This is a genomic window from Ruegeria sp. BHSB058, from assembly GCF_059613285.1.
This window is the reverse complement of sequence record NZ_JBXWSF010000009.1, coordinates 1-55658: the sequence shown is the minus strand read 5'-3', so window position 1 is coordinate 55658 and position 55658 is coordinate 1. Positions and strand designations below refer to the sequence as shown.

The following is a 55658-nucleotide window of genomic DNA, read 5'->3' as shown; positions in this document are numbered from 1 at the left end:
CGATCCTTGTTCCGAATTGGGAGCGCGGGACATGAGATTTTTGAAAATACGTGCAGGATCATGGCAACTCAGGTGGGCCATGGTCGTCGCAGGACTGGTTGCGGCCACAGGGTTGGCTGTATGGGGGACGATGCAGCTTCCCAATGTGATCGTCGACAAGATGCTTGAAGCGGATGTCATGCACCAGGCCAACCTGTGGAACCGGCGGGTTGTACTGCATCTGGAGGATGCCGAAAAGACGTTTCGAAACGGCACTCTTGATTCGCACGACCGTGAATTTCTGAGTCTGATGCCCCAGGCCTCGGATGTGTACCGGTTCAAATTGTTCGACGCGGACGGGCGCGTGTTCTGGTCGACGCGTTCCTCGGACATCGGCACTGTGACATCCAAACCTTACTTCCAGGACGTCGTCGCAACCGGAGCCAGTTATTACGATCGAGCAGAAAAACCGGTGGCGGAAATCGACAATTTTATGCCTCAGGGAGGACAGGCAACCGACCCGTTTCGCCATGTGGCAGAGATTTACACGCCTGTCATGAAAGAAGGGCAGTTTCTGGGGGCGGTCGAGTTCTACACGGACATTACCAATATCCGGAATATCCTGATGTCTCGCGTCCGCCTGTCGTTGGTGATTGTCTGCGGAATCGCATTGCTTGCGTTGGCGGGGGTGTCCGCCATGATTTTTCACACCAACCGGATAAAAATGCAGACCTTGAAAGCACGAACCAACAAGGAGCGTGAGCTGATGGCCGACCAGCTGCGTCTGGTGCGCGAAGTCCGGCTGTTGGGCGAACTGAACGAATGGCTGCAGTCGAGCCGCTCGCTGGAGGAGCTGTTCGACATGGTGGCACGGTTCATGACCCACATCCTGCCCGATGCCGAAGGCAATGTGTATGTCTATTCCAACTCGCGCGATGTGCTGGACGGCTGCGCCAGCTGGAATGGTGGCACGCACAAATCTCATATCCATCCCGAAGGTTGTTGGGGCCTTCGCCGGGGGCGAACATATGAGTTCGGTGCCTCGGAAATCGATTTCGTCTGCGAACATGCCGAACCGCATGACGGGCGGCCCTATTTCTGCTTTCCCATACTTGCCCACGGCGAAACCGTCGGTCTTTTGCATCTGCGCGCACGGGGGGGACACAGTCAGAATTTTCATTCAAACAAACAGCTGGCGCAAATGTGCGCCGAACAGATCAGCATGGCGATTGCCAATGTCCGGATGCGCGACCAGTTGCACGACCAGTCCGTGCGCGACCCGCTGACGGGGCTGTTCAATCGCCGCCACATGACCGAATGCCTGCGCAAGAGCATCGGGCGCAGCCAGAAAACCGGTGCGCCGCTATCGCTTGTGGCGGTGGATGTGGATCATTTCAAGAAATTCAACGATACGCACGGGCATGATGCTGGTGACATGGTGCTCCGCGCTGTGGGCTCGACCCTTGCTCATAGCTGCGATGGCGACGAGGTGGCCTGCCGAATTGGCGGCGAGGAGTTCATGCTGATCCTGCCAAACATCGCGCCTGATGAAGTGCTTACCCGGGCCGAACACTTGCGACAAGCGGTCGAATCCATCAACGTCCGTTATGGGGAAAAGACCTTGCCCCGGATCACCATTTCTGCAGGCATCGCCCATTACCCGTCACATGGCACCATGCCCCAGGAACTGATGCAGACTGCGGATGAGGCCTTGTATCGCGCCAAGGATAAGGGCCGCAATCAGGTCTGCGTGGCCGCGCGAGCATCGCTGAACGCATCAGAATATGCAGAAGCGCAGCCAAAGAAGAACTCTACCTCTTCGGAAGCGTTGAAGAAATCCGGGAAAGCAGCCTGAACGCTTGCCGAATCGCTGTGCAAATTGGATCAATCGGCATGGATTTGCAAAGCACCCATCCCGGCATTGACGACCTGAAATGGCGCGCCCGACGCCGGTTGCCACATTTTGTCTGGGAATACCTGGACAGCGGCACCGGGGCCGAGGCCACAAAATCTCGAAACCGCGCGGCGCTGGACTGCATTGGATTTGAGCCGTCGATTCTGAATGGTCCGATGGATTTCGATCTGCGCACTTTGCTACTGGGGCACGAGTTGCCCCTGCCCTTCGGGATTGCTCCGATAGGCATGTGCGGGCTGATCTGGCCGGATGCCGAAGGAATCCTTGCACGCGCAGCCGCAAGAGCCGGAATTCCCTATGCCCTTTCCACGGTCGCCAGCCAAAGCCCCGAAGACTTGGCCCCACATCTGGGAGAACATGCCTGGTTCCAGATGTACCCGCCAAAGGATTCCAATATCCGAAAGGACATGCTGGACCGCGCACGCGCTGCCGGCTTTTCGACACTGATCCTGACTGCCGACGTCCCCGTGGCGTCACGCCGCGAGCGTCAGACCCGATCCGGGCTGACCCAGCCACCCAAGCTGACACCCCGCCTCCTGTCGCAAATTGCAATCCGGCCTGCCTGGGCTCTGGGGATGGCGCGGGTGGGAATGCCTCGGATGAGAACACTCGACAAGTACATATCGGGTGCTCAAAAGAACCTGCCGCCGACTGCGCATGTCGGCTATCTGCTGCGGACTTCGCCCGACATGGAATACGTGAAATGGCTGCGGGACAATTGGGAAGGTCCATTCGTGGTGAAGGGTGTGATGAGGGCTGCAGACGCTGCCCTATTGGCAGAAATCGGTGTCGATGCGCTATGGGTTTCGAATCACGGCGGACGTCAGTTTGACGGCGCGCCCGCAAGTATCGAAGCCCTGCCATCGATCCGCGCCGTGACTTCTCTGCCTCTGATCTTCGACAGTGGCATCAGCGGGGGGCTCGATATTCTGCGCGCGCTTGCACTTGGGGCCGATTTTGTCATGGCAGGCCGGGCATTTCTTTATGGGATTGCCGCGCTGGGGCAGGCCGGCCCGGCCCATGTCATCGAAATCCTGCGCAAGGACATGGAAGCGAATATGGGTCAGCTTGGCGCAGCTCGCCTGGCGGATTTGCCAGCGCCCGTTTACTTCGCCGATGCCGCGCCGCGGCAATGATAGGGTAAATATATCGCATTTGCGGCGCTTGCGAGCGATAACATGCCGGTTCTACCCCGAATTACAGATATACGTGCGCGTATTGTCCGCTTAAAACACGGCCACCCGCCAACTACCGGAACCTGCCAATGACCGATTTCAAAAAGATTCTGATCGCCAACCGCGGTGAGATTGCAATTCGCGTGATGCGCGCGGCCAACGAGATGGGCAAACGCACCGTCGCCGTTTTTGCCGAAGAGGACAAGCTGGGCCTGCATCGCTTCAAGGCGGACGAAGCCTATCGTATCGGTGAGGGGTTGGGACCGGTTGCGGCCTATCTCAGCATTGACGAAATCATTCGCGTCGCCAAGGAAAGCAGCGCAGATGCCATCCATCCCGGCTATGGCTTGTTGTCGGAGAACCCAGATTTCGTGGATGCCTGCGCCAGCAACGGTATCACCTTCATCGGTCCAAAAGCCGAGACCATGCGCGCTCTGGGAGACAAGGCCAGCGCCCGAAAGGTCGCCATTGCGGCGGGCGTTCCGGTGATCCCGGCCACCGAGGTTCTGGGCGATGACATGGACGCCATCCGCAAGGAGGCCGCCGAGATCGGCTACCCGCTGATGCTAAAAGCCTCCTGGGGCGGTGGCGGACGCGGCATGCGCCCGATCTACTCCGAAAAAGAACTGGCCGAAAAAGTGATGGAAGGCCGCCGTGAGGCGGAAGCCGCGTTTGGCAATGGCGAAGGCTATCTGGAAAAGATGATCACTCGCGCCCGCCATGTCGAGGTTCAGATTCTGGGCGACAAGCACGGCGAGATCTATCACCTTTATGAGCGTGACTGCTCGGTCCAACGACGCAACCAGAAAGTCGTAGAACGCGCGCCCGCCCCTTACTTGAGCGAAGAACAGCGCGCCGAGATTTGTGAGCTGGGCCGCCGGATTTGCGCCCACGTGAACTATGAATGCGCCGGAACCGTCGAGTTCCTGATGGATATGGAAACCGGCAAGTTCTATTTCATTGAAGTGAACCCCCGGGTGCAGGTCGAGCATACCGTCACCGAAGAAGTGACCGGCATCGACATCGTGCAAGCGCAGATCCTGATTGCCGAAGGCAAGACGCTGGCCGAGGCGACGGGCAAAGCCAATCAGGACGAGGTTCAGCTGAACGGCCATGCGCTGCAAACACGGGTGACGACCGAGGACCCGCTAAACAACTTCATCCCGGATTATGGCCGCATTACCGCCTATCGTTCGGCTACGGGCATGGGCATCCGTCTGGATGGCGGCACGGCCTATGCGGGCGGGGTGATCACGCGGTATTACGACTCGCTCTTGACCAAGGTTACCGCTTGGGCGCAGACCCCGGAAAAAGCGATCGCCCGGATGGACCGCGCCTTGCGCGAGTTTCGGGTGCGTGGCGTCAGCACCAATATCGCATTTGTCGAAAACCTGCTGAAGCACCCGACGTTCTTGTCGAACGAGTACACCACCAAGTTCATTGACGAAACGCCAGAGCTGTTTCACTTCAAGAAGCGTCGCGACAGGGGCACCAAGGTTCTGACCTATATCGCGGATATCACTGTGAACGGGCATCCAGAAACCAAGGACCGCCCCCTGCCGCATCCCGACCTGAAAGTGCCCAGACCACCCGCAAAAAAGGCGGAACCCCAGATGGGCACTCGCAACCTGCTGGAACAGAAAGGCCCGCAGGCGGTGGCCGACTGGATGAAGGCGCAGCGCCAGCTGTTGATCACCGACACGACCATGCGCGACGGGCACCAATCGCTGCTGGCGACCCGGATGCGTTCGATCGACATGATCCGCGTGGCGCCGACCTATGCCGCCAACCTGCCGCAATTGTTCAGCGTCGAGTGTTGGGGGGGCGCCACGTTTGACGTGGCTTACCGCTTCCTCCAGGAATGCCCGTGGCAGCGCCTGCGCGACCTGCGCGAGGCGATGCCCAACCTGATGACCCAGATGCTGCTGCGCGGCGCGAACGGGGTGGGTTACACGAACTATCCCGACAACGTGGTACGCGAATTCGTGCGCCAGGCGGCCACCGGCATCGACGTGTTCCGCGTCTTTGACAGCCTGAACTGGGTCGAGAACATGCGCGTCGCGATGGATGCAGTGGTCGAGCAGAACAAGATCTGCGAGGGCACGATCTGCTATACCGGCGACATCCTGAATCCCGAGCGCGCCAAGTACGACCTCAAATACTATGTCTCTATGGGCAAGCAGCTGCGTGACGCGGGCGCCCATGTTCTGGGGCTCAAGGATATGGCGGGCCTGTTGAAACCGGCTGCTGCGCGGGTATTGATCAAAGCGCTGAAGGAAGAGGTTGGCTTACCGATCCACTTCCACACGCATGACACCGCCGGGATCGCCAGCGCCACCATCCTTGCGGCCTCGGAGGCTGGGGTCGATGCGGTCGATTGCGCGATGGACAGCTTTTCGGGCAACACGTCACAGGCGACACTGGGTACCGTGGTCGAGGCGCTGCGGCATACGGATCGCGACACCGGGCTGGATATCAAGGCGATCCGCGAGATCAGCGACTATTTCGAAGCGGTGCGCGGCCAGTACGCGGCATTTGAATCGGGCCTGCAGGCCCCTGCCTCCGAAGTCTATCTGCACGAGATGCCGGGCGGTCAGTTCACCAACCTAAAAGCGCAGGCGCGCAGCCTGGGTCTGGAAGAACGCTGGCACGAAGTGGCCCAGATGTATGCCGACGTTAACCAAATGTTCGGCGATATCGTCAAGGTGACGCCGTCCTCGAAGGTCGTTGGGGACATGGCGTTGATGATGGTCAGTCAAGGCCTGACCCGCGCGCAGGTCGAAGACCCGAATTCCGATGTGGCCTTCCCCGACTCGGTCATCGACATGATGCGCGGCAATCTGGGCCAACCGCCGGGAGGGTTCCCCGATGCGATCATCAGCAAGGTGCTGAAAGGCGAAAAACCCAATACCGAACGTCCGGGCAAACACGTCGAACCTATCGATCTGGACGCAACCCGCGCCGACCTGTCCAAACAACTGGAAGGTAAAGAAGTCGATGACGAGGACCTGAACGGATATCTTATGTATCCCAAGGTGTTCCTTGACTACATGGGGCGCCATCGCCAGTACGGGCCAGTGCGCACCCTGCCGACACGGACGTTCTTTTACGGCATGGAGCCGGGCGAAGAAATCACCGCCGAGATCGATCCAGGCAAGACGCTGGAAATCCGATGCCAGGCCATTGGCGAGACGGATGAAAATGGCGAGGTCAAGGTGTTCTTTGAACTCAACGGCCAGCCCCGCGTGATCCGCGTGCCCAACCGTCTGGTGAAATCCTCCACCATCCAGCGGCCCAAGGCCGAAGTCGGAAACCCCAATCATGTCGGGGCACCGATGCCGGGTGTCGTGGCAACCGTCGCGGTCTCGGCTGGTCAGGAAGTCAAGGAGGGCGACATGCTATTGACCATCGAGGCAATGAAGATGGAGACCGGCATCCACGCCGAGCGTGACGCCACGATCAAGGCCATACACGTCCAACCCGGCGGCCAGATCGACGCCAAAGACCTGTTGGTGGAACTGCAATAACAGTTCGGGCGGCCACAAGAGCCGCCCGCCGCAATCCAAACGCCGCCACGACACCACGGCGGCGTTTTTTTCAGTCCAGAAGCAGACCGTTCAGTTCTCTTTTGGCCGCTCTGGACAGGTCCTCACCTCCGGGCAGGCCGGACAGTGTTTCCTGAGAATACTCCTTAGCCTCTTTCACGTCGTGACGGGCCTCGATGACGTCCTCTTTGGCGTCATGGACGGCATCCTTGGCATAGTCGACTTCGTCTTCGGCCTTGGAAACCGCATCCTGAGCATCCTGAACAGCCGCGTCATAGGCCTCTTGCGAGTCGAATTGTTCGTCGATTTCCTCCTGCGACAAGGATTCCAGATCGTTCAGGTGATCTTCGGCGTCGTTCAAACCACTCCGCGCGGTGTCAAGATCCATCAGCGCATCGCGGAAGTCCTCTTTGCTTTCGACGAAATCGTGTTTGGCGTCACGCAGATCAAACAGCGAATCCCGATAAACCGAAATCCGCCCAACCATGCTGTTGGGGCTGGCGTTTGCAAATGCCTGAGGGCTGGCATGAGCCGCGTTCAGGCCCTTGAGTTCCGACGCGATTTTACCGTGCTTGTTCGGATGGTCGTATTCGTCATCGTAGCTGTACTTGTCGTGGTAACCGTATTTGTCGTGGTAACCGTATTTTTCGTGGTAACCATAGCTATCCGGATAATCGTACTTGTCCATGTGGTCGTAGTCGAACCGGTCATAGTAGCTATGATAGTCGTGCCGAATATCCTTGTCGTACTTGTCGTGATGATCATAGTCGTCATCATCATCGTACCAGTCGTGATAGCTGTATGAGTGATAGTGCTCGTATTCGTGGTGCTTGCGAGAATAATAGTCGCGCTTGTCCGTATAGTCGTATGTATCGGGATACTCGTACTTGTTCAGGTGATCGTAGGTTTCATAGCGCGCCGGATACTCCGTCGCATAAGCAGTTGTCGCCAACGAGGCGGTTGCGACGCTGCGCGCGGCGTAACTCTTGGAACTCTTGCGTGACCCGTCATAAGATTTTGTTTTTGACCTTCCGCGGGACTTTGTACCGCCAAACAGATCGGACATCGCTTGCGCGAACGCGCCTTTCTGGCCGCCATTCTTTCCCCTGTCCTTTGACCTGGAGCCATTGAAGCCGGCAAAGAGACCCTTTTTTCCCTTCGATCCACCTTTGCCAAACCCGTGCTTTGAACCGCCCTTGCTTGTGGATTTGGTGCGGCCACCTTTGCCAAATGAACTTTTGTCTGTGCCGCTATTACCATGGGCGCTCTTTCCTTTGCCGCCCTTGTCAGGCCCACCCTTGCCGTGACCACCTCCACCTTTGTCTCCGCCGTGGCCACCACCTTTACCGCCGCCTTTGCCACCGCCATTTCCGTTCTTGGCGATTGCCATGTCCGGAATTGCGATGTTGGCGGCAAATCCCAAAGCACCGGCCAGCATCAGGGATGTGGCTGTGACGCGCAACGCGAACCCGAGTTTCATAAATCTTCCCCCACATTTGCACCGATCGCGAACTTGTCGGCCAAAATCGAAGGATCATAGGCGTCAAGAACTCAATACCCACCGCCACGACTATACGTCAGTTTCACGTTGAGACAAAACTAACCGGCAACCTCTTGGCAATTGCCCGCCAAAAGACCGGGTCTGACGACCGTGGGGGAATTCACACAAAAGAAAAAAAACAGGGCGGCCAAAGCCGCCCGTTTCTATTTTATCTCACCACCCAAAACCGCGATGATTAATTAAGTCAGTCGGTTAGCATTCCGTTGAGTTCGGCAACAGCCTCGTCCGACAGGTCTTCGCCACCTGGAAGGCCAGCAAGCGACTCCTCCGAGATTTCCTGCGCCTCATCCACAGCGTCTTCGGCATCGGCAACATTGGTTTCCGCGTCTCCTATGGCGGTTTCCGCATCGGAAACATCAGTCTCCGCATCACTTACCGCGCTTTTTGCGCCGGCCACCGCATCATTATAGGCGTCTTCCGATTCAAATTGCGCCTCTCTTTCTTCCTGCGACAGGCTTTCAAGATCGGCCAGATCCTGTTGTGCATCCATCAGGGATTTTTCGGCATCGGCCAGATCGCTTACAGCATCGCTCAGCGCCGTGTTGGCTTCGGCCAAGGCGTCCTCAGCATCAGCAACATCGGCCAAAGCCTCACGATATTCTGCCAAACGCCCAACCATGCTGTTCGGCGATGCATTTGCAAAAGCCTGAGCACTGGCATGTGCAGCGTTCAGTCCTTTGAGTTCCGAAGCAATCTTACCTTGCGAGTTTGGGGCCACTTCCGATTTGGTCGCCTTCGCCACGCTCTTCGACGCAGGGCTTTTGGCCTGGGTTGAGGATTTGGTCTTGGATTTGCCGCCAAACAGGCCCGAGATCGAATCCGCCAACCCCTTGCCTATCCCGTTCCCCTTGCTTTTGCCGTCGCCCAGCCCGGCAAAACCACTTTTGCCATGACCCTTGGTTCCGCCAAAGCCACCTTTGCTGGTTCCGGAACCGCCTTTTCCAGCGTTTCCACCGCCATGGTCGCCACCTTTGCCACCGCCATTTCCGCCGCCGTTGCCACCACCGTTACCGCCACCATTGCCGCCCTTAGCAAAGGCAGCGTCGGGGGCTATCACACCGGCGGTGAAACCAACCGCACCCGCCAACATGAATGTCGTGGCCGCAATGCGAACGGCTGACTTGAGCTTCATCTCTCTCTCCTCCGGCTACCGGTCTCAACATGTGTTTCTAAGCCACAAGGAACTGTTGTGGATTGCAATCAGAAACATTTCGGAAAATCATTACTGCGAAACTATGGCAAAAGCGCGCCCAATATCTGCCTCATTTTTGCCCCGGCGGATTCCCGCTTGAAAGGAGAGCACCCGTATTCTTCACATCTGTACGAAGTCAGGTCATTCCTGCTCATTGATCAGTCCTGAAACGCTGCAGAATCGTCAGGCTGTTTTTGACCAGCACACCGCTGTCCGCCAGTGGCAAGAGCAATCGTCACCCGAGAAACACCAGAAGATGTAATTAATTGAATACGTATAGGAAATGGTGCCCCCACACGGACTCGAACCGCGGACCTACTGATTACAAATCAGTTGCTCTACCAGCTGAGCTATAGGGGCACGCGGTTGAATTACTGAGTTCGATCGTCGACTTCAAGACACTTTTTTCTGTTGCCGAAAAGGATGGGCTTTTAGCCACCTGATGCCCACAACTTTCCGAAGCAAAAATTTTGCCGGTTCTCCAATAACCGAGAGATTCGTTGTTTTCATGACGCGGACAAATGCTTGATTTGACTGTCCTGGCCAAACATGCCACCCGAGGCGAGGAAACTGACGATCGGTCGAAGACGCATGACGCAGCTGGTTTTTCATACGGGGGCTCACGCAACCGATGGCGGACGCCTGATCAAATGCCTGCTACAGAATACCGAGGAATTCGGTCGGCACGGTATCGCCATTCCACGACCTCGAAAGTACCGCAAGCTGTTTCAGACAACCTTTCAGGCACTCAAGAATGCGCCCGTTCAACCAGAGGCAGGCGAAGCAATTCTCGATACCGTCCTTCAGGGTGAAATGCCCCGGCGCGTACTTTTCTCCGACCCAAACTTCTTTGGCACGGAATGGTCTGCCATTCGCGACGGCCAGTTTTACCCACTGGCCGGGCCGCGGATGACGCAAATTTGCGCTCTGTTCCCCGGATCGCAAATTGATCTGTGCATCGGGCTGAGAAACCCTGCCGGCTTCATTCCCGAAGTCCTGTCTTCCCTTCCCGAGCGCAGGCAGAACGAAATTCGTTCGACTTTCGACCTAAGTCGGTTGTCCTGGTCACAGGTCATCGCGCAGGTCCGCGAACAGGCGCCAGAGGTCAATGTCACTGTCTGGTGCAACGAAGATACGCCGCTGATCTGGGGAAAGGTTTTACGTGCCGTGGCGCGTCTGGCGGATAGTGAACCGGTGATTGGTGAGTTTGCAGTTTTGCCAGAAGTACTGTCCGACGAAGGCCTCGCAAGGTTCCACGTTCAACGGTCGCTATCGCCCGACATAAACGACCGTCAAGTCAGCAACTTGATCCGAAGGCATCTGGACGAGTTTGCTGCTCTCGAACAGATCGAGGAAGAGCTCGATCTGCCGGGCTGGACCACCGAGGTGGTCGACGCTTTTACACAACTCTATGACGACGATGTAGGAACCATACAATCGATGCCTGGGGTATCGTTCATCACCCCATAAGCGTTGCGAATCACATCCCCAACGCTTCTTTGTACATTTCCAGAACTGCCTCTTCCTCGGCGATGTCGTCCTTGTCCCGTTTGCGCAGCGCAATCACCTTACGCATGACCTTGGTGTCATAACCGCGTGCTTTGGCTTCGGCCATCACTTCCTTTTGCTGGTCCGCAATGTCCTTCTTCTCTGCCTCCAGGCGCTCGAAGCGCTCGATGAACTGACGCAACTCCCCTGCTGTCACGCGATAGTTAGAATCGGCCTGTGTTTCGATCATTTCGTCCATCTGCATCACTCCGTCGGGCTGAAATCGGGCAAAATGCGGGATACATCGGCGATGGGCAGGCCGCAAGCGGCCAATGTCTGGAACCGACAAAACCTTGCACCTGCCGCAACGATCCGCTAACCGCGAACCGGTTCGGAACACGAAAACGGGCAAGACATGTTCGACATTATCATTTGGTCTGGCGCCGCCATATCCCTTGCCGGTCTGGTTGGGTTGGTCTGGTGCATTCTGCGTGTCATGAAAGCGCGCAAGGCGGGACTTTCGGATGAAGAACTGCGCGCAGCCGTCCAAGGCGTATTGCCCTGGAACCTAGCCTCGCTTTTTCTGTCGGTTCTTGGACTGATGATGGTGATTCTGGGAATATCGCTGGGGTAAACCCAGACTCAGACCGGCATATTGTCGAATCGCGCTTCGATCGCATCCTCACACAACGCAACGTCCAGCCTGCGCAATCGCGAGGGAACACGAATACCTTGCGTCCGCATCTGCCGAACCATCTGGCTGACCGTTGGCTGCATTTCCAAGCGTTTTTCGATACACGCGCCCTTGAGCGTCCTCTCCAATCGTTCAACTTCACGATAAAGTTCTTGTGCAGTCATCTGACTCCTCCCCTATACGTTGAACCTGACAGAGTTCAGTAACAACCGTAAGAAATTCATGCACCGAACATGGAGTACCTGCGAATTTCCGCCCGTCGTGCCTGTTTTTTCGGCGAGGAAACGCTACTCTGGCAGAGTCTATCATGGTTTGAGGAAATTGCCTTGACCGACATCAAAGCAGCCGGGGAATCGGCGTGAGGAGACGGGGTGGTTGAATCACATTCAAACTTATTTATATGATTAACATATGAAATGCGGAGGATCCAATGACGCCATTCGTAAAAGCCTTCTTTGACGAAGCCACTTTCACGGTGTCTTATCTGGTGCGCGAACCCAAAGGGCGTGCGTGCGCGATCATCGATAGCGTGCTGGATTTTGATCACGCATCAGGTCGTACCAATACCGCATCGGCGGACGCAATCGTCGACTATGTCAAATCCGAGGATCTCAAGGTCGAGTGGATATTGGAAAGCCATGTTCATGCCGACCACCTTTCGGCAGCTCCCTATCTGCAAGAAAAACTTGGCGGCAAAATCGGGATCGGGTCAAACATCACCGTTGTTCAGGATACATTCGGCAAAGTTTTCAATGAGGGCACTGAGTTTCAGCGGGACGGTAGTCAGTTCGACTCCCTGTTCACAGAGGGCGACAGTTTTCACATCGGGCAGATGCGCGGCGATGTTCTGCACACTCCGGGCCATACGCCCGCCTGCCTGACCTACGTTATCGGTGATGCCGCGTTTGTGGGTGACACGCTTTTCATGCCGGATTTCGGAACCGCGCGCTGCGATTTCCCCGGCGGCTCGTCGGCGACTTTGTACAATTCAATCCAAAAAATACTGACACTTCCGGATGATACGCGGATATTTGTCGGACATGATTACAAGGCACCTGGCAGGGATGAATATGCTTGGGAAACAACGGTAGGCGAGCAAAAAGCGCTGAACATTCACATCGGTCAGGGCAAATGTATCGAGGATTTCGTCAAGATGAGAGATGCGCGCGACGCAACCCTTGCAATGCCGCGACTGATCCTGCCGTCGCTGCAAGTCAATATGCGAGCCGGGCAAATGCCGCCCGCTGATGAGCAGGGCGACGTCTTTCTGAAGCTTCCGATCAACAAGATCTGACGAGCTTGCGCAAACAGGGGAACATCAACCTATGGAAACGGACTGGATCTGGGGACTGGTCGGCGGCGTGTTGATCGGCACGGGCGGTGCGGTCTATTTGCTGGCAAACGGCCGGATCATGGGGGCGAGCGGCATCCTTGGCGGGCTGGTGGATGGCAGCGAACGCCGAACAACCCTCGAACGCCTGGCATTCATTCTGGGAGTGATAGTTGCTCCCTTGGCGTTGTGGCCAATGTACACTGTCAAGATCGACACCCATCTAACCAATAGCGTTACAATCGTAATTGCCGCAGGATTGCTAGTGGGCGTCGGCACGCGCATTGCCAACGGTTGCACTTCGGGTCATGGCGTTTGCGGTATATCGCGACTTTCCCTGCGGGGCATCGTGGCCACCGTTTTCTACATCATTGCAGGTGGGCTAACCCTCGTTTTCTTTCGTCACCTGATAGGAGTGATCTGATGCGTTTTGTATTCGCATTGATTGCGGGCGCACTGTTCGGCGCGGGACTGTTCGTGTCCGGCATGACGGACACCACCAAGGTTCAGGGGTGGCTTGACGTTTTCGGCGACTGGGACCCGACCCTGGCTTTTGTGATGGGTGGCGCGCTTATCCCCATGGCCATCGCGTGGCGGATTGCAGCCCACCGCAAGCCAATCCTTGGCGGTGACTTTCCTGCCCCGCCGCAGGTGGAAGTCGATCACCGGCTGGTGACTGGATCGATTATGTTCGGAATGGGGTGGGGTTTGGCTGGCCTGTGCCCCGGGCCAGCGCTGGCCTCAATTACCTATGGCGGGATTGGCGGTGCGATTTTCCTTGCATCAATGATTGCAGGAATGATGGTGGCTCCTAAAGTTGGCGCACAACTGGACAGATTCGCGACCGCCGCATAAGGAAGCTGCATGCAGATTCGACAGATCACCCCCCGCTATTCCGTTTCGCCTCAAATCTCGGTCGAAGATGTTCCGGCGATAGCAGCGGCCGGTTTTTCCAAGGTCATCTGCAACCGCCCAAATATCGAGGTTCCGCCCCAACAGCAGGCCGATGCAATTGGCGCAGCGGTGCGTCAGGCTGGAATGGAGTTCGAGGTTCTCGAACTGACGCATCAGACGATGACGCCGGAAAACGTGGCGCGCCAGATGGAACTGGCGGAAAGTGAGACGGGGCCGGTTCTGGCCTATTGTGCCTCTGGCACAAGATGTTCGGTGGTCTGGGCATTGGGGCAATGCGGTGTGATGGACCCCGATGAGATTCTGGCAAAAACGCAGGAAGCAGGATATCAGCTGGATGGCCTGCGGCCGACACTGCAACAATTGTGTGAAGAAGCCGGACGACGTCGCTGACGTAATAGCTTTCTCAGATTGCCCCTGAAATCCCGTTTCCTGAATTCGGTTCTGTTTTCGCAGGCGTGTTGACCTCCTTTGCAATCCCATCATGCTCGATTGCTGGCGCGTCCAAGTCGGTGCGCGATGCGTTTTCCGCAGCAGGAGAAACGTTGTGCTTCTCGAAAGTGCGGGCCGCAGGAAGAACAGCCCGGTTTTCGGTGCCGGTTTCATTCAGGCGCACCGCGCGCATTCCGTCGCGCTGACCCAACCGGCCTACTGCGACTTTCTTTTGGTCGATCGTCTGCAGCTCAGTCCGGTCAAGGCGCAATCCGTGCAGCGGCAGAAAATCCCCTGCTGTCAGAGACGAAAACACCACAAGCGGCAATCGCAACTGACCAATCACCGCATTCAGATCGGCAACAATGACCTCGGCTGCACGTTCCAGTCGGCCCTCAGTTTCCGCCCCAACGCCATCGACCACAACCTCTTCTTTATCCACTTCCGGCAGAACAAGCTGCACCTTGCCCTGCCGCTTTCCACCGGCGATGTCGACGGTTAGGTCGATGACGCAATAGTTTTCCATTTCCAGCGCCAGAAGTAAGCTGCGCCGGTCAGGCAAAGATGACAGGAATTCAAACCCCGCGACGCGCGCACGTTCAACCGGGGCATCAACCAACCCGACCACCCGCGACAGCGTCCCTTCGATCAGCGGCGCGGACATGGCGGCGTCGGTGCCAGTGTAGGGCCGCGCTTCGGCGTCACCCTTGGAAAGCTGCCCCAACGTTTGCTGCTGAATGATCGATGCGACGCAGTGCCGGTCAAGACAAGCCGCGGCAAGAACTTCAGTCTGCGATGCAAACAGAAGGAACAGGCGTCCTTCTTCAATCGCCTGCGGCAGCGCATCGTGTGAGCACAGGCGCTGTGTGGCACCAATGACCGCCAGCGGCAGCTTTAATAGATCGTCCGCAGATCTGGCCAACGCAAGCCGAATTGCCCGCAAAAGCGAACGAGGTTTGTCATCGACCTGAAAACGACTGTCGAGTTTGCGCGCCAGCGCTGTCTTGGGGTTCTTACCGGTCACCATTTTCCGGATTCTGTTGCAAGGGACACTTCAGTTTTCTGGTGTATCCCAGCGACGGTTACGAATGTCTTTACCGACGCAGTTACTGCGCAGCCTGTTTGTGGGTCAGCGGCAAACTTACCCGAAACGCGCCGCCCCCCTGCCCGGCAAGATAACTCACTTCGCCGTTCAGGCGCTGCATGATCTCTCGGCAGATCGCCAACCCCAGCCCGGCTCCACCGGCCTTGTCCGACCCGACCCGAGCAAACTTCTCGAACACCATGGCTTGCGCCCGAGCCGGAATACCACTTCCGTTATCCACGAAATCAACAACCACCTGCCCGCCAACATCATGAACCGAAATCGTCAGAACCGGTTCCGCTGCATCGCAATACTTCTGGGCATTGGCGATCAGGTTGATAAAAACCTGTTTCAGCCGGTCCAAGTCCGTATGAAGGTAGATATGTTCAGCACTTCGGTTGCGGCGTACGCGAACAGCCCGCTCCGTTCCAGTAAGCGCCGTAGAAACGGCACGGTCCATGACGTCATGAAGGCTTCCATCACCCATGTTCAGGTTGACCTGGCCGTTCTCAAGAACGCTCAGGTCCAGCAGGTCATCCAACAACCGGGTCAGCCGCAGCGCTTCGTCATGGATGATCGTCGCATACTTCGCGCGCTCATGGGCGGTCAGGCCCTCTGTATCGCGCATAATTTCAGAAAACGCGCGAATCGAGGTCATAGGGGTGCGCAACTCATGGCTGACCTGGCTCAGGAAGGCATCTTTCTGCAAGGAAATCTGGGTCAGCTTTTCGTTTGCTTCTCGCAGCTTGCGCGCGGTTCTGGTCAACTCGGCCGATTTCGCCTCGAGCTGACTGGAATACTCAAGAAGTTGAGCGGATTCATCGGCCACCGCCAGAAGGTCTTCGACCGAGACGGACGACCCGCCCACAATCTGCCCGATCATGGCATGAGCCGTGGCCGCGCCCACGGAACCGCTCAACTCCCGCTCAAGCCGTTCCAAAAAGGCTGGTGTCGGCTCTGGTAGATAGCCGCGACCGCCCTGACGTTCTGCCTCTGCGTGAAAGAAATCATGCGCTTCGGAACTGCCAAGTATCCGCTGGGACATGATCATCAGATCCTCGCTTTGCGCCACCGACCCGGTCCACCCACGCGGACCGGCGGAATGTTCGAAGACATTGACGAATTGCGCCCCTTGCAACCTCTCCAAAGGGCTGGGAAAGCTCGCAAGCGATGCCGCGCAAAAGGCTGCAGTGTTCAGCGTCAAAGACCACATCACCGAGTGAACCATCGGATCGATTCCTTCGATCCCGAAGAGGGCGCGGGGTCGCAACCAGCCAAATCCGAACGGCCCTTCGGTCAACAAGCGCTCAGACACGATCCAACCGCTCATATCCGGCAGCAACAGGGTGTAGGTCCACAGAACGAAACCGACGGTCAACCCAATCAGGGCTCCGGTACGGGTCGCTCCGCGCCAGAACAGGCCGCCAACCAGTGCTGGCAGAATCTGGGCGATGCCTGCAAAGGCGATCAGACCGATCGAGGCCAACGCTGCGCCTCCACCGGACATCTGGTGATAGAAGAACCCCAGCGCCATGATGACCGCAATCGAAACCCGGCGCGAAAACAGGACGATGCTGCGAACATCCCCGGACACCGAGGCGCGTACGCCCTGCGCGCTCAGCCAGATCGGCATGACGATATGGTTCGAAACCATTGTCGAAAGCGCCATTGCGGCGACGATGACCATGGATGTTGCGGATGAAAACCCACCGAGGAAGGACAACATCGCCAAAGCGTCGTTTCCCTGCGCCAGCGGAATGGTGAGAACGAAAAGATCCGGGTTGGCGCCTTCCGGCATCAGGTCCAGCCCAACAACCGCGATCGGCACCACGAACAGGCTCATCAGCAGCAGGTAAAGTGGAAAAGCCCAAGCTGCTACACGCAAGTGTCGTTCGTCATCGTTTTCGACAACCATCACCTGGAACATTCGCGGCAGACACACAAAAGCGGCGGCGGACAGAAAGGTGATCGCGGCCCAACGCCCGTGGTTGACCTGCCACTGCCCGATTTCCGACGCGTCAATCCGCGCCATGATCGGCCCAATTCCGCCGCCGATCCTCCAGACAACAAAGATGCCGACAGCAAGTAGCGCGATTAGTTTGACGATCGCCTCGATGGCAACTGCGGTCACCACACCATGGTGACGTTCATTTGCATCCAGATTGCGGGTGCCAAACAGAATGGCGAATACGGCCAGACCTGCGGCCACCCAGAACACACTCGATCCTTCGCGATAGATACTGGACGGATCGTTCTCGGCAAAAATGCTGAATGACAGAGTGATCGACTGGAGTTGCAGGGAGATGTAGGGCGTCACGCCCAGAACCGCCAGAATGGTCACGCAGATCGCGAGGGTATTGGATTTGCCGTAACGGGACGAAATCAGGTCGGCAATAGAGGTCACCCGCTGGCTGCGCCCAACGCGAACAAGCTTTCGCAGTCCCCACCACCACCCGACCATGACCAGCGTAGGCCCAAGATAGATGGTGACGAACTCCAGCCCGGAACGCGCCGCATATCCGACCGCGCCATAGAAGGTCCAGGCAGTGCAGTAGATGGACAGGGACAAGGTGTAGACCAAGGGCGAGCGCAGCCAGGTGCTGCGACCCGTAGCGGCCAACCGGTCGGCGGCAAAGGCCACGCCGAACAACAGTACAACATAGCCTAGGCACACCAAGATCAACAGGTTGAGCGTCGCCATCAACCTTCGTCTCCGTCCTGGCCCTCTCGCACTGACAATCGCCGCGCCGCAATACCGAAGCCGAAGCTAAGGGCTATCAGTCCCGCCCAACAAAGAAACACATACGAGATCGCGGAAGAGGTCGGCACGGTTTCCGTATCGGAGGTGCCCGATGGCCAGAGCAGCGGAATGGCAAACAGACCAGCACCTAAAATGGGCAGCAGCCGGGCCGCGTCAGACAGCCTGCGTCGGCGATAGCTTTGCCGTTCAAGAAATACCGGTGGCGGCGCCACCGTATTGCCGGATTCGGGCTCGGACCCGCCCGTCATGTCCGAGACGCCTGTGCGTGCAGGTCGCGAACAGCAGTCACCACCTCGGTATTGGAAAATGGTTTGGTCATGAAACGGCTCACCCCAGCTTTTTCCGCCATTTCCCTATCTCGACTTTGACCTCTAGCGGTCAGCATCAGTACCGGCAGATTTTCCAAATCGGCCTCCTCCCGCAGATCACGCAGGATGTCCATGCCGCTTTTGCCGGGCAGCATCACGTCGAGTATCACCAGATCCGGGTTCGCGTTTTTGATGACTTCGACCGCGTCGGAGCCTTCGGCATGGGTTTGTACCTGCCAACCTTCTCGGGTCAGCAAAAAACGGATCGCCTCGGTAATGTTGGGTTCATCCTCTATAAGCAGAACCTTGCGGCTCATTCTTGCGCGTCCTCCCCCGTCTTGCCTTTCGGCGGCAATGCCGCTCATTGTGTATAAACAGACTATCCCTGCGTTCACCGAACTGTCAAAAACCTTCGCTCAAAATCGAAGGTTCGCGACGGGCGTTACAGGTCGGGTGTGGGCAAACTCTGCAACTGCTCCCGACCGGCAATGTCTCGCTGGTTTGGTGCTCCGAGCGATCCCGGGACAGGATCAGCATAACCGAATGATACACCGGGTCTTGACCGAAAGCCGTTATTTCCCGCGGCCAGGCGACAGCAAAACACTCGAATTCAGCTGCCGTCCGGCCGAGTTGTGACACCCTGCGGTGCACTGGGACCAACGGTCGATTCAAAGCAACAAACAAAGGCCAGAGCGGACAGGATTCCCCGTGGCGTGGCAAGGCGAAGCCGGACACCGGTTTGCGAAACAGGATGCTACCCGAGGCGTCGCAGATCACCAGCCCTGTGGGCCTGGGCAATACATCCTCTGGTAAGCACCCCAACCTCCTGAGAACCGTTGGCAGATCGGTATCGAAGCGGCGCATCAGAGCAAGTGGATCGGGATCACCTGCCTCCAAAGCCTGACGTAGTTCGTCGAGCGGCATGGCCAGGGCGTCGGCGGCATAAGTTCTCAGCATGTCACGCCCGATCGCTCGAGCTGCTCCGGACGGCAATGCATCAAGCGCGACATCACTCACCTCCCCGCCTGTCTCGATTACCGGAAAATGATGACCGTTCTCGACGAAAAAGGCTTCAACCTGTTCCAGCGGAACGCCCCGGTGATCCTCGGACGATTCGCTTTCGTCTAGGTAGTTGACCAACGCCTTGGAGCTGCCAGCGAGGCGTTCGGCGTCCTGATTGAGGTTTTTGTGGAAGCGATCGCGCCATTCCGCCTCCAACTCGCCGGGCTCAGCTAGAATGGCCGCTGTCGATCTAATTGCGGCCGCGGTCGAGAGAACCTCGTGCAATGACGCAGCAAGCCGAGGATCGTGTGTCAACCGATCAGACAATGTCTCGACGGTGCGCTCAAGAGATTTGATCCGCCTGTGCATCTGAGACATGACGCTGGCCCAGCCGGGAAAACGCCCGGCAAACTCATCTGCGCGATCTGTCTCGGCCTTTTGGTTCACTGCATCCGCTGCCGCTTCGCGCAGAGCCGCTATCAACGCAGCCTCGGCGCCTTCAGTCAACATCGATGGCTCCACGCCCAGAACCGAAGCAATATTAACCAAGAGCTTTCCGCCGATTCTGCGCCGGTTGTGCTCGATCAAGTTGAGATAAGAAGCTGAAATCCCCACATCGCGGGCCAGCTCGGCTTGGCGCAGGCCAACAATCTGCCGTCGCTCGCGAATTCGGCTGCCAGTCAAAGTGTCCCGGGCCATTGGTTATTGCTTTCCTTTATTGCGCATTTTCAACGACTTTCTGCAACGCGACATAAGATACTTTACAATTATCACGCATATTGTGTTGATATATTTTCAGAATTATGCTGCAATTAAAAGGGTTTATTGCGTGATTTTCCATATTTCCTCCATACTCGCTTTGCACATACCGTGCCCGCGCCCTGCGGAAGAGGAGCCAAGGGGCGCATACAGGGAAATGGGAGGAATGAATGTCCAATAAATCCGTTACGCGTCGTGGCGTGCTGAAATCGGGTGCCGTTGCCGGTGCCGGTGTCGCCCTGCCGACGATCTTTACCGCGTCGTCCGCATCAGCATTCACGAATGAACCGACCGGCGGAACCGTGACGCTTGGTTTTAACGTGCCGCAAACCGGTCCTTACGCCGACGAAGGTAATGACGAGCTTTTGGCACAACAGCTTGCCGTCGAACATCTGAATGGCGAAGGAGACGGCGGATGTCTTAATACCTTCACGTCGAAGGCGCTGCAGGGCAACGGCATCCTTGGCAAGAAAGTCGCATTCGTTACCGGTGATACCCAGACCAAATCGGATGCCGCGCGTGCTTCGGCCAAGTCGATGATTGAAAAGGACGGAGCCATCATGATCAACGGCGGATCGTCCTCGGGCGTGGCCGTCGCTGTGCAGGGCCTGTGTCAGGACGCCGGCGTCATGTTCATGGCTGGTCTGACCCACTCAAACGATACTACCGGCAAGGACCGCAAGAAGAACGGCTTCCGTCACTTCTTCAACGCCTATATGTCCGGTGCGGCGCTCGCACCTGTGCTGGCAAAAGAATACGGCGCCGACCGCCGCGCCTATCACCTGACGGCCGACTACACCTGGGGCTGGACCCAGCAGGAATCGATTGCAGCCGCAACCGAAGCGATGGGCTGGGAAACCGTCAACAACGTGCTAACCCCGCTGGCGGCAACGGACTTTTCGTCCTATATCGCGCCGGTTCTGAATTCGGGCGCGGACGTACTTGTTCTGAATCATTATGGCGGCAACATGGTCAACTCGCTGACCAACGCCATCCAGTTCGGCCTGCTTGACAAAATTGCCAACGGCAAGGATTTCAAGATCGTTGTTCCGCTGTATTCGGAACTGATGGCCGCAGGTGCTGGCGACAACATCAAAGGCGTTCTGGGTTCGATGAACTACAACTGGCAGCTGGACAACGAAGGTTCGAAGGCGTTTGTCAAGTCGTTCGGTGAAAAGTACGGCAAACCGCCGTCCAACTCGGCGCAGACCTGTTATGCGCAGGTTCTTCTCTATGCTGATGCCTGCGAACGCGCCGGAACATTCAACCCCTGTGGCGTGGGCGAAGCGCTCGAAGGCTTCGAGTTCGACGGGCTGGGCAACGGGAAGACGCTGTATCGTGCCGAAGACCACCAGTGCTTCAAGGACGTTCTGGTCGTGCGCGGAGCGGCAAACCCCTCCAACGCCTACGACACGCTGGAAATCGTTGAAATCACACCGGTCGATCAAGTCACCTATGCACCGGACCATCCGATGTTTGGTGGTGCCGAGGCAACTCTGGGCGAGTGCAACGACGGCGCATAAGCGACTTTCTACCCGGACCCTGAAACAGGGTCCGGGTTTCGCGCCCTTTTCAAATTCGGACGCGCCCTGACGCCCCCTGAAACGGATGGGTGAAAGCGGCAAGACCCAAACGACGGTGGGTAACGATGGACGCATTCCTTCTGCAAATTCTCAATGGGCTGGACAAGGGATCGGCATATGCTCTGATCGCTCTGGGCCTTACGCTGATCTTCGGCACGCTGGGGGTCGTAAATTTCGCACATGGCGCGTTGTTCATGATCGGCGCCTTCTGTGCTGTTACCTTGCAAAGGCTGCTGGGCCTGTCCTATGAAATGGTCGACGAGACCCAAAAGGACTTCTTGGGCAATCCTCTCAAGGTCAAGGTCCCTTATGTCGAGGGCTGGTTCGGCCCGGAAGTTGGCGCGTCGATCATCGACTGGTCCGTTCCCCTGGCCGTGCTGTTCACGATCCCGATCATGTTGTTTGTCGGCTACGCCATGGAGCGGGGCTTGATCAAACACTTCTACAAGCGCCCCCATGCCGATCAGATACTTGTGACATTCGGTCTGGCCATCGTCCTGCAGGAGATCATCAAGTATTTCTTCGGCGCTAATCCGATCCAGACACCGCCGCCCGATGCGTTGCGCGGCTCGCTGGATCTTGGTGTGATGATCGGGTTCGATCCTAACGCCATCATCTACCCGATCTGGCGGCTGATCTATTTCTGCTTCGCTGCACTGATCATCGCCGGGGTCTTCTGTTTTCTTCAGTTCACTACATTCGGCATGGTCGTCCGGGCCGGTATGGCAGACCGTGAAACCGTCGGATTGCTGGGCATCAACATCGACCGGCGGTTCACGATTATGTTTGGCGTCGCCGCCGCCGTCGCAGGACTGGCCGGGGTAATGTACGGGCCACTCAATCCACCGAACTACCACATGGGCATGGATTTTCTGGTGCTCAGCTTCGTTGTGGTCGTGGTCGGTGGCATGGGATCGCTGCCAGGCGCCGTATTGGCCGGGTTCCTGCTGGGCATTCTGGAAAGCTTTGCGTCGACCACCTGGGCCACCACCACGATACCCGGCATCAACCAGATCATCATCTATCTGGTCGCAATCATAATTCTGCTCACCCGTCCGCGGGGTCTGATGGGCCGCAAAGGCGTGATGGAGGACTAAACCATGCTGGGTCTGGACAAGAAAGATACCACCCTTCTGATCATCGTGGCCATCCTCGCTTTGTTTGCGCCACTGATCCTGAACCCCTTCCCGTCTGGCAGCGCCATGGCGCAGTTCAACGCGGGTTACCCGGACTTGATGCAGCGGTTCGTCATCTTCGGCATTTTCGCAATTGGTTTCAACATCCTGTTTGGACTGACCGGATATTTGTCGTTTGGGCACGCCGCGTTCCTGGGTATCGGATCCTATTCGGCAGTCTGGGTGTTCAAGCTGTTCACTTATAACGTGGTTCCGGCAATCGCGTTGAGTGTGATTATCGCAGGTCTGTTCTCGCTGCTGATCGGCTTTGTCAGCCTGCGCCGGTCTGGGATCTATTTCTCGATCCTGACGCTGGCCTTTGCACAGATGAGTTTTGCGCTGGCCTATTCGGTTCTGTCGAACCCGAAGTTCAACCTGACCAATGGCGAAACCGGACTGCAGGTCTATGCCAACGACCCTCAGATGTTCCACCGCGACAGCCTGCCCGATGTCCCGCATTTTTTTGGTATCGCAATGCGCGACAGCTTCTGGGAGCCAAGCATTGGAGGTTGGACCTTTACGTTCAACAACGGCTACTACCTTTGCGCCGTCATCATGATCATTGTCTTCTATCTGGCAATCCGCATCTTCCGTTCGCCCTTCGGCATCATGTTGCGTGCCGTGAAATCCAACCAGCAGCGGATGAACTATACCGGGCTGAACTCGCGCCCCTATACACTGGCGGCATTCGTGATCTCGGGAATGTATGCCGGTCTGGCCGGCGGCCTGATGGCGGCGATGGACCCACTAGCCGGCGCCGAGCGGATGCAATGGACCGCCTCGGGCGAGGTGGTGCTGATGACCATTCTCGGCGGCACCGGCACCCTGATCGGTCCGGTTCTGGGCGCAGGTTTCATCAAGTATTTCGAGAACATCTTTTCGAAGATCAACGACAACATTCTGCACGGCTGGTTCAGCTTTCTGCCGGACGGAATGGAGGATTTCATGGTCTTCATCGTACATCCTTTCATTGGCAAGGGTTGGCACCTGACACTGGGCATCCTGTTCATGCTTGTGGTTATCTTCCTGCCGGGTGGCCTCGTCGAAGGCGGTCAACGTTTGTTGAACTGGGTGCGCGGCAAGCGCTCGGGGTCTGACGACAAGACCGCACGCAAGACCGAACCCGCGGAATAAGGAGACGGAAAGATGGGTATTCTCGAAGTCAAGAACGTGGGCAAACGGTTCGGCGGCCTTCAGGCGCTGAGCGACGTGAACCTCAGTGTCAAGGAAAACACCGTCCACGCGATCATCGGGCCGAACGGAGCCGGAAAATCGACCCTGCTAAACTGCCTGGTCGGCAAGCTGATCCCGGACACAGGATCGGTCATGTTCGATGGCCAATCGGTCTTGGGTCGGGCGCCGTTCGAAATCAACCAGATGGGCATCAGCCGCGTGTTTCAGACACCCGAGATCTTTGGCGATCTTTCGGTGATGGAGAACATGCTGATCCCGATCTTCGCCATGCGCGACGGAGCCTTCCGCCTGCACGCTTATGAAACTGTCGCTAACGAGCGTGAGGTCATCAAGCAGGCCGAAGAGATGCTGGAAGAAATGGGCATGGCCGACAAGCGCCACATGCATTCGGCCTCGCTGTCGCGCGGTGACAAGCGCCGACTGGAAATCGCCATGTGCCTCAGTCAGAAACCGCGGCTGCTGTTGCTGGACGAACCCACCGCCGGGATGGCGCGTGCCGACACCAACAACACCATCGACCTGCTCAAGCAAATCAAGGACGAGCGCGACATCACCATCGCCATTATAGAACACGACATGCATGTGGTTTTTAGCCTGGCCGACCGGATTACCGTTCTGGCACAGGGCACACCATTGGTCGAGGACGACCCGCAGAACATCCGTGGCAACCCCAAGGTACGCGAAGCCTATCTGGGCGAGTCGGCGTAAGGAGGATCAGATATGAACGTCAAACCCGATTTCTCCAAAAACGCCAACGTGGCGCAGACAGCCCCGGCATTTCTGTCGGTCTGGGACATGCACTCGTACTACGGCGAAAGCTATATCGTTCAGGGCGTCAGCTTTAACGTTCACGAAGGTGAAATTCTAGCGCTGCTGGGCCGGAACGGCGCTGGCAAGACGTCAACTTTGCGCTCGATCGCGCGTGTCGGCGATCCCGAAGTTCGCCATGGCGAGATCTGGTTGGATCACAAGCCGCTGCATCGGATGACCAGCTATGAGGCCGCAGCCGCCGGTTTGGGACTTGTGCCCGAAGACCGTCGTATCATTCCTGGCCTCACGGTCGAGGAAAACCTGCAACTGGCCCAGATCGCCCCTCCGATCGGCTGGTCTCTGGATCGCCTGTATGAACTGTTCCCCCGTCTCGGCGAACGCCGCAAACAGGAAGGCGTAACCCTGTCCGGTGGTGAACAGCAAATGCTGGCGATCGCCCGCGCTCTTGCCCGAGACATCAAAGTGCTGCTTCTAGATGAACCCTATGAAGGGTTAGCCCCAGTGATCGTAGACGAGATCGAAAAGACACTCATCCACATCAAGGAACAGGGCATGACCACCATCATCGTCGAACAGAACGCTGTCCGCGCGCTGGAACTGGCCGACCGGGCCGTCATTCTCGACACCGGTGGGATCGTATTCGACGGCACCGCGTCAGAAGTTCTGGAGAACGAGGAACTGCGTGCCGAATATCTGGCTATCTGATCAATTCTCCCCGTCGCATGGCCGGTTGGCCGTGTGGACCAACTTGGGTGCCGGTTCACATTGAACCGGCATTTTTTTACTTTAAAGCGCGCCTTGTTTTTGAGGAGTTTTTATTAATTTGACTTCGCCATCTGCTCCAAAAGCTTGCGCAGCTCGGTTTTCAGGACTTTGCCATAATTGTTCTTGGGCAGTTCGCTGAGAGAGTAATAGGCCTTCGGCCGCTTGAACCGCGCGATGTTGTCACGGCATAGAAGGTCCAACTCGTCCGGATGAGCATCGCCCACGATGAAGGCGACGACTTCTTCGCCCCAATCCGGATGCGACCGTCCGACCACCGACGCTTCGGAGACCTTGGGGTGAGACAGCATCACTTCTTCGACCTCTCTTGGATAGACGTTCGAGCCGCCCGAAATGATCAGGTCCTTGGATCGATCCTGAAGCGTGACATACCCGTCTTCGTCCATGTAACCCATGTCGCCGGTAAGCAGCCAACCATTCACGAGCGTCTTTGCAGTGGCCTCGGGGTTTTGCCAATAACCCGGCATAACAACATCGCCGCGAACCATGATCTCGCCATGACTTCCAGGCGGCAGCGCATTGCCATCCGCATCGCCGATGCATACTTCGACAGTCGATTGCGCACGCCCGACGCTGGCCAGCCGTTCTTTCCAACGGAAATGGGTACGGTCCGTCACGTTGTCCCGCGACAGCGCGGTGATCCCCATCGGGCATTCCCCCTGACCGTAGATCTGTACGAAGACCGGCCCGAAATGCGCGACAGCTTCAGTGATGTCGGCCAGATACATAGGCCCGCCCGCATAGACGATGGTTCGTAGTCCGGTTCCTGTTTCCCCCATGCTTTTCGCGACGTCGGTCATGCGTTTGACCATCGTCGGCGCGGCAAACAACTGGATTCGATCAAAATGACGGGCGAGGTCAAAGATTTCCGCCTCGTCAAACCCGCCTGATCCGGGGCAAACGTGGCGCGCGCCGGCAAGCACATGCACCATGCTGTAAAGACCCGCGCCATGACTCATCGGGGCGGCATAGAGGATGGCATCTTTCCCTGAAACCTTGTCGACATCGGCCCTGTAGGTCAGCGAAACGGCCATCAGCATGCGGTGCGTGATCATCACCCCCTTGGGCTTACCTGTGGTTCCCGAGGTGTAAAACAACCAGGCCAAATCATGCGGCGAGCGATGTGCCACCTCGGCAATCGGCTCGTGTTCCATCGCCGATGAATAATCCGCACTGGAAATATCGATGACACGGCCTTGCACATCTGCCTCCAGCAAAGCCTCGGTCAGACCGGGAGAGGTGAACGTAATGCCGGTACCGGAATTTCCCAGGATATAAGCCACCTCACGCCCATGCAGTTTGGCATTGACCGGCACGGCCGCCGCACCGGCATACCAGATCGCGTATTTGGCAATCAGGTAGTCCGGACAATTCTTCATAAAGATCGCAACCCGGTCACCAGGCCTGATCCCCTGACTCAGCAACCAGCCCGCCAATCGTGCTGCGCGGTCATGAAACTCCTGATAGCTGGCCACCCTGTCCCGCCCCAGATAAAGTGCTGGCCGCGATCCGCTAATTTGTGCCTGGCGCGCAAGCCAAAGACCAATATTCATTCCCACCCTCCCACAACATCACCGAACCCGAAGGCGATCGGCTGCGGTGTTTTCGCCGTGATCTCGCCGCTTGCCCATTCCGATAGTTGCAAAATCCTAGTCATCCAAACCTTTTCGCTTCAATTCCGTAGAAATACCCGTCACCATGAATACATGAGCGACGCCGCCTTTGAATATGCCCCGATCGGCCTGGTCGAATTGGAAAACCGGGTCATCCGGCGCTGCAATCTGCAGTTTGCCCGCATGTTTGGCGGCGGGGAAGAACAATATCGTAACATGCCACTGCTGCACCTGTATCCGTCGGTTGCCGATTGGGAAAGGATCGGCGCACGTGGCCTGCAGGTGATGAAGGAAACCGGTTATTATACTGACGAACGTGTCATGCGTAGGCGCAATGGCGATCTGTTCTGGTGCCGCGCACGTGGTCGCTCGTTGACCCCGGATGATCCGTTCCGTCACAGTATCTGGAGTTTTTCTGACATATCCGAAGAGCGCCCGATCGTGGAATTAACCACCCGAGAGCGCGAAGTTGCGATCTTGTCCTGCCGTGGCCTGTCCGCCAAGGAAATTGGCGCTGAACTTGGACTCAGCTATCGCACTATCGAGGCGCACCGAGCGCGACTTTTGGAGAAATTTGGTGCGCGCAAATTGCCGGAACTGGTCGCGAAGATGTCTGGCATGCCTCTTTGAGGCCCTCGGCCACTGGTATTCTTTGAGGTTTTCCCCCATCTATCGGCCCATACGGCGCTTTTCATGGCTGATTTCATGGCCTATAACGCCGGGTAATTTACCAGAGCCCGCAAGAACAGACGGGCCAAAGGGGAACCGTCGAGGACACTCATGACAGACAACAAACACGAAGCGGACGTGGCGTTCATCAAGGCTCTGGCCGAGTTGCTGCGTGAAAACGATCTGACCGAGCTACAGGTCAAGCGTGAATACGGCGAAGAGGACAGCCTGAATGTTCGCGTCAGCCGCGTTACACAGACCGTGGCCGCGCCGGTTCAGATCGCGGCACCCTCGCACGCTCCGGCAGCAGCACCTGTTGCGGTACCGGCCGCCACATCTGCCGCGGCACCGGCGCCCGCCGAAGACCCGGCCAGCCACCCCGGCGCGGTGACCTCGCCCATGGTCGGAACTGTTTATCTGCAAGCCGAGCCCGGGGCGGCACCTTTCGTGTCTGTTGGGGCCAGTGTATCCGAGGGCGACACTCTTCTGATCGTCGAAGCCATGAAGACCATGAACCACATCCACGCTCCCAAGTCTGGAACCGTCAAGCGCATACTCGTGGGCGATGGCGATGCGGTCGAGTTCGGCACGCCCCTGGTCATTGTCGAGTAAGGGTGCGGGATGTTTGACAAAATCCTGATTGCCAACCGAGGCGAGATCGCCCTGCGCGTGATCCGCGCCGCGCGCGAGATGGGGATTGCGACGGTCGCCGTGCATTCCACCGCCGACAGCGATGCAATGCATGTGCGTATGGCCGACGAATCCGTCTGTATTGGCCCGCCCCCCAGTCCGAAAAGCTATCTGTCAATGCCCGCCATCATCTCGGCCTGCGAGATTACCGGCGCTCAGGCAATCCACCCCGGATACGGCTTTCTATCTGAAAACGCGGATTTCGTTCAGATCGTCGAAGATCACGGTATCACATTTATCGGCCCCACCGCCGAACATATCCGGATCATGGGCGACAAAATCACCGCCAAGGACACGATGAAGGCCTTGGGTGTGCCCTGCGTGCCCGGTTCGGATGGTGGCGTTCCCGACCTGGAGACTGCGAAAAGGATCGGTGAAGAGATCGGGTATCCGGTCATTATCAAGGCTACCGCTGGCGGCGGCGGGCGCGGCATGAAAGTGGCGAAGACCGCCGCTGAAATGGAAAGCGCATTCCTGACCGCGCGGGCCGAAGGCAAGGCCGCTTTTGGCAATGACGAAGTCTATATCGAAAAATACCTGACCACGCCGCGCCATATCGAAATTCAGGTCTTTGGCGACGGCAAGGGCAACGCGGTTCATCTGGCCGAACGAGACTGCTCACTGCAACGTCGCCACCAGAAAGTTTTTGAAGAGGCCCCCGGCCCTTGTATCTCGCCGCAAGAACGCACGAGGATCGGCAAAGTCTGCGCGGACGCCGTGGCCAAGATTAATTATATCGGCGCAGGTACCATCGAGTTTCTCTATGAAAAGGGCGAGTTCTACTTCATCGAGATGAACACCCGCCTTCAGGTCGAACATCCCGTTACTGAAGGCATCTTTGGGGTCGATCTGGTGCGCGAACAGATCCTTGTTGCGGCAGGAGAACCGATGTCGTTTGGCCAGAACGATCTGAAGATCAATGGCCACGCCATCGAAGTGCGGATCAATGCCGAAAAATTACCGAATTTCTCGCCCTGTCCGGGCAAGATCACAGCCTATCACGCCCCCGGCGGTCTGGGTGTGCGGATGGATTCGGCGCTTTATAACGGGTATTCGATCCCACCCTACTACGACTCGCTGATTGGCAAACTGATCGTACAGGGGCGTGACCGGGACGAAGCTCTGGCCCGTCTTCAACGCGCTCTGGGCGAACTGATCGTGGACGGTGTGGACACGACCGTTCCCCTGTTCCACGCCCTGCTGCAGGAGCCGGACATCCACAGCGGCGACTATAACATCCACTGGCTGGAACACTGGCTTGCGGAGAATTTGGCCCAATAGCAAAACAGGTCGGGCGACTCGTCCGACCTTGGGGCATCCGTCATGAGCCTGTCGCCAGAACTTTTGTTGCATGGCTATTCCATCGGAATTTTTCCGATGGCCGAACATCGCGACGACCCGGAACTGTTCTGGGTCGATCCGCAGCACCGCGGTGTATTCCCGCTGGACGGGTTTCACATCTCACGCTCACTCGCACGTCGCATCCGTCGGGCGGACTATCGGGTCACCATCAATCAGGACTTTCAAGGTGTGATCGAGGGTTGCGCAGATCGGGCAGAAACCTGGATCAACGCCGAACTGAGGCACCTCTACCAATCGTTGTTTCAACGCGGCCATGCCCACTCGGTCGAAGTGTGGCAGGATGAGCGGCTGATGGGCGGTGTCTATGGCGTGGTTCTCGGAGCAGCTTTTTTTGGTGAAAGCATGTTTTCTCGCCGCGAAGACGCATCAAAAATTGCACTGGCCTATCTGGTCGATCGTCTGCGACAGACGGGTTACAAACTGTTTGACACTCAGTTCCTGACCGCCCATCTTGCCTCGCTCGGGGCAATCGAAGTTCCGCGCGCGCAATACCGACGCGAACTGAAGGAAGCGATTGAGGGCAAAGCTAACTTTGCCGCCGAGATCGAGCAGACCCCTCAGGGGGTCATACAACGGATAACCCAGACATCGTAACGCGCATGATCCAGCGCGTTCAATGCGGGTGACGTTGCAATCATCCAACCATCGAACAACTCGTCGGATTTCTCCTGTTCCCATATGGTGAGATAGGCGAAAGCGTCGCCCGTGGGATTGTCCGGAGGATACCGGCAATCGCCAAGCGCGACTTCCAATCCAAAAACCGGCGTCGTTTCACCTGACGCCACTTTCACGTCGATAGTCTGACCGTTTACCTTGTCCAAGCCGCGTAAAATGGCACCGGTACCAGAGGTTACCGCTTCCTGCGTCAGTGCTCCGCCGCAGCATGAAAAGGCAAGGATTAGGGCAGTCGCACGGATCACTCGGAACTGCTCCCATCTCCGGCGACGAATTTGACGAGCAGGGAAATCAGGCTGACCGCGCCTTGCGTGTCCTCGACTTCGTCGCCCGGTTCAAAGAAAAATGGCGAGCCGCCAGGCATCACCTCGACAAAGTTGCCCCCCAACAGCCCTTCGGAGGAAATCACAACCGCGCTGTCGTCGGGGATTTGAATGCCGTCGGCGACAGAAAAAAGCGTATCCGCGCGATAGCTTTCCGGGTTCAGCACCACATCCGTTACGGTACCGATCTTGACCCCGGCCAAGCGGACATCGGTGCCAACGGTCACTCCTTCGAGCGAACGGAAGGATGCGCCCAACTCGTAACCGGAGCGGTTTTGCGACAGCCCCGCCGACTGGCTGGCATAGACACCGAATGCGACCGCAAAGGCCAGTACGACCCCGCCGACCACGACTTCGGTCATGTTGTGGCTAGACATTGCTCTGCCTCTTCCTATTCCGGGCTCCACGCCTCATAGTCGCTGCGTTTGATCGGATCGGGACGGCGAAGCGAACCGGCCGGCGCATAGGCCAGTGCCGAACCGGTCATGTTTTCCTGGTGCGGTTTTTCCCAGGATTTGTGTGCAAGTGGCTTGTCGGTCGGCGGCTCGTCCCAGGTCCGGTGCAGCCAGCCGTGCCAATTCGGGTCGATCCGGCTGGCCTCGGCCTCGCCGTTGAAGATCACCCAGCGCTTGCTGTCATCGGCATTGCGATAAAACACGTTGCCCTGGTCATCCTCGCCAACCTTGACGCCCTTGCGCGCAGTATAGATTTGCGTGTTCAGGGTCGCACCGTTCCACCATGTTACGGCTTTCAGAAGAGTATTCAGGATTCCCATCGGCTGCCTCCGGAATTTTGTCCTTGGCAGGTATGGACCAAAGGCGCGCCAAGGTCCAGTGCGACAAAGGCCGCAAACCTCATTCCGGCAGAACTGCGGTGACTTCAATTTCGATACGGTATTTCGGGTCGATCAACCCACATTCGATCATGGTCGCAGCTGGCGGATTTTCGCCAAACGTTTCCGCCAGAATGGGCCAACACGGCGCGAACTCGTGACGGTCGGACAGCATGTAGGTCACGCGTACAACGTTATCGAAGGTGGCTCCCCCCTCGGCGAGCGCCTTTTCAATGATGCCCAACGCCGATCGGCATTGTTCGACGATCGTCTCACCCTGCCCAACCGTGCCAGCCACATGAATAAAGCCGCCCGCCACCACCGCGCGGCAATAACCGACTTTCGCTTCAAACTCGCCCCCGGATGAAATGCGTTTGATCACTTCGATTACCTCACAAGAAAACGGCGCGGATCAATCCGCGCCGTTGAAGCTGTTGTATCCGGCAGATCAACCGGCAGAGGCCGATTCCTTACCCGCGTCTGCATAGATGATCAGCGGCTGCGCGTCGGAGGTCACGGCCTCTTCGTTCACCACGACCTTTGTCACATTTTTCATGCCCGGCAGTTCAAACATGGTGTCCAGCAGGATGTCTTCGAGGATCGAGCGCAGCCCGCGCGCGCCGGTCTTGCGCTGGATTGCCCGTTTGGCGATGGCCTTGAGCGCGTCATCGGTGAAATCAAGCTCGGCAGCTTCCAGTTCGAACAGGCGTTGGTATTGCTTGACCAATGCGTTCTTGGGTTGAGTGAGGATTGTCACCAGAGCATCTTCGTCCAGATCTTCCAGTGTCGCAAGAACCGGGAGGCGACCGACAAATTCCGGAATCAGTCCGAATTTCAGCAGGTCTTCGGGCTCCAGATCCTTAAATATCTCGCCTACACCGCGCTCATCATTGTCACGCACATCGGCACCGAACCCCATCGCGGACCCCTTGCCACGCTGCGCAATGATCCGGTCAAGACCAGCAAATGCGCCGCCGCAGATGAACAGGATGTTGGTCGTATCCACCTGCAGGAATTCCTGTTGCGGATGCTTGCGCCCGCCCTGCGGCGGAACGGAGGCCACAGTGCCCTCCATCAGCTTCAGCAATGCCTGCTGAACACCCTCGCCCGACACGTCGCGTGTAATCGAGGGGTTTTCGGACTTGCGGGTGATCTTGTCGACCTCATCGATATAGACGATGCCGCGCTGCGCGCGCTCGACATTGTACTCGGATGCCTGCAACAGCTTGAGAATAATGTTCTCGACGTCCTCACCTACATAACCGGCCTCGGTCAGCGTTGTGGCGTCGGCCATAGTGAAGGGCACATCCAGAATGCGCGCCAACGTTTGAGCCAACAGCGTTTTGCCACAACCCGTCGGACCAATCAGGAGGATGTTGGATTTTGCCAACTCGATATCCCCGCCCGACTTCTGAGCGTGGTTCAAACGCTTGTAATGATTGTGAACCGCGACCGACAGCACGCGTTTAGCAGTGGTTTGTCCGATTACATAGTCATCCAGGACTTCACAGATATCCTTTGGTGTTGGCACACCGTCGGTGGATTTCAGGCCGCTTGCTTTTGTTTCCTCGCGGATGATGTCCATGCAGAGTTCGACACACTCATCACAGATGAACACGGTCGGTCCTGCGATCAGTTTGCGCACCTCGTGCTGGCTTTTGCCGCAGAAGCTGCAGTAAAGCGTGTTTTTGCCGTCACCGCCTGAATTCGTCGCCATGATTTACCTTTCGGGCTCCGTCTTTGCCACCCTGTCCAAGGGTGGCGCTCTGCTGCGTGTGCACCCAGCTTAGGCCAGCACACCGACCGCTACAATCTCAAATTGCCACCCCGCGCCGTTGACGGCCTGAGGTTTGGCGAAATGCCGTGTCAGGCTTCGTCATCGCCTGCCTTGGCACGGTTTTCGACGATTTCGTCGATGTGCCCCCATTCTTTGGCTTCTTCCGGCGACATGAAATTGTCGCGGTCCAGCGCCTTTTCAACCGCTTTTTTGGTTTGTCCGGTGTGCTTTACGTAAATGTCATAAAGCCTGTCTTTGAGTTTTTGCGTCTCGGCGGCATGGATCATGATGTCACTGGCCTGTCCCTGATACCCACCCGATGGCTGATGTACCATGATGCGGCTATTGGGCAGCGAGAACCGCATTCCCTTCTCCCCGCCAGCCAGCAGAACCGACCCCATCGAAGCGGCCTGACCGATGACCAATGTTGAACATTTCGGTTTGATATACTGCATTGTATCGTAAATGGACAAACCACTGGTCACAACGCCGCCGGGAGAATTGATGTAGATCGAGATCTCTTTGTTCGGGTTTTCCGCTTCAAGATGAAGCAGTTGCGCCACCACCAGATGACTCATGCCGTCATGAATGGGGCCATTGATAAAAATGATCCGCTCCTTGAGCAGGCGAGAAAAAATGTCATAGGCTCGCTCGCCGCGGCTGGTTTGCTCGACGACCATGGGGACGAGGGTGTTCATGTAGGTGTCAACTGGATCGAACATAGAAACCTGCCTGCTCTTTGCGATTGGATCGGGACCGTACCCGACAAAGGATTACACGAGTCTTAGTGCCGCCTCTGAGGGGCCGCAAGGCCCGCAGATAGAATTCCTGCGTTTCGGATGTTTCGATGTCTGTCGCAACTCTGTTGCAAGACGTCGCAACGTTGACGATCGGCATTCGAGTTACCAGTTTAGAGAAGCCCAAACGACGTCACGTCACACAATCGCGGCGCAGACCGATCTGATGTCGCCAAAACCGGTGTCGAAATCATGTCACGAGATCCTTTTATTCAGAAAGGAGCGTCCGCCAATCTCAAACTTGCTTTTGATGGGCCTCCGCAAAAGTTCTGCTTTCTGCTGCTTCCACGCACCACGATGCTTGCCTTGGCTGCAGCAATCGAACCGTTGCGCATCGCTAATCAACTGACCAAGAAACAGCTTTATACATGGCACACAATGACAGAAACCGGCGAGCCGATAACCTGTTCCAACGGGTTGCGGATTACACCGGACAAAGTACTGGAACCACTACCTTCTGACGCGTTGGGGTTTGTCTGCGCCGGGGTCGAGCCGGAACGGAGCTACTCGCCAGCAGTCCTGAATTGGCTGCGCAAGGAATACCGGTTTGGCCGGTCGCTGGGCGGAATTTGCACGGGTGCATTTGCGTTGGCGAAGTCAGGGTTGCTTGAAGGACGGAAATTCACTCTGCATTGGGAAAACCAGCCCGGTTTCGTCGAAGCGTTTCCAAACCTGACACCGACGCCGAATATATTCGAAGTTGATGGGCGCATCACCACGTGTGGTGGAGGAAACTCGGCCATTGACATGATGCTGGCCCTGATCGAACAGCGTCATGGGGTGGAACTGGCGATCATGGTCGCGGACATGTGCATTCACATGCGATCTGGAAACCGATCACCGCAGCGATCGGCACAATCCGTAATCATCGGCAGCCGAAACCCTGCGCTTCTCAAGGCGATCCAGTTGATGGAAAAGGAGTCTGAAGATCCTCTTTCAAGCATCGAACTGAGCGAGCGGCTCGGCATATCGAGACGCCAGTTGGAACGGTTGTTCAAGCGGTATCTACAGCAGGGGCCGATGGCCTATTATCTTGATCTGCGCCTGTCCCGGGCATTTACATACCTCAACGAAACTAACATGACGGTGGCCGAAATTGCAGCAGCTACCGGTTTTGCCAATACCAGTCACCTGTCGCGACAGTTTCGCGCCAAATACGGTGCGCCGCCGCATTCCTTTCGCAAGGCGTGGTCGTAGGTTCGTGACCTAGCCAAACATATCCGCGGTGATACCTGCGTACCAGCCAACGCTTTCCTCGTATGTGGCCCGCCGCAGTTCCGCCCCTTCTCCGGTCTGGCTGATAAAGCCGTCGTCCTTTGTGATTTCTCTTCGGTCGCCTCATAAGTCGCGCCAACCTTGACCCCATCATTGGTATCGATTAGCGACCAGCAGGTGTTCGAGAACTTCACCAGGAACGGCTTTGAACCCGTAAGCGCCGCGCGAACAGCCATGGCCGCGACTTTAGCCTGCGAATTGACGGAAAACCCGGATTTGCGCATGTCACATTGCGCGCACGCGTCACCCAGAACACAGATATTCTGCGCGGTCAGGTCCCAGCCTTCGACAGAACCACCGACGAAACCGGTCCCGGGCGACAGGACCGGCCGGTCATAACTCAGCGTTCCGCCTCCTGAAAGGGTCACGGCTATGGCATCCGTGGAATCTTTGGCGATATAACACGCGGTGGTTGCCCCACCTGCACCACCGCCGACCACGATGACGCATGCTTTTCCCTGAACCATACAATCGCGGCGTGCGCGATAGTTGCCTTCGGAATAAGTGAAATCATCGAATTGGGCGATAATGCGATCAAAAAACGTTGTTCAGGTGCGGGCGGTGCCTTCTTCGGCATCTTGCTCGGCGTTTTCACCCACTTGGTGGCAGCTTCCGCATTTCTGGAGGAACAGCCGCTCGCCCCGTCCCGCGTCGCCGATCGCCATCGCTGTTTCATCAGCCTGAGCGGGCATGTTGAATACCACCCAGACCAACAATGCCACTGCTGTCCAGCGCATTGTTCAGTTCCCGAAGCTTTGGATATAGGCGATGACCGCCTCGACATCCTTTTCCTTCTTCAGTCCGGCAAAGGACATCTTGGTGCCCTTCATGTAAGCTTTTGGCTTGGCTAGAAACGCCGCCAGCTCCTCCTCAGACCAGATTAGGCCACCCTCGGCGGCTGTTTGCAGGGCCTTGGAATACTTGAAACCGTTGGCTCTCGCAGCGGCGGCTCCGACAACTCCGTTCAACGCCGGTCCAACCTTGTTCTGCGCACCTTCTCCGACCTGGTGGCAGGCTTTGCATTTCTTGAATGTTTTCTCACCATGTTCAACCAAAGCCGGATCAAGGGCTGCTTCCTGAACCGGTTCATCCACGACCGGTTCGGACGGCGATGCTTCCACAGCTTCACCTTCCTCTTCAGGCGTTACATCCAGCACCATGGCGCGCATGGTGATCTCAACGCTGTCCTTGCAGTTTTCCATGCAGGGTTTGATGTCCCAGAAATGCGCCTCGGCCTCCTCCCGATCATCGACGATGAACCCGTTCGCATTGGGCATTTCGACTTCAAGGAAGTTCTCGTTCGACAGGACGAAATCATCCTCGACCAAGTCGTTGGAGTAAAGGATGTAGGCCACTATTGCATAGGTATCGTCCACGCTCATTGTCTGGGCGTCGCCGAATGGCATGGACCGATGGACATAGTCCCACGCGGTCGACAGATAGGGCCAATAGGACCCAACTGTCTTGAGCGGGTCCTTGTCGGCAAGAGTGCCTTCACCGCCTGCCAGCTTGGGCCAGTTGTCGACGCCTTCGGCAAAATCGCCATGGCAGATAGCGCAGTTGTCAGCAAATACCATTTCGCCGTCTTCCACTGAACCGGATCCCGCAGGCAGGCCGGTACCGTCTGGCGAGACGTCCAAATCCCAGGCAGCAATTTCCTCGGGCAGTGCCGGGCGGCCAAGACCATATGTCCCAGCCAATACCGGCGCGGCGACACAAACAGAGCCAAGCACGGTTCCGACAAGAACATTAAGAAACTTCGACATTCTCGGCCTCCCCATTCGCCTTGACCCACCAGGTCTGGATGCAATTGTTGTGGTAGATCGAGTTTTCGCCCCGAACCTCGCGCAATTGCGCCTTGCTGGGTTGCACATATCCGGTAGAATCCTTGGCGCGCGCTTGCAGCAACATTTCAGAACCATCCCAGTTATGATCGAGATAGAACCGCGTCAGCGCCTTGTCGGTGCCCGGCGCGGCCAAACGAGCGGGCATCCAGTTCTTGCCACCGTCAACCGACACATCAACACCCGTGATCGCGCCTCGGCCCGACCAGGCCAATCCGGTGATCACCAAGGGCCCCGGACCATGGGTAATCGGCGCCTGCGGACTCGGCGACGTGACTACGGATTTGGCGTCCATCACCCAGGTCCATTTGCGGCTGATCCCATTGGCCAGAGTATCGGTGTATTTAGAGGTTTCTTCGCGACTTTCCACTGGACCTTCTGTCACTTCGACCCGGCGCAGCCACTTGATCCACATGTTCCCTTCCCAGCCGGGAACCACAAGACGGACAGGATAGCCGTGTTCTTTGCGCAGCGCTTCGCCATTGGCCTTGAACGCCACCAATACGTCATCCATAGCCTTATCCAGCGGGATAGACCGCCCGTTCGAACTGGCGTCCGCACCTTCGACATAGACCCACTTGCCTTCCAGCTTCACTCCGGCCTCTTCCAGCAAGGTGCGCAACGGCACACCGGAGTACTCCATGTTGTGTATCATGCCATGAGTGAACTGCGCGCCATTCAGTTGCGCACCGGCCCATTCCATCCCGGTATTGGCGGCACATTCACAGAAATAGACGTGGTTTTCGCGCGGAAACCGTTCCAGGTCGGCATAGGTGAATACCAGTGGTGTATCCACCAGACCGTTGATCATCAGCCGGTAGTCCTGCTTGTTCAACTCAATGGCACCGGAATGGTGGCGTTCAAACGCGCATCCTTGAGGCGTTATGGTGCCGTCAAGAGCATGGATCGGAGTGAAATTGATGGAACTGATCGTATCCGCCGTCAGCCATTCCACGTTCCGGCGCACGACGTCAGATTCAAACTGTATAGGCAATCCGTATGGGGTGACATCCACGCCTTCACCTGTCGAGCGCGCCCATTCCTGAATTTCCGTGATCAGCGGGTCAGGCTCTGCCGCCCGCACCACACCCGCAGAAAACGCCCCTGCCCCGGCAGCAGCAGCGCCGGTAAGAAACTGACGGCGGGACGGGGCGTTTTTTAGGAAGTTCTCACTCATCTCAAACTTGCCTCCTTAAACTTCATCACACCTGTTGTCTTGGGTGCGTAAATGAGCTGGCGGGCGCTCAGGCACCCACGACATTGACCGAGTTTTTGGGGTTGACCGTGACGGTTTCCTGCTTGCGGATGTGGCTCTCTACCACGTCCCATATCATCGGACCTTCGGTGCCTTCGTTGACGCTGGCCCATCCGGCGACGACATAAATTTTCGCTGGATCGATCGCCTCACCGGTCTTGAGTAGCGTCATTTCACTGATGCGTTCGCCCTGCGATTTGTTTATGTCGATCCGGTACCCCATCCCACCGATCCGCACCATATCACCGCCCTGCTGATAGTATGGGTCAGGGTTGAAGATGTTGTCGGCCACGTCTTCGAGGATGACCTTGATAAACTCGCCAGTCATCTCTGACCGATAAGCCTGCCCGTAACTCATCGAGGTGACGTTCCAGATATCTTCGCGGGTGATATCGTCGCCGGGAACAAGGCTCGGCCCCCAACGAACGCCGGGGGACATGGCGATATCGGCCTCTCGTTCCGAGATCAGCGCGTCGCAGATCAGATCGTCCCAGGTGCCGTTGAAATTGCCGCGCCGGAAAAGCAGCGAGTCGGTCTTGCCGATCACCTCGGCCAGATCGGCCGCAAACGGTGCGCGCTGTTTTTCGATCAGCGCCGTCATCGCCGGGTCGGGCGCAATTACGTTTGAAAAGACTGGAATCAGTTTGTGGCGCAGTCCCATCAACTGGCCATCGCGCACATCCATGTCTACCCGGCTGACGAACTTGCCATTCGATCCGCTCGCGATGATATGGGTCTTTTCGACCAGCACCGGGTCGGGCAGCGCATCATGCGTGTGGCCTGACAGGATCACGTCGATCCCCTGCACCTTGCCCGCCATCTTCTTGTCGACGTCAAATCCGTTGTGGGACAACACGACCACCACGTCGGCGCCGTCGGCGCGAACCTCGTCGACCGTGGCCTGCATGTTTTCATCGCGTATGCCGAACGAATACTCGGGAAACATCCAGCGTGGGTTGGCAATGGGCATATAGGGGAAAGCCTGCCCGATTACGGCTATCTTGGCCCCGCCACGTTCGAAGAACTTGTAGGGCTTAAACAACTCGGCTGGTTCGTCCCATTCGGCATCGAATATGTTCTGTCCCAGTGCGGCAAAAGGCAGGCTTTCGACAATCTCGTTCACCCGCTCGCTGCCTAAAGTGAACTCCCAATGGAAGGTCATGGCATCGGGCTTTAAGGCGTTCATGACGTTGACCATGTCCTGACCCTCGGTCTGGTAGCACGTGTAAGAGCCGTGCCATGTGTCCCCGCCATCAAGCAGAAGAGCATCAGGTCGATCGGCGCGAATGGCGTTGATGACAGTAGCGACACGATCCATGCCACCCACGCGACCATAGGCCTTGGATAGCGCCGAAAAGTCATCATACGTCAGGGCATAAGCAGACGCGCTTCCATCTAGGATCCCGTAGGCCTTGCGGAAATCTGCGCCGGTAATGTGAGGCACGTATCCCTTGTTTTCTCCAACGCCCAGGTTGATTTCGGGTTCACGGAAATATATCGGCTTCAGCTGGCCATGAATATCCGTGACATGGATCAGGCTGATGTTTCCGTAGGTTTCGAACTCCAACAACTGGTCCTGCGTCAGGTTTTGCTGCGCCGCCAGTCGGGCCCAGTTGCCGAAACCCGACGCCCCCACAAGGGCCGAAGCCGCCATTGAGACCTGAAGAAAATCACGACGCGAGATCATCTGGACCAACTTTCCCTATTAACCTTGATTGCATTCGCTTTATTGAATTTGTTGATACGGAAAAACCCCGCGCACAATGACGCGGGGTTTTTCGGTTTCAGTTACGGACAGACGGACCTTCGACCGACAAGCCATTGCCGCGCGAAGCAACGTAAAGCTCCAGAGCGACGAACTCATCGCTACCCGGTTTGAAGGTCTCGGCACGGGTGTCACGCACACAACCCTTGAAGCGTGCGTGTGCATTGTTCAACTTGGCATTTTTTAACCGATAGGTCGGGAACCCGTTGATTTGCCCCTGACTCAGGTGGTCGGCACGGATCATGTTGCCATAGTTTTGTTCGTGGCAATTGGCGCAACTCAACTCCAGCTGGCCGTACCGCGTATAGTATACTTCCTTGCCCTTCTCCCAGGTTTCCCGGGCGGGGCCGTCGATGGCCACGTTGACCGGCATTCCACGGGATTGCACAGAAATCAGAGCTTCCATTGCGGTCATTTCTCCGCCGTCATACTTCCATTTTTCTGCCCCCATCTGGTTCTCGCGGCAATCATTCACCTGCATCACCAGAGTGCGGACTTCGCCTGCTTTTTCATTCCACTTTGGATACACGGCCCGCACACCGGCCATGCTCTCTTCGACAGCTCCATGACAGGACGCACAGGATTTGCCTTCGCTTCCTTCGACCGTGTCCCACGCTTCCTGCGCCTGATCCACAAACACCATTGCGGGATTGTCAAAATCATCCATCTGAAGCGCCTGAGTTTCATCCGAACGAAAACGCCAACCCGAATAAATCTCATCCATTGCATCGGAAAGATGCGCCGGTGCTGCAGTTTTTGTGACCATCTCGATCTCGCCATTCACAACGAGGTTGTCCTCGTCAGGACCGGCACCCGCTGCCAGCGGCGCGGCGACCAATGCGGCAATCGCACTCATTGCCCTGAAATTCATTCAATATCCTCCCTTGGGTGGTCGGCCACGCCGGTTCCGTGCGGCATGGCCATTGTTCTCGCGCCCTGTATCAGGCGATGGCGATCGACTTTTTCTCGTCGTAGACCGAGCCGTCATCGTCATGCCAGGTAAAGGCAAACTCCCCTGCCTCCGGCACGGTCGCCTCGAACTGGAAATACGGATTGGTCGAGATTGCCGGTTCCATTTTAACGTCAATCACAAGCTGCCCGTTGAACTCGCAGGTGAAGCGGTTGATGATCGAACGCGGAATGACGTTGCCTTCCTTGTCCTTCCGCTGACCACTTTCCATCTTGTGGCTGATCAGAGTCTTGATTGTCACTGCTTCGCCCGCAGCCGCGCTTTTCGGGACCTTGACGCGGGGTTTAACACCAGATGCCATTGTGAATTCTCCTGTTTATCGGATGGACGGCAATCAACCGCCGCACCCCCCGATGGTCACTTTCACGGTCGCGCTGGCCTTGGCGAAAGAGCCGTCGGCCAGTTTGGCGATTGCAACAACATCCTGCGTTTCCGCCAGGCGGATGCGCGTAGATGCCGCTTGCGACCCGGCCAATGGCCCAAAGTTGAAGGTCGCGACACCCGGTGTCGGGTTGCCGGTAGCCAGAACCATGATCGCCGATGCGCCCGGCGCCGACACCTCGATCGGAACGGTATTGCCATTCTCTGCGATTTCCGGTGCGGTCAGGGTTACTCCGGCATCCGCAAGTTCGGCGCCTCCGGTGAATTCCGCAATCAAATCCTCGGCCGCCGCATTTGCGCGGAAGGGCAGGACCGAAAGGGCCGCTGCGCCTAGGGCAAGGCCCAAGGTGTCACGACGTGTGAATTCCATCGTTATTCTCCTTTGCATGCTGAAAGACACAGGCAACGCGCCTCACTCTTCCTTCAAGGTCGCCAGGAATGCGACCACATCCTCGATATCCTGCGCGGCCAAGATAGGCGGCAGCGGCCCTTCTGGCGCATTGCCCGTGTAGGCGTCACCGGGCCGAACGAAGCCATCCGTTTTATAGAAGGCAGGCATGACCGTTCCTTCGAAGGTCATCTTCGCATTTGAGACGAGACCGCGAAGCTCGGCTTCGGTCCAGCGATCCCCTGCGCCGTCAAGCGACGGGCCAACTTCACCTTGGAAAGGCACGTCGGACAGGGCCGAAACCTGATGGCAGGCAACGCAATTTCCCATGGATTTTTCGCCTACCACCATCGCACCGTTGGACGCGTCGCCGGGCTTTCCGGTCAACGAAGCCTCGACAGCGCCATCCTCCGTGAAAGCAACGTCGTTGGGGCCGGTTTCTGCAAGCGCGGCGCCTGCAACCACAATTGCGGCCAATGTCAGTGAAGCAGTTTTCATGTGTCCTCCCCTTGGCTGCCGCGCAGGGCGCGGCGAAACTCGCTTTGCATACCGTAGGCCACCGAACAGACGGAACGCAACAACAAATTCATGTTTATGAATTTTTTGTTTTATTTCACGCCTCAGCCGTGAATTCGATTGAAGATTCAATACGGGGTTCTTTCAGCCTGCGCGCCTCAGCGTGTATCGCCATCGTTCCGTTCACGAATCATGCGGGCGTGATAGCGCTGGAAATCTTCCTCGGACTGATCCAGATAGCGCTCCTCGGCAACCCAGGTCAAAAGATCCAGGGTGGTTCCCGGAGAAAACGCCCCGGGCATAACGGCAACCGCCTGTTCCGCTGCCGAGCGTTCGGCGTCCATCTCGACTGGCAAAAAGATCATTGTGGGCGTGAACAAAACGCCCCATCGGCGGGTTGCTTGTTTTTCCGACAAAACCTCACCATCGGCATCGACGATTTCGGTATCTCCATGCAGGTTGATCTGCACCGGGAAATAGGTGTCCTCCAACATCGCCATCACCCGCGGGTCGGGGAAAGTATTGTCGTGCATATCCTTGCAATACAGACACCCGCGCTGCTCTACCAGCAGCAGCAAGCGCTTTCCTTCGGACTGGGCCTCGGCAAAATCCTCGCTCAGGTCCTTGAATGTATCCCGCATCCAGTCTGCCTTATGCAGACCGTCATCACCCAGTTCAGCACTCAACACGGGTACAGCAAGCAGGGCGGCAAAAAACACGGCAACCAGTCTTGTCATTTCTCTCTCCTATTAATTCAACCTATGCTGGCAAATCCTGGAACCCACCGGATCATTGCATCGGCGATCAAATTGACCCCGCCGGTTGCAATCAGCACAGCAAACAGGATCAGCATCGCGCCCATCGCCTTTTCGACCCAGGCAAACGCGGCGCGGTGACGCTGCACCCATGCCAGAAACGGTTTGGCAAACAACGCAGCGATTACAAATGGCGCCGTCATGCCCGCTCCGTAGACGAACAACAAAAGCGCGCCGCGCCAAATATCCCCCATCCCCGAGGCAATCATCAGGATCGATGCCAGTGCTGGCCCCACGCAGGGCGTCCAGCCGAACCCAAAGGCCAGCCCCATCAGATAAGCCCCGAACACGGTGGACGCCTCGGCCGAGCTTTCCAGCCTTGCCTCGCGATAGAGAAAGGGAACTCGGATTATTCCTAGAAAATGCAGGCCGAATACCAGTAGAACCGCCGCTGCAATATAAGACAGCGCGTCGATGTGCTGCCCAAACAGCTTGCCTAGCGCAGTGGCCCCCATCCCCAGCAGCATGAATATAGTCGTCACGCCAAGGGCAAACATCAGAGCAGAAACAAGCAGCCTCTTCTGCGCGCCAGAGGCAATCCTGCCATCGCCGCGCAACTCTGCAATGCTCAATCCACCAAGATAGGACAGGTAAAACGGGACCATTGGCAGAATGCAGGGCGTAAAAAAGCTGAGCAATCCTGCGGTCAATGCTCCGACCAGAGAAATTTCAAGCATTGCACCATCCAAGCAATTGGCAGGCCAAACGGCAGGTTGCAAAATTCATACATTCAAATTATATTATGGGAAAGATCAGGTCAACAACTGCACATGCTGATACGCCGCCTCTTGCTTTCGATTGCTTTTGCTCTGCTGTGGGTCCTTCCCGCAGCGGCCGCTGAGTTGGTGATGGTCGAACGGAAAGGGTGTAGTTGGTGCGCCCGTTGGGACGCCGAAATCGCGCCGATCTATCCAAAAACGCACGAGGGCAAGTTTGCTCCATTGCGCCGTATCGACATCCGCACCGTGACTGATGAGTTGCAGATCAATCGCCCCGTGTCCTTTACCCCCACCTTTTTGTTGGTCGACCAAGGCCGCGAATTGGCGCGGCTCGAAGGATACCCTGGTGAAGATTTCTTCTGGCCGCTGCTTGAACGGTTGCTGGTCGAGTACACGGAGTTCCGAATCGCATCCCTGGCAGGTGGGTGAGCCCGAACGGTCGCGCATTCGCAATAATATTGGACTTGTAGCTGGAAATGTCTGGACAAGAAGTGTAACGAATTTGACCACTGGACCGAAGCGGAGGGGAGCCGCTCGAAGCGTCCACTGGGAATGTAGGGAACTCGAAAGATGGCGCTGCCAAAGTTTTCAAGCGATATGGCCGAAGACGAACTCGACAAGATGGTCGATAATGCGACCAAGGCGTCGAATTTTCTAAAGGCAATCAGCCACGAGGGGCGGCTGATGATCCTGTGCCATCTGGTGTCCGGCGAGAAATCCGTCACGGAACTGGAAGAGTTGCTCGCGGCCCGTCAGGCAGCAGTCTCTCAGCAATTGTCGCGCTTGAGGCTTGAAGGGCTGGTTGTACCGCGCCGCGATGGCAAGGCAATCTATTACCGTCTTGCTGACGACCGCCCCCGGCGCATGCTGGAAACGGTTTATGACCTTTTTTGCAAAGACACTGACTGAAAAACTCGGTTTCTGCCAACGCACCCAGCTTTTGTGACCGCTTGCGGTGGCCGGGCTATTTCTGCATGCTCCAAGTCAATTCCACATGCGATCAAGGGGAGATGGTCCATGTTCGAGTTACTGACCGACCATCAAATCGTCACCGCTATCGGTTTCGGCGGCGGCATTCTGTTGGGTCTGGCCGCCCGATTGGGGCGGTTTTGCACACTGGGCGCCATTGAAGACCTGCTTTATGGCGGCTCTGACCTGCGATTGCGGATGTGGGCACTGGCCATCGGCAGCGCCGTGATGGGAAGTTTTGCTCTGGCCGCACTCGGTCTTTTTGACCCTGGCAACAGCTACTACCTGTCTATCCGTTGGAATCCTTTGGCGTCCATTGTCGGCGGTCTGATGTTCGGATACGGCATGGCGCTGTCCGGCAATTGCGGTTTCGGCGCGATTGCGCGGTTGGGCGGGGGTGACTTGCGCGCCTTTGTTATCGTGCTGGTCATGGGGGTATTTACCTATGTCACACTTAGCGGCCCACTGGCCCCGATCCGAAACTTCCTGTTCCCCCAAATCCCGGTGTCTGGTGAAACCCTGCCTGGCCTTGCCCATCACGCAGCCAACGCGACTGGTCTGCCGTCAAATACCATCGGTCTAGCGATGGGTGCAGCGATTTGCATCGCCGCCCTGTGGGCGCCGTCGCTGCGGCAAAACCCGAAATCCATCTTTTGGTCTTTGATTGTGGCGCTTGCCATTGTGTCCGGCTGGGCCGGAACTTTCTGGGTTGCTCAGCACGGGTTCGAGGCACTTCCCGTCGTTTCACACAGTTTCTCGGCCCCTCTTGGGGAAACAATTCTCTTCGCCATGACCGGCAGTTTGCGCCCCCTCTCCTTTGCTGTGGGATCGGTGGCGGGTGTCTGGACCGGTGCGTTGATTGGATCGATGATCCGGGGCCATTTCAGGTGGGAAGCCTGTGAAGATCCGCGTGAGTTGCGCAGGCAAATTCTCGGTGCCGCAATCATGGGGATCGGAGCGGTGCTGGCAATCGGCTGTACCGTCGGTCAAGGCATGTCCGCGTTCAGCGTGCTGTCACTCAGCGCACCGGTCACGTTTGCCGCGATCTTCGCAGGGGCAGCGCTTGGACTGCGGCAGTTGATCGAAGGTTTCCGGATCGCCTGACAGCCAGTCAGTTGCCATTGGCGCAAGCAAAAAAACTGTCTTTCATCTGGTTCAGAATAGCGGAATACATCCCCACGCCGGGTTCAAGCTTTGTTCCCAACGGGTCGAGGATATACACACTCACCTCAGCTTCCTCGGCCACGGCATCCACCAACCGTGTGTCAAATTGGGGCTCGGAAAATACGCAAGTCACGGAATTTCCTTGCACATGTTCCCGAACTTCCGCCAGGTGCGCGGGGCCGGGAGAACCGGCGTCTCCGAGGGTGATCGATCCGGTGTGGTTGAGCGAGAACCGTTGTTCGAAATACTGATAAGCATCGTGATACGTCACAAATGGGCGATCCTGCATCGGGGCAAGATGCAAGGAAATATCCGTCTCCAATTGTATCAACCGTTTTTTGGCCACCGCCGAGTTACGCTGATATGTCTCCGCGTTTTCCGGATCGGCCTCGGCCAACGCTCTGGCGATGTGGTCCACCCAAACCTGCGCATTACGCGGATCCAGCCAGGCATGGGGGTCTATCCCTTCGTGACCATGCCCGTCATCTTCTTCGTGCGCCTCGCGAAGCTCGTGCAGGATGGTTCCATCCATTTCCAGCAATTCCAGTTGCTCCGCATCACCTGCCAGTGCCGCCAATGGTTTCTCCATCCAGGGCGTCAGGCTCTCTCCGATCCAGATCACCAGATCTGCCGACTGCAGCACACGCGCCTCTGACGGGCGCAGCGCATAGGCATGAGGCGATACTCCGGGGCGGATGATCAGTTTTGGCTCTCCTACGCCTTCCATAACCTGCGCAACCAAAGAATGAACCGGTGCTATGTCCGTTGCGACGACCGGCACTTCAGCCGCTACGGAACCGGCATAGAAGGGCAACGTCACCAGGATCGGGAATCTAAACATGGCGCCTCAGTTGATATGTTATTACATTCAGGTTAGCTTGATAGTTCCGACGTTATAACATATCAACCACTAAAATGACGGAGAGCCCCTTGACCGCCATAGGATTTCACAACCACGATCACGGCACCTGCATTGCGACCGCGTTGCATGAAGCGGAAGCGAAATGCCGGCAACAAAAATTACAACTGACCCCCGTCAGGCGTCGCGTACTGGAAATCCTGCTGGAAAAGCACCGTGCGATGGGGGCTTATGACATCCTCGAAATCCTCGCGTCTGAGAGGTTGGGTTCGCAACCGCCAGTCGCGTATCGGGCACTGGATTTCCTTGTGCAAAACGGCTTCGTCCACCGAATCGAACAGTTGAACGCCTACACCGCCTGTGCCCACCCCACCCATGACCACGTCCCGGCCTTTCTGATCTGCCGAGAATGCAAGGCTGTAGCCGAAGCTGAAACGGAACTGAAACAAGGCCGGTTGGGTACCGCTGCGGACAAGACCGGGTTTGTCATCGAACGTGTCGTTGTCGAAGCCGAGGGTCTTTGCCCCACTTGCGCAACAGGTGTGGCATGAGCCCTCCGGTCATTGCCGCCGAGGGCGTCAGGATCGAGTTGGAGGGCCGCACGATCCTTGACAATATCGACGTCGCAATTTCGGCGGGTGAAATCGTCACCATCGTGGGACCAAACGGGTCGGGCAAATCCACCTTTCTGAGGGCCTTGATTGGCGCGGTACCCCTGGCGCAAGGACACATTGTCCGGGCACCTGGGCTGCGCATCGGATATGTACCCCAAAAACTTGCGTTGGATGCGGCCCTGCCGATGACCGTAGAGCGCTTCCTGAGCCTGCCCCGGCGCATCGCGTCCACGATAGCTTTGGATGCGCTTGAACGAGCCGGAGTTTCGGACATCCGACACCGCCAGATGGCAGATCTTTCCGGCGGCCAGTTCCAGCGTGTTCTTTTGGCGCGCGCCCTGCTGGAAAGGCCGCAACTGTTGCTGTTGGATGAAGCAACACAAGGCCTGGATCAACCCGGTTCCGCCGCGTTCTATGAGCAGATCGAGCAGGTTCGGCACGATTTGGGATGCGCGATTTTGATGGTCAGTCATGATCTCCATGTCGTCATGGCCGCATCAGACCGCGTTCTGTGCTTGAATGGCCATATCTGCTGCGAAGGTTCTCCGCGGATGGTTGCCGACGCGCCGGAATACCGCGCGCTTTTCGGAAGTGGCACCAAGGGAACCATGGCACTTTATCGGCACGAGCACAGCCACTCGCATGATCACGACCACCCGCACTCGCATGATGAGACGCACTGATGCTCGATGATTTCATGGTTCGCGCAACTCTCGCCGGATTGGGCGTCGCAGTCGCGACCGCCCCCTTGGGCTGTTTCGTTGTCTGGCGCCGGATGGCCTATTTTGGAGAAGCAACGGCCCATGCCGCGATCCTAGGCGTCGCGCTTGCGCTCAGCTTTTCTTTACCACTTTTACCCTCAGTGATCGTGGCGGCGCTTGCAATGGGCCTTGCAATTACTGCTTTCCGCGGCCGCGGATACGCGATGGACACGTTGCTGGGAGTTATGGCCCATACCGCGCTGGCAGCGGGAATGGTAGCGGTGACCGTGCTTTCGGATGTCCGCCTGGACCTTAGCGCGTTCCTGTTCGGCGACATTCTCGCCGTAACCCGCGCCGACCTCGCCGCCATATGGGGCGGGGCCATGCTGATCGTCGGGGGAATCGCATGGCGCTGGTCGGCCCTGCTGGTGTCCACGCTAAACCCGGACCTCGCCCGCGCTTCGGGTGTGAATCCAAGGCGTGAGGAGTTGTGGCTGACGCTTTCCCTCGCCCTGACGGTTGCTGTTGCAATAAAGGTCGTTGGGGTCTTGTTGATCGCCGCTTTGCTTGTCATCCCGGCGGCGGGTGCACGACCCTTGGTCAGAACGCCAGAGGCCATGGCCATGACCGCAGCTCTCCTCGGCGGTATGGCTGCCGTGGGTGGGCTAGGCGCAGCTTATCTTGGTGATGCTCCGGCGGGGCCTAGTATTGTTTGTGCTGCGGCGCTTTTGTTCATTTTGACAGCTTTGTTTGCGCCGTTGTTTCGACAGAAGTGACGGCAGCGCGACAAAGCTGGATTTGTTGTACAAGAGGTGCTACGGGATCGGCAAACAGAAGAAACGGAGAGCAGCATGATCCGCGCGATTTTGGTTGGCATTGCCCTTATTTCATTGGCCGCTTGCGAGACCGCCAAGGGGGCGGGGCGTGATGTACAGAAGGCCGGGGACGCAATCGAGGATGTGGCCGAGGATATTCAGAAGAAATTCTGACCCCGGCTCCGGGCAACCGGACGGCCTGTTGCCCTGACGCCTCATTCAACAAAATATGGTCACCAAAACCGCATGGCCCGCAATATGTGGTTGTACCAGTCCCGCAAACCGGGTAGCCATGGCATCACAGGTGCATGGACGCGGTAATGCATCAGCAGACGCTGACGACGGGGATTGACTGCTCATGCAGTTGATCCCCGTTTCTTTTCAATGGGTTACGAGTGGTGGCCTGTATGATCCCGACCTGAAAAAGGAAAAGGCGTCAGGTGCTCAGACGCGGTCTTCGCATGCATCCAGACGGATACCCCTGACGCCTTAGTGGCCTGGCTTCCTCCGAAAAGTACACCTGACCGTTTGCCCCGATCCCGAAGGACCAGTGCCGCCGCATGAGATCCGAGGGACCCCACACGACCCGCACAACCCTTATGAAAAACCGATCCTTCGCCATGAGCCCGAAGACCCCTCGCGACCGACCTGTTCCCGGTAAGCCTTTGCGATGAAACGCAAATCCTAAGACCTGCCTTCCGTCAACTCCGACCCCCTTGGCCTGTGCGTCCCGCTCCGGTTCCTAAGAACCCTTGCGATGGACCAACTGTTGCACCGGCCCTGCCGCCAGACAAGAAAATAGCACTGCAGCATGAAAATTAGACGGGGATAACGTGTTGATATCCACTTGTACGAATATGTGGACAACCTGAAAACCGGTGCTGCCACGCGCGGTTAAAACCGGAAAAACCGGGGCACCTTTTCTGCGCCTGAAAATCGCGTCTTTCTGCAGGTGCAAAGGCGATCGTACGCCGCGGCAGGGCCGAATTTACCGAAATGTCCCAGTTTCAGACCCCCGGTTGTCCGAATCGTACAAAGGAGATTCGCCCATGCTCATCCCGATTTCCCGCGCCCGCGCCGAGCTGAGCCAGCTTGTGACCCGCGCCCAGGACCCGCGCGAGGTGATCATCCTGACCCGGCGCGGGCGGGCGCTGGCGGCGCTGGTTTCGATCCCCGAGGCAGAGCGCATCTGGGACCTGTCGGACAACGAACAGATCGGCTGGCGGCACCCGCTGAGCGGGCTGCGTGGCTGGTGGTCACGCGGCAGGGGCATTCCGGGGATGGAGCCGGGGCCGGATGGCACCTATGTCACCGCGCGCGAGGCGGCGCTGCGGGTGCGCGAGGTGCAGATGACCCGCGCCGAGGAACGGCGCATCCTGCAGCGCGGCGGGCTGGACCCGGTGGAGGGCGGAGAGGTGATGCAGCGCGACCAGATCCGGTGGTGGCGCCGATTGATGGGACGCGCGGCGGGGTGATGCTGCACGCCCCCTGGATGCCGGTGTCAGTTGAGGCCCAGCATCTCTTTGGCCTGGGCCAGCGTCTCGACCGAGGCGCTGTGATCGCCCGCGTCATGCAGTTGCTGCCCCTCGTCGCGCCATGCCTCGACCTGTACGATCTGCTCGTCGGTCAGGTCGGTGCCCGCATCCAGCGCGGCGTTGATGGCGGCAATGTCGGTGGGGCATTGCCCGGCAAGGGCGGGCATGGCCAGCAGGCAGAAGGCGGCGGCGATTGTCAGATGTTTCATCAGGGTATCCTCCCACAAAGGTGTCGGAATGATACCACTTTTCCGGCGGGCGGTTCTGCCGACTTTGGTCGGAGTGTTTGGGATCGGCGGTGGTTGGCTTATGGGGGTAAGGCCCGTCCTGGAAACGGCCCAGTGGACCGTTTCAGGGCCGAACGGGCGCAGCGTCATTAGTGATCCGGTAGCGTAGGGCGGGCTTCAGCCCGCCAATATGTGCTGCCAATGCATCGGATTGGCGCCTGTTGCCCGGGTTGGATGGCGGGCTGAAGCCCGCCCTACGGGTGTTCAACAGAACAGAGGGCAGCGCCGACCCGAGGGGTGGCGCAAACGCGCCGCCCCATGGGGGCGGGTCGGCGCGGCCCGGCGGTGCCGCCGGGCGGGTGTTTTCAGCTAATCTTCAACTAGGTATCGGATAACGGCTAAAACAGCGAAGCAATTGACTCACCGAAGGATTTCAACCCTTGTGCAGCAAACCAAACAGATAAGCCCCTCGCCGTCCATTTCGCGGTTTGCTCGCCAGCAACTTTTGCAAATTCTTTGACAAAAGAATCTCCGACCTCACCAATGTAAGCAAAGATCTTCTTTGACAAAGCAATTGAGAGTTCAGACAATCGGCTCAGTTTGCTTTCAGAAGCTTCCAGTTCTTCAACTTCGGCCTCCTCAACAAACTCTAGAAGTTTTCGAAGTTCGCGGAGTTCTTTCGCAATCAGAACACTATCGCTTGGTGGGCGATTGTGCCCCATACCCGCAGGTATAACTTCCTCGAACAAATTTAGATAAGAACGAATTCGAGGCACACTGTCCTTCAAATCACTAAAATTGAACTCCTCATCCTCGTCTTCTTCCACTTCATCTACGTCAACACGATCCTCGTGCGGCACCCAATAGTCTGGAAAGCTATCATCTAGTTTTTCCAGCAGATTCTCAAACTCGGAAACCGTAATGTGTTGCGCCCATGCCCGATGCAGAAGGTCTTTTGTCGGAATTGATCGCAGCTCCCATTCATCGGCGAGTTCATCTTCATTTTCCCAATCACTGAAGTCGTATCGGGCTTCTTCCTCGGGAACAAAATTCGCCTCAACCCATTTTCGAAATTCTCTGATCTTTTTCTCAGGCGACCAATTGTCGACAAAAGCTGGAACGGTAGTCTCCGAGTAAACCTGAAGCTCACCTTTGGGCAAATCTGACAACCAAAACCTCCGATGCAATGTACGTCGAAAGTGAGCATCTATCTATAAGTTGTCAAAGGGAAATATACATGAATTTTCTTTTGCAAAGGTGTGTTGGACTTCTAAAGCAACTATGCCCGTAGGGCACGCAGTTGGCTGCGCCAACCGCTTTCGCCCACCCGCCGTAAAAATGGCCAGCCTTTAGCTGTCCATTTTTAAGGCGCTAATAAACGCCTCCTGCGGGATATCAACCTTCCCGAACTGGCGCATCTTCTTTTTACCCGCCTTCTGTTTGTCCAGCAGTTTGCGCTTCCGGGTGGCGTCGCCTCCGTAGCATTTCGCGGTCACGTCCTTGCGCAGGGCGGACAGGGTCTCGCGCGCGATGACCTTGCCGCCGATGGCGGCCTGGATCGGGATTTTGAACATGTGGCGCGGGATCAGGTCCTTGAGCTTTTCGCACATCGCGCGGCCCCGCATCTCGGCCCGGTCGCGGTGAACCATGGTCGACAGCGCATCGACCGGTTCGTCATTCACAAGGATCGACATCTTGACCAGATTGTCCTGACGGTAGCCGGTGAGCTGGTAGTCAAAGCTGGCATAGCCCTTGGTCACCGATTTCAGGCGGTCGTAGAAGTCAAAGACGACCTCGTTCAAGGGCAGGTCATAGACGACCATGGCGCGCTGGCCCGCATAGGTCAGGTCCATCTGGATGCCGCGGCGGTCCTGGCAGAGTTTCAGCACGTCGCCGAGGAATTCGTCGGGCACCAGAATGGTGGCCTTGATGCGCGGTTCCTCAAGGTGGTCGACCTTGGACAGGTCCGGCATGTCGGCGGGGTTGTGCAGTTCGATCTTTTCGCCGTCCTTCATGAAGACGTGATAGATCACCGACGGCGCGGTGGTGATCAGTTCGATATCATATTCGCGTTCGATGCGGTCACGGATCACCTCGAGGTGGAGAAGGCCCAGAAAGCCGCAGCGGAAGCCGAAGCCCAGCGCGGCGGAGGTTTCCATCTCGAAGCTGAAGGAGGCGTCGTTCAGGGCCAGCTTGTCGATCGCGTCGCGCAGGTCTTCGAATTCGGCTGAATCCACCGGGAAGAGGCCGCAGAACACCACCGGCTGCGCCGGTTTGAAGCCGGGCAGCGCCTTATCGGTGCCGTTGCGGTCATTGGTGATGGTGTCGCCGACACGGGTATCGCGGACCTGTTTGATCGAGGCGGTGAGAAAGCCGATTTCGCCGGGGCCAAGCTGGTCGACCACCTGCATGGCGGGGCGGAAGACGCCGATGCGGTCGACATGGTGCAGGGTGCCGTTCGACATGAACTTGACCCGCATGCCCTTTTTCAGCACGCCGTCCATGATGCGGACCAGAACGATGACGCCGAGATAGCTGTCGTACCACGAATCCACCAGCATCGCCTTGAGCGGCGCATCAAGCGTGCCCTTGGGCGCGGGCAGATGCGCGACGATGGCCTCCAGCGTTTCGTGGATGCCCTGCCCGGTCTTGGCGCTGACCCGGATGGCGCCGGATGCGTCTATGCCGATCACGTCCTCGATCTGTTCGGCCACGCGGTCGCAATCGGAGGCGGGCAGATCAATCTTGTTGAGCACCGGCACGATCTCGTGATCGGCGTCGATGGCCTGATAGACGTTCGCCAGCGTCTGCGCCTCGACCCCCTGGGTGCTGTCGACGACCAGCAGGGAGCCTTCGACCGCGCGCATGGAGCGGCTGACCTCGTAGGCGAAGTCGACATGGCCGGGCGTGTCGATCAGGTTCAGCACATAGGCCTCGCCATTGTCGGCGGTATAGTCGATGCGGACGGTGTTGGCCTTGATGGTAATGCCCCGCTCGCGCTCGATATCCATGGCGTCGAGCAGTTGTTCCTTCATGTCACGATCCTGCACCGTCCCGGTCTCTTGAATGAGCCGGTCGGCAAGGGTGGATTTGCCATGGTCGATATGCGCGACGATGGAGAAATTGCGGATATGAGCGAGGTCTGTCATGGTCCGCGTATTAGCGGGTTTTTTAAGGCGGTCAAGGTGGAGAACGACGGCGCACCGACCCTGAGCAACGAAACGATTGATACTTGGCTGCTGAGCGCCGATGAAATCAAGCTGCGCGATGTTCTGAGGCGCAATGCCCTCCGGTCGGTGCCTGCGGCGGCTGCGGTTGCGTCGCACCTGTCGGGCGACAACAAGGTGCAGCGTCTGAATGATTTTCTTTGCTCATACCTGCGCCTTCTGGTCAGCGTGGTGGGGTATGAGGGCAAGGATTTGCCAAAGACGTTGGGGCGTCGTGGCGAAGAATTCGACCGCGCCTTTAGAGAAGAGGTCGGCGCGTTTGATTTTCGGTTCGGCGCGATTGGCGAGGCCGTTTTGGCGCTGAGCGGCGAGCGCGCGCCGGAGCCTTGCTGTCGTGCTTCGATCAGCAGATTGAACAACTACTTTCGCGGCGCGGCCAATGCCGATGGTGATCTTCGCAATCTGGCCACAGAATACCTGCATCACGCGCTCAACGACGATTTCAACGCAAACAGTCCTTTCCTTCTGAAACTGTGGTTGTTGGAAAGCCCTCATGCGTCCAAACGCGCAGCATTTTTCTTCGACATTGTCGCACGTGAAATCGGGAGCGACTGGTTTCAGAACTGGTACGCCGGTTTCCTTGATGGCAAACCCCTCGACTGGGACTTGCAGCGCCGTGTTGCGCTGATCGACGATGCCGTTTGGGAGGCCGGTCCCGAAGCTGTCGCTGGCGAAATCGAACAAATTCAGGCGCGGTGGGACGTCGAGAAAGCCTTATCGGACATGAAAGACAACCTGACGGTTCGAACGTCTGCGCGCCACGGTATCGGAGGCAACAACCCTCCTGAGAGCATCGAAGATGAACGTTTGTCCGGCGTGATAACCTTGATCTGGGAAGCCACCGAAGAACTCTCGACGGCTTTGGAAGAGGAAAGCCCTGCTCGCGAGTGGATTGAAGCAATTCTTGCTAAGTTTAAATCTGGGTTGGCAAGCTTTCTCAAATGGTGCGCAGGCAAAGGCGATCTTGCGGTCGATACTTTGATCAAGTGGGGTATTCCGGCGACCGGAGCGGGGTATGCTGCAACGTATCCGGAAAAAATCGAAGCGTTAATCAAGGCGATTGAAAGGTGGCTCCCCTTCCTGTCCTGACCGGTGCCGGGCTGAAGCCCGGCCTACGGGGGATGGTGGGAATGTATCGTTTCCGGATCGAGTAATCACTTTTTCGCAACGTATGATTGATCCACGCGACCGTTTAATTCATACTTTGCCCACGGCCGAGAGGGGCACAGATTCCTCCG

General features: G+C 57.3%; 58 protein-coding genes, 1 tRNA gene and 1 pseudogene. 28 read left to right on the top strand and 32 right to left on the bottom strand.

All coding sequences use genetic code 11. From position 1 onward, the window contains the following. Positions 1–31: 31 nt before the first annotated feature. From AC2FNB_RS04060 to AC2FNB_RS04050, 3 genes are all read left to right on the top strand, one after another. A complete protein-coding gene (locus AC2FNB_RS04060; RefSeq protein ID WP_496744623.1) occupies positions 32–1834 on the top strand; it encodes a sensor domain-containing diguanylate cyclase in 1803 nt (600 codons plus the stop codon). A gap of 38 nt (positions 1835–1872) precedes the next feature. Then, positions 1873–3030, top strand: a complete 1158-nt coding sequence (locus AC2FNB_RS04055) for an alpha-hydroxy acid oxidase (RefSeq protein ID WP_480749139.1) — start codon at positions 1873–1875, stop codon at positions 3028–3030. 128 nt (positions 3031–3158) lie between these two features. Next, entirely contained in the window at positions 3159–6596 is a 3438-nt protein-coding gene (locus tag AC2FNB_RS04050) for a pyruvate carboxylase (protein ID WP_480749138.1), read from the top strand. Positions 6597–6666: 70 nt separating this feature from the next. On the opposite strand, the gene AC2FNB_RS04045 is transcribed toward AC2FNB_RS04050, so the two are convergent. The 3 genes from AC2FNB_RS04045 to AC2FNB_RS04035 form a co-directional block, all read right to left on the bottom strand. Then, positions 6667–8094 (bottom strand): hypothetical protein, encoded by a 1428-nt coding sequence (locus AC2FNB_RS04045; RefSeq protein ID WP_496744621.1) that lies wholly within the window; start codon positions 8092–8094, stop codon positions 6667–6669. A 265-nt stretch (positions 8095–8359) separates the two neighbouring features. Beyond that, positions 8360–9307 carry a hypothetical protein gene (locus AC2FNB_RS04040; RefSeq protein ID WP_496744619.1) on the bottom strand — a complete coding sequence of 316 codons (948 nt, stop codon included), beginning with the start codon at positions 9305–9307 and terminating at the stop codon, positions 8360–8362. Between the two features lie 344 nt (positions 9308–9651). Next, a tRNA-Thr gene (locus AC2FNB_RS04035) sits at positions 9652–9727 on the bottom strand. Positions 9728–9958: 231 nt separating this feature from the next. Between AC2FNB_RS04035 and AC2FNB_RS04030 the strand changes: the two genes are divergently transcribed. Beyond that, entirely contained in the window at positions 9959–10837 is an 879-nt protein-coding gene (locus tag AC2FNB_RS04030) for a hypothetical protein (protein ID WP_496744617.1), read from the top strand. A 10-nt stretch (positions 10838–10847) separates the two neighbouring features. Here the strand turns inward: AC2FNB_RS04030 and AC2FNB_RS04025 are convergent, their stop codons facing one another. After that, complete coding sequence (locus AC2FNB_RS04025) at positions 10848–11105, bottom strand: DUF2312 domain-containing protein (RefSeq protein ID WP_480749333.1); 258 nt, start codon at positions 11103–11105, stop codon at positions 10848–10850. Positions 11106–11270: 165 nt separating this feature from the next. Here AC2FNB_RS04025 and AC2FNB_RS04020 point away from each other — a divergent pair, with 165 nt between their 5' ends. Next, complete coding sequence (locus AC2FNB_RS04020) at positions 11271–11489, top strand: hypothetical protein (RefSeq protein WP_496744615.1); 219 nt, start codon at positions 11271–11273, stop codon at positions 11487–11489. 8 nt (positions 11490–11497) lie between these two features. Here the strand turns inward: AC2FNB_RS04020 and AC2FNB_RS04015 are convergent, their stop codons facing one another. Beyond that, positions 11498–11713 (bottom strand): hypothetical protein, encoded by a 216-nt coding sequence (locus AC2FNB_RS04015; RefSeq protein ID WP_480749133.1) that lies wholly within the window; start codon positions 11711–11713, stop codon positions 11498–11500. Positions 11714–11979: 266 nt separating this feature from the next. Here AC2FNB_RS04015 and AC2FNB_RS04010 point away from each other — a divergent pair, with 266 nt between their 5' ends. Genes AC2FNB_RS04010 through AC2FNB_RS03995 form a run of 4 tightly spaced genes read left to right on the top strand, consistent with a single transcriptional unit; the run spans position 11980 to position 14184 of the window. After that, complete coding sequence (locus tag AC2FNB_RS04010; protein WP_496744613.1) at positions 11980–12843, top strand: MBL fold metallo-hydrolase; 864 nt, start codon at positions 11980–11982, stop codon at positions 12841–12843. Between the two features lie 31 nt (positions 12844–12874). Beyond that, positions 12875–13303 carry a YeeE/YedE family protein gene (locus tag AC2FNB_RS04005; RefSeq protein ID WP_480749131.1) on the top strand — a complete coding sequence of 143 codons (429 nt, stop codon included), beginning with the start codon at positions 12875–12877 and terminating at the stop codon, positions 13301–13303. Beyond that, positions 13303–13734 (top strand): DUF6691 family protein, encoded by a 432-nt coding sequence (locus AC2FNB_RS04000; protein WP_480749130.1) that lies wholly within the window; start codon positions 13303–13305, stop codon positions 13732–13734. The genes AC2FNB_RS04005 and AC2FNB_RS04000 overlap by 1 nt, the downstream gene beginning before the upstream one ends. A 9-nt stretch (positions 13735–13743) precedes the next feature. Next, the gene (locus tag AC2FNB_RS03995) at positions 13744–14184 is read left to right on the top strand and encodes a protein tyrosine phosphatase family protein (RefSeq protein ID WP_496744610.1); all 441 of its coding nucleotides are present in this window, start codon (positions 13744–13746) and stop codon (positions 14182–14184) included. A gap of 13 nt (positions 14185–14197) precedes the next feature. Here AC2FNB_RS03995 and AC2FNB_RS03990 read toward each other — a convergent pair whose 3' ends face one another. The 5 genes from AC2FNB_RS03990 to AC2FNB_RS03970 form a co-directional block, all read right to left on the bottom strand. After that, positions 14198–15250: a FliM/FliN family flagellar motor C-terminal domain-containing protein gene (locus tag AC2FNB_RS03990; RefSeq protein WP_496744608.1), complete on the bottom strand. Its 1053-nt coding sequence runs from the start codon at positions 15248–15250 to the stop codon at positions 14198–14200. Between the two features lie 79 nt (positions 15251–15329). After that, positions 15330–18008, bottom strand: coding sequence for an ATP-binding protein (locus AC2FNB_RS03985; RefSeq protein ID WP_496744606.1), 2679 nt, complete (start codon positions 18006–18008; stop codon positions 15330–15332). After that, positions 18008–18316, bottom strand: a complete 309-nt coding sequence (locus AC2FNB_RS03980; protein ID WP_480749125.1) for a hypothetical protein — start codon at positions 18314–18316, stop codon at positions 18008–18010. Before AC2FNB_RS03980 ends, AC2FNB_RS03985 begins: the two co-directional genes overlap by 1 nt. Then, positions 18313–18693 (bottom strand): response regulator transcription factor, encoded by a 381-nt coding sequence (locus AC2FNB_RS03975; protein ID WP_480749124.1) that lies wholly within the window; start codon positions 18691–18693, stop codon positions 18313–18315. The genes AC2FNB_RS03980 and AC2FNB_RS03975 overlap by 4 nt, the downstream gene beginning before the upstream one ends. Positions 18694–18778: 85 nt before the next feature. Continuing rightward, the gene (locus AC2FNB_RS03970; protein WP_480749123.1) at positions 18779–20077 is read right to left on the bottom strand and encodes a helix-turn-helix domain-containing protein; all 1299 of its coding nucleotides are present in this window, start codon (positions 20075–20077) and stop codon (positions 18779–18781) included. Positions 20078–20307: 230 nt separating this feature from the next. Here AC2FNB_RS03970 and AC2FNB_RS03965 point away from each other — a divergent pair, with 230 nt between their 5' ends. The 5 genes from AC2FNB_RS03965 (at position 20308) to AC2FNB_RS03945 (ending at position 25565) form a co-directional block, all read left to right on the top strand. Further along, positions 20308–21660 carry a substrate-binding protein gene (locus AC2FNB_RS03965; RefSeq protein ID WP_480749122.1) on the top strand — a complete coding sequence of 451 codons (1353 nt, stop codon included), beginning with the start codon at positions 20308–20310 and terminating at the stop codon, positions 21658–21660. Positions 21661–21785: 125 nt separating this feature from the next. Next, positions 21786–22817 carry a branched-chain amino acid ABC transporter permease gene (locus tag AC2FNB_RS03960; RefSeq protein ID WP_480749121.1) on the top strand — a complete coding sequence of 344 codons (1032 nt, stop codon included), beginning with the start codon at positions 21786–21788 and terminating at the stop codon, positions 22815–22817. Positions 22818–22820: 3 nt separating this feature from the next. Then, a complete protein-coding gene (locus AC2FNB_RS03955; RefSeq protein ID WP_496744603.1) occupies positions 22821–24029 on the top strand; it encodes a branched-chain amino acid ABC transporter permease in 1209 nt (402 codons plus the stop codon). Between the two features lie 12 nt (positions 24030–24041). Beyond that, entirely contained in the window at positions 24042–24797 is a 756-nt protein-coding gene (locus AC2FNB_RS03950) for an ABC transporter ATP-binding protein (protein ID WP_480749118.1), read from the top strand. A gap of 12 nt (positions 24798–24809) precedes the next feature. Beyond that, entirely contained in the window at positions 24810–25565 is a 756-nt protein-coding gene (locus AC2FNB_RS03945) for an ABC transporter ATP-binding protein (RefSeq protein WP_480749117.1), read from the top strand. A 113-nt stretch (positions 25566–25678) separates the two neighbouring features. Here the strand turns inward: AC2FNB_RS03945 and AC2FNB_RS03940 are convergent, their stop codons facing one another. Further along, complete coding sequence (locus tag AC2FNB_RS03940) at positions 25679–27196, bottom strand: class I adenylate-forming enzyme family protein (protein WP_480749116.1); 1518 nt, start codon at positions 27194–27196, stop codon at positions 25679–25681. Between the two features lie 153 nt (positions 27197–27349). Between AC2FNB_RS03940 and AC2FNB_RS03935 the strand changes: the two genes are divergently transcribed. From AC2FNB_RS03935 to aat, 4 genes are all read left to right on the top strand, one after another. Continuing rightward, positions 27350–27886 carry a LuxR C-terminal-related transcriptional regulator gene (locus AC2FNB_RS03935; RefSeq protein WP_480749115.1) on the top strand — a complete coding sequence of 179 codons (537 nt, stop codon included), beginning with the start codon at positions 27350–27352 and terminating at the stop codon, positions 27884–27886. A 150-nt stretch (positions 27887–28036) separates the two neighbouring features. Then, a complete protein-coding gene (accB, locus tag AC2FNB_RS03930) occupies positions 28037–28537 on the top strand; it encodes an acetyl-CoA carboxylase biotin carboxyl carrier protein (RefSeq protein ID WP_496744600.1) in 501 nt (166 codons plus the stop codon). Between the two features lie 9 nt (positions 28538–28546). Then, a complete protein-coding gene (accC, locus tag AC2FNB_RS03925) occupies positions 28547–29896 on the top strand; it encodes an acetyl-CoA carboxylase biotin carboxylase subunit (RefSeq protein ID WP_496744598.1) in 1350 nt (449 codons plus the stop codon). A 42-nt stretch (positions 29897–29938) separates the two neighbouring features. Then, the gene (aat, locus tag AC2FNB_RS03920) at positions 29939–30571 is read left to right on the top strand and encodes a leucyl/phenylalanyl-tRNA--protein transferase (protein ID WP_480749111.1); all 633 of its coding nucleotides are present in this window, start codon (positions 29939–29941) and stop codon (positions 30569–30571) included. Here the strand turns inward: aat and AC2FNB_RS03915 are convergent. The 6 genes from AC2FNB_RS03915 to AC2FNB_RS03890 form a co-directional block, all read right to left on the bottom strand. Next, on the bottom strand, positions 30535–30897 hold the full coding sequence (locus AC2FNB_RS03915; protein WP_496744596.1) for a DUF2155 domain-containing protein: 363 nt from the start codon (positions 30895–30897) through the stop codon (positions 30535–30537). The genes aat and AC2FNB_RS03915 overlap by 37 nt on opposite strands. Further along, positions 30894–31352: an outer membrane lipid asymmetry maintenance protein MlaD gene (gene mlaD / locus AC2FNB_RS03910; RefSeq protein ID WP_496744594.1), complete on the bottom strand. Its 459-nt coding sequence runs from the start codon at positions 31350–31352 to the stop codon at positions 30894–30896. Before mlaD ends, AC2FNB_RS03915 begins: the two co-directional genes overlap by 4 nt. Before the next feature lie 14 nt (positions 31353–31366). Continuing rightward, the gene (locus AC2FNB_RS03905; RefSeq protein ID WP_480749108.1) at positions 31367–31750 is read right to left on the bottom strand and encodes an NADH:ubiquinone oxidoreductase subunit NDUFA12; all 384 of its coding nucleotides are present in this window, start codon (positions 31748–31750) and stop codon (positions 31367–31369) included. 79 nt (positions 31751–31829) lie between these two features. Next, on the bottom strand, positions 31830–32189 hold the full coding sequence (locus AC2FNB_RS03900) for a RidA family protein (protein ID WP_480749107.1): 360 nt from the start codon (positions 32187–32189) through the stop codon (positions 31830–31832). A gap of 66 nt (positions 32190–32255) precedes the next feature. Then, the gene (gene clpX / locus AC2FNB_RS03895; RefSeq protein ID WP_480749106.1) at positions 32256–33524 is read right to left on the bottom strand and encodes an ATP-dependent Clp protease ATP-binding subunit ClpX; all 1269 of its coding nucleotides are present in this window, start codon (positions 33522–33524) and stop codon (positions 32256–32258) included. 149 nt (positions 33525–33673) lie between these two features. Next, positions 33674–34306: an ATP-dependent Clp protease proteolytic subunit gene (locus tag AC2FNB_RS03890; protein ID WP_480749105.1), complete on the bottom strand. Its 633-nt coding sequence runs from the start codon at positions 34304–34306 to the stop codon at positions 33674–33676. Positions 34307–34573: 267 nt separating this feature from the next. On the opposite strand from AC2FNB_RS03890, the gene AC2FNB_RS03885 reads away from it, so the two are divergent. Beyond that, the gene (locus AC2FNB_RS03885) at positions 34574–35578 is read left to right on the top strand and encodes a GlxA family transcriptional regulator (RefSeq protein WP_496744591.1); all 1005 of its coding nucleotides are present in this window, start codon (positions 34574–34576) and stop codon (positions 35576–35578) included. A 9-nt stretch (positions 35579–35587) separates the two neighbouring features. Here the strand turns inward: AC2FNB_RS03885 and AC2FNB_RS03880 are convergent. The 11 genes and pseudogenes from AC2FNB_RS03880 to AC2FNB_RS03830 all read right to left on the bottom strand — a co-directional run. Further along, positions 35588–35919: pseudogene (locus tag AC2FNB_RS03880) on the bottom strand (FCSD flavin-binding domain-containing protein); the annotation flags it as partial. 285 nt (positions 35920–36204) lie between these two features. Then, positions 36205–36393: a hypothetical protein gene (locus AC2FNB_RS03875; RefSeq protein ID WP_496744589.1), complete on the bottom strand. Its 189-nt coding sequence runs from the start codon at positions 36391–36393 to the stop codon at positions 36205–36207. Positions 36394–36396: 3 nt separating this feature from the next. Next, positions 36397–37422, bottom strand: coding sequence for a c-type cytochrome (locus AC2FNB_RS03870; RefSeq protein ID WP_496744588.1), 1026 nt, complete (start codon positions 37420–37422; stop codon positions 36397–36399). Continuing rightward, entirely contained in the window at positions 37406–38677 is a 1272-nt protein-coding gene (gene soxC, locus AC2FNB_RS03865) for a sulfite dehydrogenase (RefSeq protein ID WP_496744586.1), read from the bottom strand. The genes AC2FNB_RS03870 and soxC overlap by 17 nt, the downstream gene beginning before the upstream one ends. Before the next feature lie 67 nt (positions 38678–38744). Next, complete coding sequence (soxB, locus tag AC2FNB_RS03860) at positions 38745–40442, bottom strand: thiosulfohydrolase SoxB (protein ID WP_496744584.1); 1698 nt, start codon at positions 40440–40442, stop codon at positions 38745–38747. Positions 40443–40539: 97 nt separating this feature from the next. Beyond that, positions 40540–41391 (bottom strand): sulfur oxidation c-type cytochrome SoxA, encoded by an 852-nt coding sequence (gene soxA / locus AC2FNB_RS03855; RefSeq protein ID WP_480749100.1) that lies wholly within the window; start codon positions 41389–41391, stop codon positions 40540–40542. Between the two features lie 70 nt (positions 41392–41461). Continuing rightward, entirely contained in the window at positions 41462–41791 is a 330-nt protein-coding gene (soxZ, locus tag AC2FNB_RS03850; protein ID WP_480749099.1) for a thiosulfate oxidation carrier complex protein SoxZ, read from the bottom strand. 33 nt (positions 41792–41824) lie between these two features. Continuing rightward, complete coding sequence (gene soxY / locus AC2FNB_RS03845) at positions 41825–42241, bottom strand: thiosulfate oxidation carrier protein SoxY (protein ID WP_480749098.1); 417 nt, start codon at positions 42239–42241, stop codon at positions 41825–41827. A 42-nt stretch (positions 42242–42283) separates the two neighbouring features. Further along, positions 42284–42757: a sulfur oxidation c-type cytochrome SoxX gene (gene soxX, locus AC2FNB_RS03840; protein WP_480749097.1), complete on the bottom strand. Its 474-nt coding sequence runs from the start codon at positions 42755–42757 to the stop codon at positions 42284–42286. Between the two features lie 176 nt (positions 42758–42933). Then, the gene (locus AC2FNB_RS03835) at positions 42934–43512 is read right to left on the bottom strand and encodes a thioredoxin family protein (RefSeq protein WP_496744581.1); all 579 of its coding nucleotides are present in this window, start codon (positions 43510–43512) and stop codon (positions 42934–42936) included. Between the two features lie 17 nt (positions 43513–43529). After that, on the bottom strand, positions 43530–44267 hold the full coding sequence (locus tag AC2FNB_RS03830; RefSeq protein WP_496744579.1) for a cytochrome c biogenesis CcdA family protein: 738 nt from the start codon (positions 44265–44267) through the stop codon (positions 43530–43532). Positions 44268–44360: 93 nt separating this feature from the next. On the opposite strand from AC2FNB_RS03830, the gene AC2FNB_RS03825 reads away from it, so the two are divergent. From AC2FNB_RS03825 to AC2FNB_RS03815, 3 genes are all read left to right on the top strand, one after another. Next, positions 44361–44738, top strand: a complete 378-nt coding sequence (locus AC2FNB_RS03825; RefSeq protein WP_496744577.1) for a hypothetical protein — start codon at positions 44361–44363, stop codon at positions 44736–44738. Between the two features lie 141 nt (positions 44739–44879). Beyond that, positions 44880–45218 (top strand): ArsR/SmtB family transcription factor, encoded by a 339-nt coding sequence (locus tag AC2FNB_RS03820; RefSeq protein ID WP_480749093.1) that lies wholly within the window; start codon positions 44880–44882, stop codon positions 45216–45218. A gap of 108 nt (positions 45219–45326) precedes the next feature. Continuing rightward, positions 45327–46382 (top strand): YeeE/YedE family protein, encoded by a 1056-nt coding sequence (locus tag AC2FNB_RS03815; protein WP_496744575.1) that lies wholly within the window; start codon positions 45327–45329, stop codon positions 46380–46382. A gap of 7 nt (positions 46383–46389) precedes the next feature. Here AC2FNB_RS03815 and AC2FNB_RS03810 read toward each other — a convergent pair whose 3' ends face one another. Beyond that, positions 46390–47283 (bottom strand): zinc ABC transporter substrate-binding protein, encoded by an 894-nt coding sequence (locus tag AC2FNB_RS03810; protein ID WP_480749091.1) that lies wholly within the window; start codon positions 47281–47283, stop codon positions 46390–46392. An 89-nt stretch (positions 47284–47372) separates the two neighbouring features. Here AC2FNB_RS03810 and AC2FNB_RS03805 point away from each other — a divergent pair, with 89 nt between their 5' ends. From AC2FNB_RS03805 to AC2FNB_RS03785, 5 genes are all read left to right on the top strand, one after another. Then, a complete protein-coding gene (locus AC2FNB_RS03805; protein ID WP_496744573.1) occupies positions 47373–47852 on the top strand; it encodes a Fur family transcriptional regulator in 480 nt (159 codons plus the stop codon). Then, positions 47849–48598: an ATP-binding cassette domain-containing protein gene (locus AC2FNB_RS03800; RefSeq protein ID WP_496744571.1), complete on the top strand. Its 750-nt coding sequence runs from the start codon at positions 47849–47851 to the stop codon at positions 48596–48598. The genes AC2FNB_RS03805 and AC2FNB_RS03800 overlap by 4 nt, the downstream gene beginning before the upstream one ends. After that, positions 48598–49392 (top strand): metal ABC transporter permease, encoded by a 795-nt coding sequence (locus tag AC2FNB_RS03795; protein ID WP_496744569.1) that lies wholly within the window; start codon positions 48598–48600, stop codon positions 49390–49392. Before AC2FNB_RS03800 ends, AC2FNB_RS03795 begins: the two co-directional genes overlap by 1 nt. A 75-nt stretch (positions 49393–49467) precedes the next feature. Beyond that, positions 49468–49605: an entericidin A/B family lipoprotein gene (locus AC2FNB_RS03790; RefSeq protein ID WP_480749087.1), complete on the top strand. Its 138-nt coding sequence runs from the start codon at positions 49468–49470 to the stop codon at positions 49603–49605. An 875-nt stretch (positions 49606–50480) separates the two neighbouring features. After that, positions 50481–50906 carry a type II toxin-antitoxin system Phd/YefM family antitoxin gene (locus AC2FNB_RS03785; RefSeq protein ID WP_496744567.1) on the top strand — a complete coding sequence of 142 codons (426 nt, stop codon included), beginning with the start codon at positions 50481–50483 and terminating at the stop codon, positions 50904–50906. 26 nt (positions 50907–50932) lie between these two features. On the opposite strand, the gene AC2FNB_RS03780 is transcribed toward AC2FNB_RS03785, so the two are convergent. The 3 genes from AC2FNB_RS03780 to lepA form a co-directional block, all read right to left on the bottom strand. Further along, positions 50933–51175: a PA2433 domain-containing protein gene (locus AC2FNB_RS03780; RefSeq protein ID WP_480749085.1), complete on the bottom strand. Its 243-nt coding sequence runs from the start codon at positions 51173–51175 to the stop codon at positions 50933–50935. Positions 51176–51591: 416 nt separating this feature from the next. Beyond that, on the bottom strand, positions 51592–52362 hold the full coding sequence (locus AC2FNB_RS03775; protein ID WP_496744565.1) for a hypothetical protein: 771 nt from the start codon (positions 52360–52362) through the stop codon (positions 51592–51594). Positions 52363–52542: 180 nt separating this feature from the next. Continuing rightward, a complete protein-coding gene (lepA, locus tag AC2FNB_RS03770) occupies positions 52543–54297 on the bottom strand; it encodes a translation elongation factor 4 (RefSeq protein ID WP_496744649.1) in 1755 nt (584 codons plus the stop codon). Between lepA and AC2FNB_RS03765 the strand changes: the two genes are divergently transcribed. Beyond that, positions 54217–55509, top strand: a complete 1293-nt coding sequence (locus AC2FNB_RS03765) for a hypothetical protein (RefSeq protein WP_496744651.1) — start codon at positions 54217–54219, stop codon at positions 55507–55509. The genes lepA and AC2FNB_RS03765 overlap by 81 nt on opposite strands. The last annotated feature ends 149 nt before the right edge of the window (positions 55510–55658 follow it).

Excerpts from the sequence above, each read along its gene's own strand:
- AC2FNB_RS04060 (WP_496744623.1), top strand. The coding sequence starts at position 32 with ATGAGATTTTTGAAAATACGTGCAGGATCATGGCAACTCAGGTGGGCC.
- AC2FNB_RS04055 (WP_480749139.1), top strand. The coding sequence starts at position 1,873 with ATGGATTTGCAAAGCACCCATCCCGGCATTGACGACCTGAAATGGCGC.
- AC2FNB_RS04050 (WP_480749138.1), top strand. The coding sequence starts at position 3,159 with ATGACCGATTTCAAAAAGATTCTGATCGCCAACCGCGGTGAGATTGCA.
- AC2FNB_RS04045 (WP_496744621.1), bottom strand. The coding sequence starts at position 8,094 with ATGAAACTCGGGTTCGCGTTGCGCGTCACAGCCACATCCCTGATGCTG.
- AC2FNB_RS04040 (WP_496744619.1), bottom strand. The coding sequence starts at position 9,307 with ATGAAGCTCAAGTCAGCCGTTCGCATTGCGGCCACGACATTCATGTTG.
- AC2FNB_RS04030 (WP_496744617.1), top strand. The coding sequence starts at position 9,959 with ATGACGCAGCTGGTTTTTCATACGGGGGCTCACGCAACCGATGGCGGA.
- AC2FNB_RS04025 (WP_480749333.1), bottom strand. The coding sequence starts at position 11,105 with ATGATCGAAACACAGGCCGATTCTAACTATCGCGTGACAGCAGGGGAG.
- AC2FNB_RS04020 (WP_496744615.1), top strand. The coding sequence starts at position 11,271 with ATGTTCGACATTATCATTTGGTCTGGCGCCGCCATATCCCTTGCCGGT.
- AC2FNB_RS04015 (WP_480749133.1), bottom strand. The coding sequence starts at position 11,713 with ATGACTGCACAAGAACTTTATCGTGAAGTTGAACGATTGGAGAGGACG.
- AC2FNB_RS04010 (WP_496744613.1), top strand. The coding sequence starts at position 11,980 with ATGACGCCATTCGTAAAAGCCTTCTTTGACGAAGCCACTTTCACGGTG.
- AC2FNB_RS04005 (WP_480749131.1), top strand. The coding sequence starts at position 12,875 with ATGGAAACGGACTGGATCTGGGGACTGGTCGGCGGCGTGTTGATCGGC.
- AC2FNB_RS04000 (WP_480749130.1), top strand. The coding sequence starts at position 13,303 with ATGCGTTTTGTATTCGCATTGATTGCGGGCGCACTGTTCGGCGCGGGA.
- AC2FNB_RS03995 (WP_496744610.1), top strand. The coding sequence starts at position 13,744 with ATGCAGATTCGACAGATCACCCCCCGCTATTCCGTTTCGCCTCAAATC.
- AC2FNB_RS03990 (WP_496744608.1), bottom strand. The coding sequence starts at position 15,250 with ATGGTGACCGGTAAGAACCCCAAGACAGCGCTGGCGCGCAAACTCGAC.
- AC2FNB_RS03985 (WP_496744606.1), bottom strand. The coding sequence starts at position 18,008 with ATGGCGACGCTCAACCTGTTGATCTTGGTGTGCCTAGGCTATGTTGTA.
- AC2FNB_RS03980 (WP_480749125.1), bottom strand. The coding sequence starts at position 18,316 with ATGACGGGCGGGTCCGAGCCCGAATCCGGCAATACGGTGGCGCCGCCA.
- AC2FNB_RS03975 (WP_480749124.1), bottom strand. The coding sequence starts at position 18,693 with ATGAGCCGCAAGGTTCTGCTTATAGAGGATGAACCCAACATTACCGAG.
- AC2FNB_RS03970 (WP_480749123.1), bottom strand. The coding sequence starts at position 20,077 with ATGGCCCGGGACACTTTGACTGGCAGCCGAATTCGCGAGCGACGGCAG.
- AC2FNB_RS03965 (WP_480749122.1), top strand. The coding sequence starts at position 20,308 with ATGTCCAATAAATCCGTTACGCGTCGTGGCGTGCTGAAATCGGGTGCC.
- AC2FNB_RS03960 (WP_480749121.1), top strand. The coding sequence starts at position 21,786 with ATGGACGCATTCCTTCTGCAAATTCTCAATGGGCTGGACAAGGGATCG.
- AC2FNB_RS03955 (WP_496744603.1), top strand. The coding sequence starts at position 22,821 with ATGCTGGGTCTGGACAAGAAAGATACCACCCTTCTGATCATCGTGGCC.
- AC2FNB_RS03950 (WP_480749118.1), top strand. The coding sequence starts at position 24,042 with ATGGGTATTCTCGAAGTCAAGAACGTGGGCAAACGGTTCGGCGGCCTT.
- AC2FNB_RS03945 (WP_480749117.1), top strand. The coding sequence starts at position 24,810 with ATGAACGTCAAACCCGATTTCTCCAAAAACGCCAACGTGGCGCAGACA.
- AC2FNB_RS03940 (WP_480749116.1), bottom strand. The coding sequence starts at position 27,196 with ATGAATATTGGTCTTTGGCTTGCGCGCCAGGCACAAATTAGCGGATCG.
- AC2FNB_RS03935 (WP_480749115.1), top strand. The coding sequence starts at position 27,350 with ATGAGCGACGCCGCCTTTGAATATGCCCCGATCGGCCTGGTCGAATTG.
- accB (WP_496744600.1), top strand. The coding sequence starts at position 28,037 with ATGACAGACAACAAACACGAAGCGGACGTGGCGTTCATCAAGGCTCTG.
- accC (WP_496744598.1), top strand. The coding sequence starts at position 28,547 with ATGTTTGACAAAATCCTGATTGCCAACCGAGGCGAGATCGCCCTGCGC.
- aat (WP_480749111.1), top strand. The coding sequence starts at position 29,939 with ATGAGCCTGTCGCCAGAACTTTTGTTGCATGGCTATTCCATCGGAATT.
- mlaD (WP_496744594.1), bottom strand. The coding sequence starts at position 31,352 with ATGTCTAGCCACAACATGACCGAAGTCGTGGTCGGCGGGGTCGTACTG.
- AC2FNB_RS03905 (WP_480749108.1), bottom strand. The coding sequence starts at position 31,750 with ATGGGAATCCTGAATACTCTTCTGAAAGCCGTAACATGGTGGAACGGT.
- clpX (WP_480749106.1), bottom strand. The coding sequence starts at position 33,524 with ATGGCGACGAATTCAGGCGGTGACGGCAAAAACACGCTTTACTGCAGC.
- AC2FNB_RS03890 (WP_480749105.1), bottom strand. The coding sequence starts at position 34,306 with ATGTTCGATCCAGTTGACACCTACATGAACACCCTCGTCCCCATGGTC.
- AC2FNB_RS03885 (WP_496744591.1), top strand. The coding sequence starts at position 34,574 with ATGTCACGAGATCCTTTTATTCAGAAAGGAGCGTCCGCCAATCTCAAA.
- AC2FNB_RS03875 (WP_496744589.1), bottom strand. The coding sequence starts at position 36,393 with ATGCGCTGGACAGCAGTGGCATTGTTGGTCTGGGTGGTATTCAACATG.
- AC2FNB_RS03870 (WP_496744588.1), bottom strand. The coding sequence starts at position 37,422 with ATGTCGAAGTTTCTTAATGTTCTTGTCGGAACCGTGCTTGGCTCTGTT.
- soxC (WP_496744586.1), bottom strand. The coding sequence starts at position 38,677 with ATGAGTGAGAACTTCCTAAAAAACGCCCCGTCCCGCCGTCAGTTTCTT.
- soxB (WP_496744584.1), bottom strand. The coding sequence starts at position 40,442 with ATGATCTCGCGTCGTGATTTTCTTCAGGTCTCAATGGCGGCTTCGGCC.
- soxA (WP_480749100.1), bottom strand. The coding sequence starts at position 41,391 with ATGAATTTCAGGGCAATGAGTGCGATTGCCGCATTGGTCGCCGCGCCG.
- soxZ (WP_480749099.1), bottom strand. The coding sequence starts at position 41,791 with ATGGCATCTGGTGTTAAACCCCGCGTCAAGGTCCCGAAAAGCGCGGCT.
- soxY (WP_480749098.1), bottom strand. The coding sequence starts at position 42,241 with ATGGAATTCACACGTCGTGACACCTTGGGCCTTGCCCTAGGCGCAGCG.
- soxX (WP_480749097.1), bottom strand. The coding sequence starts at position 42,757 with ATGAAAACTGCTTCACTGACATTGGCCGCAATTGTGGTTGCAGGCGCC.
- AC2FNB_RS03835 (WP_496744581.1), bottom strand. The coding sequence starts at position 43,512 with ATGACAAGACTGGTTGCCGTGTTTTTTGCCGCCCTGCTTGCTGTACCC.
- AC2FNB_RS03830 (WP_496744579.1), bottom strand. The coding sequence starts at position 44,267 with ATGCTTGAAATTTCTCTGGTCGGAGCATTGACCGCAGGATTGCTCAGC.
- AC2FNB_RS03825 (WP_496744577.1), top strand. The coding sequence starts at position 44,361 with ATGCTGATACGCCGCCTCTTGCTTTCGATTGCTTTTGCTCTGCTGTGG.
- AC2FNB_RS03820 (WP_480749093.1), top strand. The coding sequence starts at position 44,880 with ATGGCGCTGCCAAAGTTTTCAAGCGATATGGCCGAAGACGAACTCGAC.
- AC2FNB_RS03815 (WP_496744575.1), top strand. The coding sequence starts at position 45,327 with ATGTTCGAGTTACTGACCGACCATCAAATCGTCACCGCTATCGGTTTC.
- AC2FNB_RS03810 (WP_480749091.1), bottom strand. The coding sequence starts at position 47,283 with ATGTTTAGATTCCCGATCCTGGTGACGTTGCCCTTCTATGCCGGTTCC.
- AC2FNB_RS03800 (WP_496744571.1), top strand. The coding sequence starts at position 47,849 with ATGAGCCCTCCGGTCATTGCCGCCGAGGGCGTCAGGATCGAGTTGGAG.
- AC2FNB_RS03795 (WP_496744569.1), top strand. The coding sequence starts at position 48,598 with ATGCTCGATGATTTCATGGTTCGCGCAACTCTCGCCGGATTGGGCGTC.
- AC2FNB_RS03790 (WP_480749087.1), top strand. The coding sequence starts at position 49,468 with ATGATCCGCGCGATTTTGGTTGGCATTGCCCTTATTTCATTGGCCGCT.
- AC2FNB_RS03785 (WP_496744567.1), top strand. The coding sequence starts at position 50,481 with ATGCTCATCCCGATTTCCCGCGCCCGCGCCGAGCTGAGCCAGCTTGTG.
- AC2FNB_RS03780 (WP_480749085.1), bottom strand. The coding sequence starts at position 51,175 with ATGAAACATCTGACAATCGCCGCCGCCTTCTGCCTGCTGGCCATGCCC.